Origin of the sequence: Psychromonas hadalis ATCC BAA-638 (assembly GCF_000420245.1) — a bacterium.
Taxonomy (GTDB): domain Bacteria; phylum Pseudomonadota; class Gammaproteobacteria; order Enterobacterales; family Psychromonadaceae; genus Psychromonas; species Psychromonas hadalis.
Genome location: NZ_ATUO01000003.1, coordinates 1 through 57,500, shown reverse-complemented (window position 1 = coordinate 57,500; position 57,500 = coordinate 1). Strand labels below are relative to the sequence as shown.

54 protein-coding genes and 1 pseudogene are annotated in these 57,500 nt (G+C 39.5%); 33 read left to right on the top strand and 22 right to left on the bottom strand.

The window, feature by feature from the left end:
• Positions 1-225 precede the first annotated feature (225 nt).
• Positions 226-3,036, bottom strand: coding sequence for a response regulator (locus G322_RS22085; RefSeq protein WP_022939935.1), 2,811 nt, complete (start codon positions 3,034-3,036; stop codon positions 226-228).
• 360 nt (positions 3,037-3,396) lie between these two features.
• Between G322_RS22085 and glyQ the strand changes: the two genes are divergently transcribed.
• From glyQ to G322_RS0100915, 7 genes are all read left to right on the top strand, one after another.
• On the top strand, positions 3,397-4,317 hold the full coding sequence (glyQ, locus tag G322_RS0100945) for a glycine--tRNA ligase subunit alpha (RefSeq protein WP_022939934.1): 921 nt from the start codon (positions 3,397-3,399) through the stop codon (positions 4,315-4,317).
• 11 nt (positions 4,318-4,328) lie between these two features.
• Positions 4,329-6,395 (top strand): glycine--tRNA ligase subunit beta, encoded by a 2,067-nt coding sequence (gene glyS / locus G322_RS0100940; RefSeq protein WP_022939933.1) that lies wholly within the window; start codon positions 4,329-4,331, stop codon positions 6,393-6,395.
• A gap of 198 nt (positions 6,396-6,593) precedes the next feature.
• Positions 6,594-7,268 carry a YoaK family protein gene (locus G322_RS0100935; protein ID WP_022939932.1) on the top strand — a complete coding sequence of 225 codons (675 nt, stop codon included), beginning with the start codon at positions 6,594-6,596 and terminating at the stop codon, positions 7,266-7,268.
• Between the two features lie 19 nt (positions 7,269-7,287).
• Entirely contained in the window at positions 7,288-8,544 is a 1,257-nt protein-coding gene (locus G322_RS0100930) for a valine--pyruvate transaminase (RefSeq protein WP_022939931.1), read from the top strand.
• Positions 8,545-8,861: 317 nt separating this feature from the next.
• Positions 8,862-9,092, top strand: coding sequence for a hypothetical protein (locus tag G322_RS0100925; RefSeq protein ID WP_022939930.1), 231 nt, complete (start codon positions 8,862-8,864; stop codon positions 9,090-9,092).
• Between the two features lie 109 nt (positions 9,093-9,201).
• Positions 9,202-9,606 carry a DUF1801 domain-containing protein gene (locus G322_RS0100920; RefSeq protein ID WP_022939929.1) on the top strand — a complete coding sequence of 135 codons (405 nt, stop codon included), beginning with the start codon at positions 9,202-9,204 and terminating at the stop codon, positions 9,604-9,606.
• 2 nt (positions 9,607-9,608) lie between these two features.
• A complete protein-coding gene (locus tag G322_RS0100915; protein WP_022939928.1) occupies positions 9,609-10,019 on the top strand; it encodes a DUF3465 domain-containing protein in 411 nt (136 codons plus the stop codon).
• A 10-nt stretch (positions 10,020-10,029) separates the two neighbouring features.
• On the opposite strand, the pseudogene G322_RS0100910 reads toward G322_RS0100915, so the two are convergent.
• The 7 genes and pseudogenes from G322_RS0100910 to dnaA all read right to left on the bottom strand — a co-directional run.
• Positions 10,030-10,541: pseudogene (locus tag G322_RS0100910) on the bottom strand (methyl-accepting chemotaxis protein); the annotation flags it as partial.
• Between the two features lie 133 nt (positions 10,542-10,674).
• A complete protein-coding gene (locus G322_RS0100905) occupies positions 10,675-10,905 on the bottom strand; it encodes a hypothetical protein (protein ID WP_022939927.1) in 231 nt (76 codons plus the stop codon).
• A gap of 5 nt (positions 10,906-10,910) precedes the next feature.
• Positions 10,911-11,105: a hypothetical protein gene (locus G322_RS0100900; protein WP_022939926.1), complete on the bottom strand. Its 195-nt coding sequence runs from the start codon at positions 11,103-11,105 to the stop codon at positions 10,911-10,913.
• A 1,146-nt stretch (positions 11,106-12,251) separates the two neighbouring features.
• Positions 12,252-14,681 (bottom strand): DNA topoisomerase (ATP-hydrolyzing) subunit B, encoded by a 2,430-nt coding sequence (gene gyrB, locus G322_RS0100885; RefSeq protein ID WP_022939923.1) that lies wholly within the window; start codon positions 14,679-14,681, stop codon positions 12,252-12,254.
• A gap of 7 nt (positions 14,682-14,688) precedes the next feature.
• On the bottom strand, positions 14,689-15,783 hold the full coding sequence (gene recF, locus G322_RS0100880; protein ID WP_022939922.1) for a DNA replication/repair protein RecF: 1,095 nt from the start codon (positions 15,781-15,783) through the stop codon (positions 14,689-14,691).
• Positions 15,784-15,921: 138 nt separating this feature from the next.
• Complete coding sequence (gene dnaN, locus G322_RS0100875) at positions 15,922-17,025, bottom strand: DNA polymerase III subunit beta (RefSeq protein ID WP_022939921.1); 1,104 nt, start codon at positions 17,023-17,025, stop codon at positions 15,922-15,924.
• Between the two features lie 13 nt (positions 17,026-17,038).
• Positions 17,039-18,418 (bottom strand): chromosomal replication initiator protein DnaA, encoded by a 1,380-nt coding sequence (dnaA, locus tag G322_RS0100870; RefSeq protein WP_022939920.1) that lies wholly within the window; start codon positions 18,416-18,418, stop codon positions 17,039-17,041.
• Between the two features lie 482 nt (positions 18,419-18,900).
• On the opposite strand from dnaA, the gene rpmH reads away from it, so the two are divergent.
• From rpmH to G322_RS0100830, 7 genes are all read left to right on the top strand, one after another.
• On the top strand, positions 18,901-19,035 hold the full coding sequence (gene rpmH, locus G322_RS0100865; protein ID WP_015466401.1) for a 50S ribosomal protein L34: 135 nt from the start codon (positions 18,901-18,903) through the stop codon (positions 19,033-19,035).
• A 10-nt stretch (positions 19,036-19,045) separates the two neighbouring features.
• Positions 19,046-19,402, top strand: a complete 357-nt coding sequence (gene rnpA / locus G322_RS0100860; protein WP_022939919.1) for a ribonuclease P protein component — start codon at positions 19,046-19,048, stop codon at positions 19,400-19,402.
• Positions 19,369-19,650 carry a membrane protein insertion efficiency factor YidD gene (gene yidD / locus G322_RS0100855; RefSeq protein ID WP_022939918.1) on the top strand — a complete coding sequence of 94 codons (282 nt, stop codon included), beginning with the start codon at positions 19,369-19,371 and terminating at the stop codon, positions 19,648-19,650. The genes rnpA and yidD overlap by 34 nt, the downstream gene beginning before the upstream one ends.
• Before the next feature lie 9 nt (positions 19,651-19,659).
• Positions 19,660-21,363, top strand: a complete 1,704-nt coding sequence (gene yidC / locus G322_RS0100850; protein ID WP_022939917.1) for a membrane protein insertase YidC — start codon at positions 19,660-19,662, stop codon at positions 21,361-21,363.
• Positions 21,364-21,748: 385 nt separating this feature from the next.
• Positions 21,749-23,116 (top strand): tRNA uridine-5-carboxymethylaminomethyl(34) synthesis GTPase MnmE, encoded by a 1,368-nt coding sequence (mnmE, locus tag G322_RS0100845; RefSeq protein ID WP_022939916.1) that lies wholly within the window; start codon positions 21,749-21,751, stop codon positions 23,114-23,116.
• 256 nt (positions 23,117-23,372) lie between these two features.
• Positions 23,373-24,305, top strand: coding sequence for a porin (locus tag G322_RS0100840; protein WP_022939915.1), 933 nt, complete (start codon positions 23,373-23,375; stop codon positions 24,303-24,305).
• Positions 24,306-25,191: 886 nt separating this feature from the next.
• Positions 25,192-25,503, top strand: a complete 312-nt coding sequence (locus G322_RS0100830; RefSeq protein ID WP_022939913.1) for a hypothetical protein — start codon at positions 25,192-25,194, stop codon at positions 25,501-25,503.
• On the opposite strand, the gene G322_RS0100825 is transcribed toward G322_RS0100830, so the two are convergent.
• Together G322_RS0100825 and cra are read right to left on the bottom strand one after the other, a co-directional pair.
• Positions 25,500-25,973, bottom strand: a complete 474-nt coding sequence (locus G322_RS0100825; RefSeq protein WP_022939912.1) for a GreA/GreB family elongation factor — start codon at positions 25,971-25,973, stop codon at positions 25,500-25,502. The two genes, G322_RS0100830 and G322_RS0100825, sit on opposite strands and share 4 nt — an antisense overlap.
• 28 nt (positions 25,974-26,001) lie before the next feature.
• Positions 26,002-26,979 (bottom strand): catabolite repressor/activator, encoded by a 978-nt coding sequence (gene cra, locus G322_RS0100820; protein WP_022939911.1) that lies wholly within the window; start codon positions 26,977-26,979, stop codon positions 26,002-26,004.
• Between the two features lie 265 nt (positions 26,980-27,244).
• On the opposite strand from cra, the gene fruB reads away from it, so the two are divergent.
• From fruB to fruA, 3 genes are all read left to right on the top strand, one after another.
• Positions 27,245-28,381, top strand: a complete 1,137-nt coding sequence (gene fruB, locus G322_RS0100815; protein WP_022939910.1) for a fused PTS fructose transporter subunit IIA/HPr protein — start codon at positions 27,245-27,247, stop codon at positions 28,379-28,381.
• A gap of 3 nt (positions 28,382-28,384) precedes the next feature.
• Positions 28,385-29,362, top strand: a complete 978-nt coding sequence (pfkB, locus tag G322_RS0100810; RefSeq protein ID WP_022939909.1) for a 1-phosphofructokinase — start codon at positions 28,385-28,387, stop codon at positions 29,360-29,362.
• 156 nt (positions 29,363-29,518) lie between these two features.
• Positions 29,519-31,261, top strand: a complete 1,743-nt coding sequence (gene fruA / locus G322_RS0100805) for a PTS fructose transporter subunit IIBC (protein WP_022939908.1) — start codon at positions 29,519-29,521, stop codon at positions 31,259-31,261.
• A 49-nt stretch (positions 31,262-31,310) separates the two neighbouring features.
• Here fruA and G322_RS0100800 read toward each other — a convergent pair whose 3' ends face one another.
• Positions 31,311-31,979, bottom strand: coding sequence for a hypothetical protein (locus tag G322_RS0100800; RefSeq protein WP_022939907.1), 669 nt, complete (start codon positions 31,977-31,979; stop codon positions 31,311-31,313).
• A 466-nt stretch (positions 31,980-32,445) separates the two neighbouring features.
• Between G322_RS0100800 and G322_RS0100795 the strand changes: the two genes are divergently transcribed.
• Complete coding sequence (locus tag G322_RS0100795; protein WP_022939906.1) at positions 32,446-32,886, top strand: YccF domain-containing protein; 441 nt, start codon at positions 32,446-32,448, stop codon at positions 32,884-32,886.
• Here the strand turns inward: G322_RS0100795 and G322_RS0100790 are convergent.
• Both G322_RS0100790 and glmS read right to left on the bottom strand, forming a co-directional pair.
• Positions 32,883-34,202: a GGDEF domain-containing protein gene (locus G322_RS0100790; protein ID WP_022939905.1), complete on the bottom strand. Its 1,320-nt coding sequence runs from the start codon at positions 34,200-34,202 to the stop codon at positions 32,883-32,885. The genes G322_RS0100795 and G322_RS0100790 overlap by 4 nt on opposite strands.
• 185 nt (positions 34,203-34,387) lie before the next feature.
• Entirely contained in the window at positions 34,388-36,211 is a 1,824-nt protein-coding gene (gene glmS, locus G322_RS0100785) for a glutamine--fructose-6-phosphate transaminase (isomerizing) (RefSeq protein WP_022939904.1), read from the bottom strand.
• A gap of 241 nt (positions 36,212-36,452) precedes the next feature.
• Between glmS and G322_RS0100780 the strand changes: the two genes are divergently transcribed.
• The 4 genes from G322_RS0100780 (at position 36,453) to G322_RS0100765 (ending at position 39,621) form a co-directional block, all read left to right on the top strand.
• Positions 36,453-36,704 (top strand): hypothetical protein, encoded by a 252-nt coding sequence (locus G322_RS0100780; protein WP_022939903.1) that lies wholly within the window; start codon positions 36,453-36,455, stop codon positions 36,702-36,704.
• Positions 36,704-38,050: a DNA recombination protein RmuC gene (rmuC, locus tag G322_RS19600; protein WP_022939902.1), complete on the top strand. Its 1,347-nt coding sequence runs from the start codon at positions 36,704-36,706 to the stop codon at positions 38,048-38,050. The genes G322_RS0100780 and rmuC overlap by 1 nt, the downstream gene beginning before the upstream one ends.
• Positions 38,034-38,513, top strand: a complete 480-nt coding sequence (locus G322_RS0100770; protein ID WP_022939901.1) for a hypothetical protein — start codon at positions 38,034-38,036, stop codon at positions 38,511-38,513. Before rmuC ends, G322_RS0100770 begins: the two co-directional genes overlap by 17 nt.
• Positions 38,514-38,697: 184 nt before the next feature.
• A complete protein-coding gene (locus G322_RS0100765; protein ID WP_022939900.1) occupies positions 38,698-39,621 on the top strand; it encodes a LysO family transporter in 924 nt (307 codons plus the stop codon).
• A 19-nt stretch (positions 39,622-39,640) separates the two neighbouring features.
• On the opposite strand, the gene G322_RS0100760 is transcribed toward G322_RS0100765, so the two are convergent.
• The 5 genes from G322_RS0100760 to def all read right to left on the bottom strand — a co-directional run bounded on the left by G322_RS0100760 (position 39,641) and on the right by def (position 45,527).
• Complete coding sequence (locus G322_RS0100760; protein WP_022939899.1) at positions 39,641-41,086, bottom strand: TrkH family potassium uptake protein; 1,446 nt, start codon at positions 41,084-41,086, stop codon at positions 39,641-39,643.
• 14 nt (positions 41,087-41,100) lie between these two features.
• Positions 41,101-42,477 (bottom strand): Trk system potassium transporter TrkA, encoded by a 1,377-nt coding sequence (gene trkA / locus G322_RS0100755; RefSeq protein ID WP_022939898.1) that lies wholly within the window; start codon positions 42,475-42,477, stop codon positions 41,101-41,103.
• 230 nt (positions 42,478-42,707) lie between these two features.
• Complete coding sequence (rsmB, locus tag G322_RS0100750; protein WP_022939897.1) at positions 42,708-44,012, bottom strand: 16S rRNA (cytosine(967)-C(5))-methyltransferase RsmB; 1,305 nt, start codon at positions 44,010-44,012, stop codon at positions 42,708-42,710.
• The gene (fmt, locus tag G322_RS0100745; protein WP_022939896.1) at positions 44,009-44,971 is read right to left on the bottom strand and encodes a methionyl-tRNA formyltransferase; all 963 of its coding nucleotides are present in this window, start codon (positions 44,969-44,971) and stop codon (positions 44,009-44,011) included. The genes rsmB and fmt overlap by 4 nt, the downstream gene beginning before the upstream one ends.
• A gap of 43 nt (positions 44,972-45,014) precedes the next feature.
• Entirely contained in the window at positions 45,015-45,527 is a 513-nt protein-coding gene (gene def / locus G322_RS0100740; protein ID WP_022939895.1) for a peptide deformylase, read from the bottom strand.
• 138 nt (positions 45,528-45,665) lie between these two features.
• Between def and G322_RS0100735 the strand changes: the two genes are divergently transcribed.
• The 6 genes from G322_RS0100735 to tsaC all read left to right on the top strand — a co-directional run bounded on the left by G322_RS0100735 (position 45,666) and on the right by tsaC (position 50,276).
• Complete coding sequence (locus tag G322_RS0100735; RefSeq protein WP_028866327.1) at positions 45,666-46,748, top strand: LysM peptidoglycan-binding domain-containing protein; 1,083 nt, start codon at positions 45,666-45,668, stop codon at positions 46,746-46,748.
• A 217-nt stretch (positions 46,749-46,965) separates the two neighbouring features.
• Positions 46,966-48,090: a DNA-processing protein DprA gene (gene dprA, locus G322_RS0100730; RefSeq protein WP_245542272.1), complete on the top strand. Its 1,125-nt coding sequence runs from the start codon at positions 46,966-46,968 to the stop codon at positions 48,088-48,090.
• Positions 48,091-48,099: 9 nt separating this feature from the next.
• The gene (locus tag G322_RS0100725) at positions 48,100-48,573 is read left to right on the top strand and encodes a Smg family protein (protein ID WP_022939936.1); all 474 of its coding nucleotides are present in this window, start codon (positions 48,100-48,102) and stop codon (positions 48,571-48,573) included.
• A 1-nt stretch (position 48,574) separates the two neighbouring features.
• Positions 48,575-49,126, top strand: a complete 552-nt coding sequence (locus tag G322_RS0100720; protein WP_022939893.1) for a DNA topoisomerase family protein — start codon at positions 48,575-48,577, stop codon at positions 49,124-49,126.
• 61 nt (positions 49,127-49,187) lie between these two features.
• A complete protein-coding gene (gene purE, locus G322_RS0100715) occupies positions 49,188-49,697 on the top strand; it encodes a 5-(carboxyamino)imidazole ribonucleotide mutase (protein ID WP_022939892.1) in 510 nt (169 codons plus the stop codon).
• A gap of 15 nt (positions 49,698-49,712) precedes the next feature.
• A complete protein-coding gene (gene tsaC, locus G322_RS0100710; protein WP_022939891.1) occupies positions 49,713-50,276 on the top strand; it encodes an L-threonylcarbamoyladenylate synthase type 1 TsaC in 564 nt (187 codons plus the stop codon).
• A 426-nt stretch (positions 50,277-50,702) separates the two neighbouring features.
• Here the strand turns inward: tsaC and G322_RS19595 are convergent, their stop codons facing one another.
• On the bottom strand, positions 50,703-51,467 hold the full coding sequence (locus tag G322_RS19595; protein WP_022939890.1) for a substrate-binding periplasmic protein: 765 nt from the start codon (positions 51,465-51,467) through the stop codon (positions 50,703-50,705).
• A gap of 211 nt (positions 51,468-51,678) precedes the next feature.
• Between G322_RS19595 and G322_RS0100700 the strand changes: the two genes are divergently transcribed.
• Positions 51,679-51,990, top strand: a complete 312-nt coding sequence (locus tag G322_RS0100700; protein WP_022939889.1) for a hypothetical protein — start codon at positions 51,679-51,681, stop codon at positions 51,988-51,990.
• A gap of 374 nt (positions 51,991-52,364) precedes the next feature.
• Here G322_RS0100700 and G322_RS19590 read toward each other — a convergent pair whose 3' ends face one another.
• On the bottom strand, positions 52,365-52,922 hold the full coding sequence (locus G322_RS19590) for a dienelactone hydrolase family protein (RefSeq protein ID WP_022939888.1): 558 nt from the start codon (positions 52,920-52,922) through the stop codon (positions 52,365-52,367).
• A gap of 9 nt (positions 52,923-52,931) precedes the next feature.
• On the bottom strand, positions 52,932-53,696 hold the full coding sequence (locus G322_RS24470; RefSeq protein WP_022939887.1) for an NUDIX hydrolase: 765 nt from the start codon (positions 53,694-53,696) through the stop codon (positions 52,932-52,934).
• 155 nt (positions 53,697-53,851) lie between these two features.
• Between G322_RS24470 and G322_RS19585 the strand changes: the two genes are divergently transcribed.
• On the top strand, positions 53,852-54,019 hold the full coding sequence (locus G322_RS19585; protein WP_156873891.1) for a hypothetical protein: 168 nt from the start codon (positions 53,852-53,854) through the stop codon (positions 54,017-54,019).
• A gap of 37 nt (positions 54,020-54,056) precedes the next feature.
• Here the strand turns inward: G322_RS19585 and G322_RS0100675 are convergent, their stop codons facing one another.
• Entirely contained in the window at positions 54,057-54,560 is a 504-nt protein-coding gene (locus G322_RS0100675) for a GNAT family N-acetyltransferase (protein WP_022939885.1), read from the bottom strand.
• A gap of 280 nt (positions 54,561-54,840) precedes the next feature.
• Between G322_RS0100675 and G322_RS0100670 the strand changes: the two genes are divergently transcribed.
• From G322_RS0100670 to G322_RS0100660, 3 genes are all read left to right on the top strand, one after another.
• Positions 54,841-55,458: a TetR/AcrR family transcriptional regulator gene (locus G322_RS0100670; protein WP_028866323.1), complete on the top strand. Its 618-nt coding sequence runs from the start codon at positions 54,841-54,843 to the stop codon at positions 55,456-55,458.
• Between the two features lie 92 nt (positions 55,459-55,550).
• Complete coding sequence (locus tag G322_RS0100665; protein ID WP_022939883.1) at positions 55,551-56,582, top strand: NADP-dependent oxidoreductase; 1,032 nt, start codon at positions 55,551-55,553, stop codon at positions 56,580-56,582.
• A 14-nt stretch (positions 56,583-56,596) separates the two neighbouring features.
• Complete coding sequence (locus G322_RS0100660) at positions 56,597-57,214, top strand: glutathione S-transferase family protein (RefSeq protein ID WP_022939882.1); 618 nt, start codon at positions 56,597-56,599, stop codon at positions 57,212-57,214.
• The last annotated feature ends 286 nt before the right edge of the window (positions 57,215-57,500 follow it).

Sequence of the window (57,500 nt, the reverse complement as noted above, 5' to 3'; positions counted from 1 at the left end):
AATATCTGCGTTGCATTCAATCGCAATAGCCGGCTATTACTCAATCATGCGCCTTGACCTTAGTCATTTACCCTGCGTAAAACCTGATCATTATATTAAGCGGAATGGTATTAACTGATTGCTTTGGCTCATATTATAAAGTTTTCTTATATCAATATAGTTGAAGATAAATCAATCCATCCATTACCCTGATTAGTCATGAGATTTGTTCCCTGGGGCTCGCTCTTACTGGTCCTGTAATGTCGCAATCAGTGTTTGATATGATTTGACAAACTCAGGCAGTATTTTTTTTACTTGCAGGGCGTTTTCAGAGATGACTTGTGATTCCAGTTGTTCACTTTTTTCTAATAGATCGAATGCACTCAGATTGGCTGAATTACCCTTAACAATATGTATTGTTTGGGCTGCTTGTTGCCAGTTAAGATCATTAATCGTGGTGGTTATTTGCTTGATATTAGCACTCGATTCTTTGATAAATTGTGCAATGACAGCAGCAAGTAAGTCGCTGTTATTGAGTAAGCGTTGCAGTGCTTGTTGTTTATCCCAAATAACAGCGGGTGGATTGTCTTTTGAGACTGCTTTGGGGTTTTCTCTGGCGAGGTTATTTGTTTCTGATGAAGGTAACCACTTTTGTAGCCGTCTTAATAACTGTTCAACATCCAGTGGTTTGCTTAAATAGTCATTCATGCCGGCTGCGATACATTTTTCTTTATCGCCTACCATGGCATTTGCGGTCATGGCAATAATGGTGATGTTACTGTTTTCTTGTCCTGCTTCTCCAGCGCGAATTCTTTGTGTCGCTTGATAACCATCCATGACGGGCATTTGGCAGTCCATAAATAGCAAATGATAGGTCGACGCTTGTAGTTTCGCTATCGCTTCTTTACCGTGCTCTGCAATCTCCACAGTGACGTTGTATTCTTCTAATACCGACTTCGCCACCATTTGATTTACTTTGTTATCTTCGACTAACAGAATGCGCGTCGATTTTGTCCAGTGTTGTCTTTTCTTCGGTTGTTGGCGGCTTAAACTGTTAATGTATTGACTGGTAATCAGTGGATTGGCTTGTTTTAATAACTCTCCACCTTCAACGATGATGGCTAAAGCTGAATATAAGTCTGAGACGGTGGTTGGTTTGGTAAAATAAGCACTAAACCCTAAGTCAAAAAAATGCTGGCTGTCACTTTGCTCGCCGATAGAGGTCATCATAATTAGCTTCATCTGCGAGAAATTGTGATTTTTTTGTAATTTTTTACCTAAATCTTCGCCATCCATCTCAGGCATTTGCATATCTAACAGCGCAATATCAAAGAAGTCTTTATCTATTTGCTGACTTCGTTGCTGGCAAATCTGTAAGGCTTGTTGACCACTCACTGCTTCGCTAACAATTGCTCCCCAGTGCTCTAATAACCCGCGTAAGACTTCTCTGTTGGTTTTATTGTCATCAACAATTAAGATATTTAAGCCCCTGATATTAATATGGGGTACTTGGCGTAGTGGCTCACTCGATACTTCGAAGGGGATAACAATCGTAAAGCAACTGCCTTTTTCTACTTCACTGCTGACGCTAATCTTACCGCCCATTAGTTCCGTCAAACGCTTGCAAATGGTTAGCCCTAATCCCGTGCCACCGTATTTACGTGTTGTTGAAGAGTCTGCCTGAGTGAATGAATCAAATAAGGTGCTTTGTTTATCCGGTGCAATGCCAATACCAGTATCAATTATTTGACAAGTGAATAGCATATTTTGTTTATCATTTTGTTGTAGTAATGCACGAATGAGTACTTCACCATGGGCTGTAAATTTGATTGAATTATTGATTAAGTTGGTTAAAATTTGGCGCAGTCTATTACTATCCCCTTTTACATTAATATGTTGCACCGTGGCAATATCCAGGACTAATTCCAACCCCTTTTCATGCGCTTGAAAACCTAAGCTTTCGGAGACCTCTTCTAATGTTTGCTGCAAGTTAAAGGGACGTTTCTCAAGTGCTAATTTACCCGCTTCAATTTTAGAAAAATCAAGAATATCGTTAATAACCGTGAGTAACGATTGGGCGCTAGATTGTGCGATAGAAGCTTTATGATATTGCTCTTTATTTAACTGAGTATTGAGTAATAAACCTAACATACCTAATACCCCGTTCATGGGGGTGCGAATTTCATGGCTCATTGAGGCCAGAAACTCACTTTTGGTTTGTAGCGCTACTTCCATTTTTTCAGTGGATTCTTTGAGTGATAGTGACATGTTATTAAACGCGACTGCCAATGAGTATAATTCATCCTTACTACTGACATGAATAACACTATTAAAATTACCATTGGTTATTTTTTCCGTGCCAAGTAATAATTTTTTAAGGTTTTTGAGTACGCTAGCAGAGGTTAAAAAAGTAATCAAACTTGCTAAAATAATGGCCAAAATCGTCCCTATAACAATCACTTTTTGGGTGTTATTAGCGGCTGCTAACGCCTGATTTTGGCGTTTAACCAGTAATATTTTCTCTTCGTTAATAAAGTCATCTTTAACACGACGAATGTTATCGATGATGTTTTTACCCGCTTCACTTTCTATCAGTGTAACCACTGCTGCTAAGGTTGTTGTTCTCTCACTATCACTCATTGCGCTATTTACTTTTTGTCTGGCCGCTATTTCTATTTCAGCCGCTTCTTTTAACCAGCGCTTTTGTAACTGTGCTATTTTTTTTACTTTTATTACCTGTGGTGGATTGTCAGCAACCAGTACTTGTAGCTCTTCAATATGTTCTAACCATGTTGCTTTTGCATGGTTAAAGGGCTCTAAAAAAATAGTTTTCCCGGTAATTAAATAACCGCGTTCACCTGTTTCCATATCCAACATTAGTTTAACTAATTGGTGACCTTTTGCGGAGACAGAGTGTGTATGTTCAACCCATTTTGCCGTAGAGATGGTTTTCTCAATATTGATATAAACCACCATCGCAATCGTGATCATAAGTAACATCGGGATGGCGGTGCATAAAATTATTTTGCTACGAATAGATAAATGATTCTTTAGCATCTTCTGTACCTTAAACGGTGTGTTATTAATAATAGTGGATAAGTGGATAAGTTGATAACTGGTTGATAAGTAGTGGCATCTATCAATCATAGTCAATAAATTTCAAATGGTAGCCTAATAATTTGATTTTTTAAAAGTAAAATAGGGCTAAACGCAGGCGTTATTAAAGACTTTTTTGTCCGTCTTATTGCGGTTTTAGATGCTTACATCGCTTGAGCGTGAGTTGTATGTAAATTATTCGTTCATTTCATTGATTAATGTGCTGTTAAAGCTTGTCTCGGTTTGTTTAGCATTGCTATAAACCCTTTGCAACGGCTATAATATCCAACAATTTTTATAATCAACTCGAAGCCAAAAATCATGCAAAAATTCGATACAAAAACATTCCAAGGGCTGATTCTTGCATTGCAAGATTTCTGGGCTCGCCAAGGTTGTGCCATTATACAACCTCTCGATATGGAAGTGGGTGCGGGTACATTCCATCCACAAACATTCTTACGCTCAATTGGCCCTGAGCCCATGAACAGTGCTTATGTGCAGCCATGTCGTCGCCCGACAGATGGTCGTTACGGTGAAAACCCTAACCGTCTGCAACATTATTACCAATTTCAAGTGGTATTAAAACCATCGCCAAAAAATATTCAAGAGCTTTATCTTAAGTCACTCGAAGAGATCGGTATTGATACCTCTATCCATGATATCCGTTTCGTAGAAGATAACTGGGAATCACCCACGCTTGGTGCTTGGGGTCTTGGTTGGGAAATCTGGTTAAATGGCATGGAAGTAACACAATTTACCTACTTCCAACAGGTGGGTGGTATCGAGTGTTCACCTGTGACAGGCGAAATTACTTATGGGTTAGAGCGTCTGGCAATGTATGTGCAAGGTGTTGATAGTATTTATGATCTTGTTTGGGCTGATGGTCCGATGGGGCGTATTACTTACGGTGATATTTTTCATCAAAATGAGGTTGAGCAATCAACGTATAACTTTGAATATGCTGATGTCGATGCGTTGTTTGGGCAGTTTGATCAGTGTGAAAAAGAGAGTCAAAAACTGATTGAAGCTAATCTACCTTTGCCAGCTTACGAGCAAGTGATGAAAGCATCTCATGTTTTTAATCTGTTAGATGCACGCCATGCTATTTCAGTAACCGAGCGCCAACGTTATATTTTACGTGTACGTGCACTGTCAAAAGCGGTTGCCGAAGCTTATTATGCGAAGCGTAAAGCGCTTGGTTTCCCACTTTGTAAAAATACAATTACAAATATAGATAAATAGAGGCAAATCAGATGTCACAAGAAAATTTACTGATTGAACTGGGAACCGAAGAGTTACCCCCCAAATCATTACGACAACTTGCCGAGTCTTTTGCAAGTAACGTAGAAGCAGAATTAAAAAAAGCAGAACTGAGTTTTGAAAAAGTAAGCTGGCTAGCATCTCCACGTCGCTTAGCGGTAGTCGTTACTAACTTATCTGACTCACAAGCGGATAAAGTAGTTGAAAAACGAGGCCCTGCAGTGGGTGTCGCGTTTGATGACGCAGGTAATGCAACCAAAGCGGCACAAGGTTGGGCGCGCTCAAACGGAATTACTGTTGAGCAAGCTGAGCGTTTAGTTACACCTAAAGGTGAGTGGTTACTCTTTAAAGCGGAAGTGAAAGGCAAAAAAGTTGCAGAGCTTATTCCTACTATTGCTGCTGATGCGTTAGCAAAATTACCTATCCCTAAGCCGATGCGTTGGGGTTCATCAAGTATCCAATTCATTCGTCCTGTGCATACTGTGTGTATGTTGTTTGGTAGCAAACTGATTCAAGGTACATTATTAGGTGTTGAATCAGATCGGACCATAAAAGGACATCGTTTCTTAGGTGAAGCGGAATTAACCATTAATCATGCCGACGATTATGAAGCGTTACTTGATGAAAGTGGCAAAGTAATTGTCGATTACGAACGCCGTAAAGCAATTATTCGTGAGCAAGTTGAAGCATTAGCAGCCCATGAAAATGGTGTCGCAGCTATTGATGAGGCACTGCTTGAAGAGGTCACTTCACTGGTTGAATGGCCCGTTACATTGGTGGGTTCATTTGAAGAAAAATTCTTAGCGGTGCCTTCTGAAGCCCTTATCTATACCATGAAAGATAATCAAAAATACTTTCCTGTGTTGGATAAACAGGGCAACTTATTACCACGCTTTATCTTTGTTTCAAATATCGTTAGTCGCGATCCTAAACAGGTAATTGAAGGTAACGAAAAAGTAGTTCGTCCGCGTTTAGCCGATGCAGAGTTCTTTTTTGAAACAGATAAAAAGAAAACATTAGCAAGTCGCTTAGAGTCGTTATCAACGGTGCTTTTCCAAAAACAACTGGGTACGTTGAAAGAAAAATCTGAGCGTATTTCAAACATTGCAGAAGATATCGCATTGCAAATCAAAGCGGATACCAAACATGCACAACGTGCAGGTTTACTTTCTAAAGCGGATTTGATGACGGAAATGGTATTAGAGTTTCCTGATGTGCAAGGCGTGATGGGTATGTACTATGCACGTTTTGATGGTGAAGCAGAAGAGGTTGCAATTGCACTTAACGAGCAATATCTCCCCCGTTTTGCGGGCGATAAATTACCTACATCGTTAGTCGCTTGTGCCGTTTCTCTTGCTGATAAATTAGATACATTAGTGGGTATCTTTGGCATTGGTCAAGCGCCTAAAGGGGCTGCTGATCCGTTCGCATTGCGCCGCGCCGCCATCGGCCTACTGCGTATTATTAAAGATAAACAGCTAGATTTGGATATTGTTGAGTTAGTTGAAATGGCTAAATTACAATATACCGATAAACTAACCAACGATAATGTTGTCAATGATGTCGTTGATTTCTTGTTTGCGCGTTTCCGTGCAACCTATCAAGCCAATGGTTTTAGCGCTGAGTTAATTCAATCAGTCCTAGTTCGTCGTCCAACAAAACCTGTAGATTTTGAAAAACGACTTCAAGCAGTGGCTAAGTTCCAAGAGCTTCCAGAAGCACAGCCAATTGCAGCTGCTAATAAACGTATCTCAAATATTCTTGCGAAAGTAAAAGGCGAAATTAACGCCGATGTTGATGCCACCTTGTTTGAAGAGGACGCTGAAAAGGCATTATCTGAAAAATTGAGCGCGCTAGAAAGCAAGCTAAGCCCTTTATTTAAAGCGGGAGACTACGAGTCTGCATTGTTTGAACTCGCTTCACTACAAGCCCCTGTGGACTTATTCTTCGATAATGTCATGGTAATGGTGGAAAATGAATCAGTAAAGCAGAATCGTTTAGCGCTATTAAACCGTTTACGTAACTTGTTCTTACAAGTTGCTGATCTGTCGGTATTATAAAAAAGTGGTTTACTGAATAGGTAACCCTACTTTAATGTGAACAACGTTAAAAAAGCTCAGTGTTTACTGAGCTTTTTTGTTGGTTTTTTGAATAGTTGTTTCACGTGAAACAATTATTCAAAAAATGATAAATTAAATTTATTGGATGTGAAACGTTAGTTACGCTGTTTAATCGGTAAAAATTTATGAGGCCATTACTTGATAAAGAAACTACCTAAATGGGTTGAGTATTGTACCTTTTTTCTTGCCGTACTTGCTGGGAGTATTAATGCAGTCGGATTGATTGGCTTTGAACATCAAGCTGTCTCACATGTTTCTGGCACTGTTTCTCAATTAGCTGTGTCACTTTTTCTCGATATTAATACGACGCCACACCTTGTTATTATTCTGCTTAGTTTTATATTTGGTGCCATTATTAGTGGTATGCTGATCCAAAATGAAGCATTGAAATTAGGTCGCCGCTATGGGTATGCCTTACTAATTGAAGCATTACTTCTCTATATTGCATTGTACCTGCTTAATAAAGATTCCTTTTCTGGACACTATTTTGCATCAATGGCATGCGGTTTACAGAATGCGCTGTTCACCACATTTAGTGGTGCAATATTAAGAACAACACATCTCACGGGTATTTTTACCGATCTCGGTTTGATGATTGGACAATACTTAAGAGGTAAAGGGTTTGATAAGCGTAAGAGCATTTTATTTATGCTTATCGTGTTTGGCTTTTTATTTGGCAGTACACTTGGAGCATGGTTATTTACTCTTTTTCAGTATAATGCCCTCTTCTTTCCCATCTTCTTATCATTATTATTAGCGTTTGTTTATTGGCTTTATTCATATACACAGACGTTTCACGTGAAACATCTTTAAATTTTTTATTGGAAATAAAATGCCCTACTCAATATTTGGAAATAAATTTACTCAACATTCAGGTATTACGGAATTGATGGATGATCTCAATGCTGGTGTGCAAGGAGGGGATGATATTCTAATGCTCGGGGGGGGTAACCCTGCCGCGATACCTGCAATTCAAGAAAGATTAACTGAGCTAATGCAACAGTTATTAGATGAAGGTAAGCTCATTAATACACTGGCTAATTATGATGGCCCGCAAGGAAAGAACAGCTTTATAGACGCCTTAGCGGAGTTGTTTAATGATCTCTATGGTTGGGGGTTAACAAGCGACAACATCATGTTAACCAATGGGAGTCAGAATGCGTTTTTCTATCTGTTTAATCTTTTGGGGGGCAATTTTAGTGACGATAAAAAGAAAAAAATACTCTTTCCTTTAGCGCCTGAATATATCGGTTATGCCGATGCTTCTGTTTCAGAAGATGCGTTTGTTGCTATTCGCCCTAAAATTAGTGAGCTTGAAAATGGACTGTTTAAATATCATGTTGATTTTGATGCGTTAAAAATTGATGAAAATATTGGTGCATTGTGTGTCTCTCGCCCAACTAATCCAACGGGTAATGTATTAACTGATGAAGAGATTATCCATTTAGATAAACTCGCGCGTGAAAATAATATTCCTCTTATTATCGATAACGCTTACGGTATACCTTTCCCTAATATTATTTTTGAACCGGTAACGCCATTTTGGAACAGCAATACTATCTTGTGTTTAAGCCTCTCTAAGTTTGGTTTACCTGGCGCACGTTGTGGTATTGTGGTCGCCAACCCTACTATTATTAAAGCGATGTCTAACCTTTCTGGAATCATGGCACTCTCACCGGGTGGTATTGGTCCTGAGATTGCTTTGCCATTGGTAAAAACAAAAGAGATACTAAAGCTTAGTGATGAGGTGATTAAGCCGTTTTATTATCAAAAATCACAAAAAGCGATTCAGTTATTACAGGCACAAATCAGCACACCTAAGTTTAAAATTCATAAAGCGGAAGGTGCGCTGTTTTTATGGTTATGGTTTAAAGACTTACCCATTAGCTCAAATGAATTATATAAATGTTTGAAAGCAAAAGGCCTGTTGATCGTTTCTGGACACTACTTCTTTCCGGGACTTGATCAGCAATGGCAACATACTCAAGAATGCATTCGCTTGAACTATGCACAGGATGATGATGTGGTTGAACGTGGTATTGCTATTTTGGCTGATGAGATTAATGCGTTATATTCCGAAGTAAATTAACAGAGAGATGTTTCACGTGAAACACCTTTGTATTTATTAACAACACTAAAGATCAGCAAGCCATAAAAGCAAAATAATTAGCCATGAAGGCACGAGGAAAAACAGAAACATTGTTTAAGTCTTTATCTTCTTCGTGTCTCTGCAACGCAGTGGCTTCGTAGTGATAATTGTTTTTTAGGGTTAGTTCAAAAGCATTTAACCACGAAGGTACGAAGAAAAAGGAGGGAAACCAACATTGTTTGGTGGCTTTTTTCTTTTGGTGTTTGCTGCGTAACGCAGTGGCTTCGTGGTGATTGTATTTATTTACAGAGGTAAAAATGAAAACAAATTTTAAAGTTGCTGGAAAAGGGATTATGAATTTTTTAACGTCACGCAAAGTTGTTTTAGAAAACAAGCGTAATGAGACTATTTTTGACCTGCAATTATTGTGGTTCTTAATTGCAATGATATTTCTCTCCGGTTTTATCATTGTAGGGCTTATTATCAGCCTGCTTTTAGGTTGCAAAATTAGCATTGTAGAGTCTGATATAGACTATATTGGGAAGTAACCATATAAAGTAAAAAGGGTTAATCTCTGTATGTCGTTAGTAAATATTTAGCTGATAGTTATATTATTTAAGCACCCAGTGTTTCACGTGAAACATAAAAGGGACAATAATGGAATTGAGCGTACAACAAAAATTTGAGCGTTACCCAAGTGAAGTTAAAACGATCTTACTGGCATTACGTGAGGTTATTTTTGCTGTGGTAAATGAGCAAAATATTAGCTGCCTTAAAGAAACATTGAAATGGGGAGAGCCAAGTTATGTGACTAAATTTGGTAGTACAATTCGCTTTGATTGGAAGCAAAAATACCCTGAGCAGTTCGCTGTCTATTTTAATTGTAAAACATCATTAGTGGCTACGTTCAAAGAACTTTATGGTGACAGCTTAAAATTTGCAGGTAATAGAGCGATTGTTTTTAATATTCATGACACTATCCCACTGTCGGAGTTAAAACACTGTATCGCGCTTGCATTGCGTTATCATCAGCTAAAACAGTTACCACTTCTTGGAGCGTAATTTTGATCTACTTAAAATTGACAAGAGCCAAAATACTTTTAACTGCCCTCTTATTTGTTGCGCCACTCTTTTCTTTTGCCGCTAATAACGAGATAAAAACGGCCTATAAAAACCAAGTCAGTGATCTACAAGTTTCTGGCTCGGGTATTGTTATTCGCCTTTTGGCAGATGATCTCAAAGGGGATCGCCATCAGAAATTCATCCTCAAAATAACTAATAAACAGACGTTACTTATTGCCCACAACATAGATTTAGCACCGCGTATAAACACTTTAAAAGTGGGTGATAAGGTTAAATTTTATGGTGAATATGAGTGGAACAGAAAAGGTGGCGTGGTGCATTGGACACACCACGATCCACACAATAATCATGCCCATGGTTGGTTAAAGCATAAAGGTGAAATTTATCAGTAAGTTAGAATTTTTAGTGCTTTAATTTCATTATCAGATGACTCAATACTTCACTAATCGTTTTAATGCTCTCACTTGAATTGCTGATATCTTGCATATTTTCGGTTGCTTTTTGTGTGTACCTATCTATCGCCATTGCGTTATTTGCCACATCGTTAATGGTGACAGCTTGCTCTTCCGTTGCTGATGCAATGGTGCGGCTGTAGCGGTGTATATTGTTACTAATGGTAGCAACTGACTTTAACTTTTTCTGTAAATCGAGGTTATGTTCGGCGCAATCAATGGCGACCTCTCTCTGCTGTAATACATACTCATTGGCCTGTTTGGCGGTATTGACGAGTTGATTAATGATGATTTGTATTTCACCTGTGGAAGCTGATGTGCGTATTGCTAATGAACGTACCTCATCGGCAACAACGGAAAATCCACGACCTTGCTCCCCTGCTCTGGCCACTTCAATGGCGGCATTAAGTGCAGTAGATTAGTCTGCTCTGACACATTATTTATCACCTCTAATACCATTCCGCTTAATATAATGATCAGGTTTTACGCAGGGTAAATTACTAAGGTCAAGGCGCATGATTGGGTAATAGCCGGCTATTGCGATTGAATGCAACGCAGATATTAGTAATTTAAACCAGTAAAAACGATCAGTTACTTAGGCGGATTGGTATAATACATTGTTGATGGAGTGTGTATCTGTGGTGAGTTGTTGAACTAATTTACTCAGTGAAAGAATATTATCTGCAAGTTTTTTGATTTTCTCTGTTTCAAGGGCTAATGCTTTATCGGCTTGGGTGACCAGTTGTACTGCTTTATCTGTTTGTTGACAAGTATATGCTGCATTTTTACTGACCTCGTTAAAAGAGGCAGAAAGCTGTGAAATCACGATGCTTACTTGTTTAGTTTGTTGTTGCTGTTGGCTACTTTTTTCGCTTGCAGAGTATGTTTCTGCAAGGTATTGCTCGCGATTAATGCTTTTTGTGATTGCACTTGTAATGAGGCGATAAGCTCTTTTAAATAATTTTGTAAACGCAAGCTACGATCTTTGACCCAATTAAACTCAGAAAAGTTACTTTTTATATTCAATGATTGATTGAAATCCCCTATTGTTTACGCATTAAAAAAGGGCAGTAGTTGTTGCGTAAAGCGTAGCGTTTTAAACTGTAACAATGTAGAAATGACATTCATTATCATAAATAGAAGTAGACGAGTGTACCAATAATTTGCACTTTATTAGTGATCCGTTGTTTTTGTGTATCAACAACCGTGGCATATAAAGCAAACTTTTCAGTGAGGCTCGTGAGTTGTTATCTCAAATTTTTTCTACTGTAGACTACGGCTTGTTGCATTCTAGAGGTGTTTGATAACTTCTTCGGGTAGCGATTGGTGAAGCTTATTAAACGGCTAATACTCTCTTTTGCTCGGTCGATTTTTTCTGCTTCATCAAAACTAAATTCATCGACTTCTTCTGTTTTAAATAGCGCTAAACTAGGTGATGTTGCTAATGCCTTTAAGGCATTTGTTATTAACCGGTTTCGGTGAGCAGTGCCTCTTTTAACGGCTCATTTTTATGTTGTATATAGCGTTGGCGACGAAGGGACATTTGTTGCAATCCGAGGCTAATGTTAAGCAACTGTGTTTAATATTATAGTTTTATTTTATTGCTAACGGTTGACTGAATCGTTAAAGCCAATAAATCAGCGCTGATAGCATGTCGTTCCATCTCATTATTAATTAATCGCATATCAGGATCTGCGGCCAGTTTTCCAGCACCTCTAACCTCTTGAATTGCTTTTTCTAATGCTGTGATTACATCAACAATGGATTATTTTTGTTTATCATTAAGCCAGTGAATAGCTGTGTTTTTTAATGTGTTTAATTGTTTTTCTGCCTGTTGCTGTTTACTGGCATTACCAGAGTTCAAGTATTGTTCTAAAGAGAGTGCGATATCCGCTTAAAATTCTGCTTTGATTGCATGATAGGACTGGCTAATTTGATAAGGTTTATCCATCTCTTGCCACGCCCATATGATAAAATCGCTAATGAAAATAAGTAATAAAGTAATGCTAACTGAAATTAATTTAGTAAAAAAACTGACCGACATAAAGCGCTCAAAAATTCAAATTAAGCTGAAATTGTAGGTTTTTAATGTGGCCGTAATGTGACAGATTATTTAGGGCATAAAAAAACCAGCAACAATGCTGGTTTTTAGTTTTGGCTGTAAGAGAAAGGTTAGATATCTAAGTTCTCTACACGCAGCGCATTTTCCTCGATAAAGGCACGACGTGGTTCAACGTGATCACCCATTAAGGTACTGAACAGTTGATCCGCTGCCACGGCATCTTCGATGCGTACTTGTAACATATGACGCGTATTCGGATCCATGGTGGTATCACAAAGCTGATCGGGGTTCATCTCACCTAGCCCTTTGTAACGTTGAATGTACAGGCCACGTTTTGATTCAGTCATCAACCAGTTAACCGCATCAATAAAGTGGCTTACTTCGTGTTTACGCTCGCCGCGTTGGATATAAGCACCTTCTTCTAACAGGTCTGCGACTTCTACGCCGACAGCGACTAATGCTTTGTAACCATCAGAACCAAAGTACTCTTCATCGAAAGTGAAGTCTGCTTCAACACCGTGTTTACGTACAGTAAATACAATGTTATTTGATAGCTCATCATCAGACTGCTGTACATCTACGTTGTAAATGGTCCCTTCAAAGTCTTCGGCATTAAGTGTATCAACGATATCCGTCGCCCAATCACTGGCCACGGTTTTGTTGGTTAACTGCTCAGTGGTTAATGCAGGTTTGTAGATAAGCTTGTCGAGAATAATCGATGGATAACGACGTTTCAGGCGTTTGATATTATCTTGTACTGCGCGGTAGCGTTGAATTAACCCTTCTAATGCAAGTCCTGAAATGCCCGGAGCCTCAGAATTTACATGCAGTGATGAATTTTCCATTGCGAGTGTTGTTAGGTACGTTTGCAGTTCTGATTCATCTTTTACATAGGTCTCTTGCTTGCCTTTTTTTATTTTATAAAGAGGTGGCTGAGCGATGTAGATATAACCGCGCTCAATTAGCTCTGGCATTTGACGAAAGAAAAATGTTAATAGCAGCGTACGAATGTGTGAACCATCGACATCGGCATCGGTCATGATGATGATACGGTGGTAACGTGTTTTTTCTGGGTTATATTCGTCACGACCGATACCACAACCGAGTGCAGTGATCAGTGTTGCTACCTCTTGTGAAGATAACATTTTATCGAAACGAGCTTTTTCTACATTAAGAATTTTACCTTTAAGCGGTAAAATTGCTTGGTTTTTACGATTACGACCCTGCTTAGCACTACCGCCAGCAGAGTCCCCTTCCACAATGTAAAGTTCAGAAAGTGCAGGATCTTTTTCCTGACAATCTGCTAATTTACCCGGAAGACCCGCTAAGTCTAATGCACCTTTACGACGTGTCATATCACGTGCTTTACGTGCTGCTTCGCGCGCGCGGGCCGCATCGATAATTTTTGAGGTAATAATTCTTGCTTCAGATGGGTTTTCTAATAAAAACTCTTGCAGCTTTTCACCCATTGCCCCTTCAACCACAGGACGTACTTCAGAAGAAACTAAGCGATCTTTGGTTTGTGATGAGAATTTAGGATCCGGTACTTTTACCGAGATAACTGCGGTTAATCCTTCACGTGAATCGCCACCTTCAGTGGATGCTTTGTTTTTAGAGTTCTTAACTTTGGCAAGCTCTTTTTCCATGTACGCATTCAACGTACGTGTTAAACCGCCACGAAAACCGGTTAAGTGAGAACCACCATCACGTTGTGGGATATTATTAGTAAAACAGTAAATGTTCTCTTGGAAACCATCGTTCCACTGCATCGCCACTTCAACGGTTGTGCCTTCGTCATTGGTGACTTCAAAATGGAATATTTTTTGATGTACCGGTGTTTTGTTTTTATTGAGGTATTTTATAAAAGCCTCAATACCGCCTTCATAACAGAAGTGATCGTGTTTATCTTCTTCACGTTTATCAATGAGCTTGATGGACACACCTGAGTTTAAAAATGACAGCTCACGGAGACGTTTGGCCAAAATCTCGTAATGGAAAAGCACATCAGTGAAAGTCTCTTCACTTGGCCAAAAACGGATTTCAGTACCGGTTTGATCGGTATCACCGATGGCTGCCATAGGGGCTTCTGGTACACCGTGAATATAGGTTTGTTGATGAATTTTACCGTGACGCTTCACGGTTAAACGTAATTTTCTAGACAGTGCATTGACAACTGAAACACCTACGCCGTGCAAACCGCCAGATACTTTGTAAGAGTTATCATCGAATTTACCGCCTGCATGTAGGATGGTCATGATAACTTCAGCCGCAGAAACGCCCTCACCTTCATGAATATCAACAGGAATACCACGGCCATCATCACGTACTGAAACACTGCCATCGGTGTGGATAGTGGTCACGATATCACTACAGTGACCTGCTAATGCTTCATCAATTGAGTTATCAAGGATCTCAAACACCATGTGGTGTAGTCCTGTACCATCATCGGTATCACCAATATACATGCCTGGGCGTTTACGTACCGCGTCTAACCCTTTTAGTACTTTAATACTTGACGAATCATAACTATTTTCAGCCATAAAGCTTTCACCTATTATTTTCTAATTGTTCTGTAATCTGACCATGTTCCACGTGAAACACGCTATGTTGTTGCGTAAAGAGTTTATCGATATTATTAGGCTCAATAAGGGTGATAAACAGTTGCGCATTTGAATCTGTAATATGCTTTGCTAATATTTGTTGTTTGTTCTGATCAAGCTCAGAACTAAAATCATCTATTAGAAAAATACACTGTTTTTTGTCGATGCTATTTAAGAACAATCCTTGTGCAAGCTGTAGGGCATAAACAAATAGTTTTAGTTGGCCACGTGATAAAACATCGGCAACAGGGAAACCTTTTATCTTAAAACGAATATCGGCTTTTTGAGGCCCCGCTGTTGTATAACCCAGTTGATTGTCGCGCAAGAAGTTATCGTGTAGATACTCGGCCAATGATTTGTTGTTTTTATCCCAGCCACAAAAAAATTGGAACTGAAACTCAAACTCGGGTAAAAAATCATTTAGTGTACTTTTGATAAGTGGTGTTAACAATTCAAAATAACACTGCCGTTGCTCGCTAATTTTATCACTTAAAAGGCAAAGTTCATTATCCCACAGTTGCAAGTCATTGTACGTTTTACATTGCTTTAAAGCGGCATTACGCTGTTTTAACAAGCGTTTTATACGTGCCCAATTGTGGTAAAAGAGGGGATCATGATAAAACACTCCCCAATCAAGGAAAGCACGCCTATTTTTAGGGCTTCCAGTGAGTAATGCACTGCTTTCGGGGGTGATTAATCGCAGCGGTAAATAGTGGGTTAAATTGGCTAGTTTTGTAGAGATTGTACCATTTATTTTTAATATTGACTGTCCACTTTTACTTTTTTGTAGGCCGATGGGTGTGGTTAAGTTTTGCTGAATCACTTCGCTGAAAAGCGTGAACTCTTTGTGATCATGTTGCACAATACGACTGGTTAAATGACTGCGAAAAGAACGCCCTAATCCAAGAAAATAGATCGCTTCTAACAGTGAGGTTTTGCCACTGCCATTATCGCCAATGATGATATTTACTTTGTTATTAAAGGTTAAATTAGCGGCGTTGATATTACGAAATTGATGGATGTTCAGTTTTGCAAGTGACATCAACAGCTCCGTTTTATTATGGGGTCAAGGGTAACGTTAATATGCGTATTTTGGCATTTAACGAACTTGCGGTTGGTTATTAATACAAACTAAAGTAAAACTACAGCAGAACTGAAGTCCTGCTGTAGTGTAAACCACTTACAAACGCATTGGCATTAGTACGTAAAGTGAGTCATCACTATCAGTAGATTCAATCAATGTACTGTGATCGCTGCTACTAAAGGTGATTTTAACTTGATCACTTTTGAGGGTGTTTAATACGTCTAAAACATAACTGACGTTAAAGCCAATTTCCAATGGCTCAGATTGATAACTAACATCAATATACTCTTCTGCTTCTTCACGTTCAGGGTTATTGGCGGTGATTTGTAACAGGTTTTCAGAGAGTGTTAAACGTACACCACGGAACTTCTCGTTGGATAAAATAGCGGCACGGGTAAAAGCTTGCTTTAATAATTCACGACTTGCTAATAGCACTTTATCGCCGTTACGCGGAATAACGCGACGATAATCGGGAAAACGTCCATCAACCAGTTTTGTGGTGAAGATAAAGTTGCCAATAATCGCGCGCAAATTATTTTTACCTATCTGTAAGGTGACATTTTCTTGGTCATTATCAAGTAACTTAACCAGCTCTAACACCCCTTTTCGAGGCACGATAATTGATTGTGGCTCAATGGTCTGTGGCAAAGTAATTGCTGAAGAGGCTAATCGATGACCATCGGTTGCCACACTGCGTAGGCTGTTTTCACTGGCTTCAAAATACATGCCATTAAGGTAATAACGAACATCTTGGCTAGCCATTGCAAACTGAGTGTACTCAATTAACTTTTTGAACTCACTTTGCTGAACCGTCAATTCAAGCAGGCTATTCCATGACTCTATATTAGGAAAGTCGATAGCGGGCAGTGATGAAAGTAAGTAACGACTACGGCCAGAGCGTATGGTTACCCGTTCATTTTTAACTTCAAAGGTAATTTCACAAGGGGCAGATAAACCACGGCAAATATCCAGTAATTTGCGCGCAGGTACAGTGATAATGCCATCTGTTGCGGGCTGCTGCAGTTGAATTTGGGTAATTAATTCTACTTCTAAATCAGTCCCGGTCAGGCTTAACAAGCCCTCTTTCACTTCGATTAAGATGTTACCCATAATAGGTAACGCAGGACGACCACTTGCGACCGAGCTTACAACAAGTTGTAGCGGGCGCAAAAAAGTATCGCGTGAGATTGAAAATTTCATGACTTATTTAACCTTACATCGACAATGTGCGGATCAGAATTTTATAATCTTCTTGAATATCGTTATTTTCACTGCGCAGCTCTGCTATTTTACGACAAGCATGCATAACGGTAGTATGGTCACGTCCACCAAATGCTTCACCAATTTCAGGCAAACTATGTTGAGTTAACTCTTTGGCTAACGCCATCGCAATTTGGCGAGGACGTGCAACAGTACGAGTGCGGCGTTTGGATGACATATCGGAAATTTTAATGCGGTAATGTTCAGCAACTACTTTTTGGATATTATCAATGGTCGTTTGTTTGCTATGTACAGCAAGCATGTCACGCAGTGCGTCTTGCACTAATGAGATGGTAATATCTTGACCTGTGAATTGTGCTTTAGCAGAAATATTAGCAATTGCACCTTCTAAAACACGTACATCGGTAATGGTGAGGCGTTTTGCGATAAAGAAAGCGACGTCATCGGGTAGTGTTAAACCACGCTCTTCTGCTTTGGTGATCAAAATTGCAACACGTGTTTCCAGTTCGGGCGGATCAATTGGAATTGACAGCCCCCAACCAAAGCGTGTGCGTAGACGTTCTTCAATGCCCTCAATCTCTTTTGGAAAGCGATCACTGGTTAAGATAACTTGTTGGTGTCCATCTAACATCGAGTTAAAGGTTTGGAAAAGTACCTCTTGCGAGCGCTCTTTGCCGGCAAAGAAGTGGATATCATCAATTAATAGTGCATCGAGTGATGCGTAATACTCTTTAAATTGTTCAATGGTATTATTACGAATAGAGTTGATCATATCTTGCACAAAACGTTCTGAGCGAATATAAACCACTTTACTGTCAGGGTTGGCTGCCACAATCGCATTGCCTACCGCGTGTAAAAGATGGGTTTTACCGAGCCCAGGATGAGCATATAAAAATAGCGGGTTATAAACGCCTCCCGGATTTTCTGCTATCTGTTGGGTGGTGGCAATGGCAAAGTTATTGGATTTACCTTCAACAAAATTATCAAAGGTGTAACGTTTAATCAGGTTACTTTTATGTGCGACCGCAGAGGCTTTATTTACTGATTGCCAAGGTTGTGCCGCGGTTGGCTGTGGTGCAATCGGTTTACGACTGGGAGCGGGTGCTTCATCTGCATCGGGTCTGCCCACTAAAAGACGAATCTGAATGCTGTGGTTTGGATCTTCTAATTGTGCAAGTTGTTGTACTTTTCCTTCAATAATATCCATGAAATTATTACGCACCCAATCGCTAGTAAATTTATTGGGAGAATATAAAGACAGTATTGAATTTTTATAGCCTGCTTGCAATGGTCGCAACCATGTACTGAAGTCACTCTTTGACAGTTCATCTTTTAATTGTGCTAAGCACTCTTGCCAAATAACGAGGGACATGACTAACTCCAGTTGTGAATTTCGGGGCGGATAATTCTACCGAGAAGATCACGATCAATCCACTAGTTCATTCGATCTTTTTGCAAAAAAAGATCATTAAATAGATTGTAATCCGTACTGGCTTAAGAAAGTTTATGAATAAGGGTTAATGATAAGCATTAATTTTAAACAAAAACAGAAAGATCACCGATAGATCCTTGCATATTAATGCTGCTTCTATATAATCCTCCCACCCAAACTTTCGAGTCTGGCAAGCAATTAATATCTACCTTATTTAAGTGAATGCTTTTTAAGGGAATTATTTAATGTGCGTGAAAGAGAACTCTGTGATTGACTTTTAGTCGATCAAACCATAGAATTCGCTCTCTTTTTAATCGGCTAGCATTTTTACTTTGTTATTTATGTCACTTTTTAAGTTATCTAAATCGTAAAATTAAAATATTAGCTACTGTACAGTAACTAACATATATAAGTGGAAGAGCATGAAACGTACTTTTCAACCTAGCAACATTAAGCGTAAGCGTTCACACGGTTTCAGAACTCGTATGGCGACTAAAAACGGTCGTAACGTACTAGCTCGTCGTCGTGCTAAAGGCCGCGCAAGCTTAAGCGCATAATTTCCCAGACGTGGTAAATTATTCGTATTCTCGGGAGTTACGTTTGTTAACTCCTGAAGATTTTCAACCTGTTTTTAAGAATGCTGTCCCAGCAGTCTCACCGCACCTCACACTTCTTGCACGAAAAAATACCTTAGATCATCCTCGTATTGGCATGGCTATACCTAAAAAGCATATTAAACATGCAGTTGGGCGTAATCGTATCCGCCGTGTAGTAAGAGAGCAGTTCCGTCATCAACAACACCAACTTCCTAATATCGATATTGTCGTTATTGCCAAAGCGGGTATTGCTGATTTATCAAATCAAGAAATTAATAAGGTCTTGGATAAATTATGGCGAAAATTAGTGCAGCGTTGCAATGGCTAGCAATTAAGTTCATTCGTGGTTATCAGTTAATTATCAGTCCGATGATTGGGCCTCGTTGTCGTTTCACGCCAACCTGTTCTCATTATGCGATCGAGGCGATAAAATTACATGGAATTGTAAAAGGATGTTGGCTTGCAGCTAAACGTCTTATAAGATGCCAACCTTTAAGTGAAGGTGGTTACGATCCGGTACCTACTTGTTGTCATAAAAAGAGTCATAAAACAGATTCAATTAATAAAAGAGACTAAATAAACGTTATGGAATCCCAACGCAATTTATTGCTACTTGCCCTGCTGTTTGTAAGCTTTTTGCTTTATCAAGCATGGGTAGTAGAACAAAATCCTCAGCCTGTTGCGCAAGCACAAACGACTGAGCAAACAACGAAGAATACCTCTTCTGTACCTTCAAGTCGCAATTTCAGTGCTGATGTACCCACATCAACTGAGGCCGTTGCGGTTAACAATGAAGTGCCAACACAGTTAGCAACCAATGAATCTGTGATTTTAGAGAGTGATAAACTACGTATTGCTATCTCGCTGATTGGTGGTGATGTTATTACAGCTGATCTACTTGAACATGACGTTGAAATGGACTCTGAAACGCCTTTCCGTCTTTTAGACAGCGGTAATGGTTTTACTTATATTGCCCAGAGTGGTTTGATCGGCCAAGGCCCAGACGCAAATAAAAAAGGGCGTCCTTTTTATAGTGTAACGACTGATAAAACGGTGATCACAGAAGGTCAAAATCAAGTTTCTGCAGCCCTTCGTTTTGTCGATAGTCACGGTAATGTGTTTACTAAAACATTCACGCTGAAGCGTGGTGAGTATGTTGTTAATGTAAAATATACTATTGAAAATAACAGTGACAGTGCGTTAGACGTGCAGTTATATGGTCAACTTAAAGAGACCATCCAAGACACTGGTACTAATATGATGATGCCTGTCTACCGTGGTGGAGCATTCTCAACGTCAGAAACGCGTTACAAAAAATACAGTTTTGATGATATGCAAGATGATGCATTAAGCAAAAATACAGAAGGTGGCTGGGTAGCAATGCTACAGCATTACTTTGTTTCTGCGTGGATACCAGCAAGCGATCAAACCAACGAGTTATACAGTAATATTATTCATGGTAAAGATGCCGCTATTGGTTTTAAAGCGCCAGTACAAACAATTGATGCACACAGTATTGCTAATATTGAAGCGAACCTTTGGGTGGGTCCTAAGTTACAAAATGAGATGGGACAGCTAGCGGACAACCTTGATCTGACGGTGGATTACGGTTGGTTATGGTTTATTGCACAGCCATTATTTCAACTACTACTGTTTTTCCAAGGTATTGTTGGCAACTGGGGTTTAGCAATCATCTTAATTACTTTTACGGTGAAAGGTTCGTTATATCCATTGACTAAAGCACAGTATACTTCAATGGCGAAGATGCGTCTGTTACAGCCTAAGATTCAAGCACTGCGTGATCGTTTCGGTGATGACAAACAAAAAGTATCTAAAGCGATGATGGAGATGTACAAGAAAGAGAAAGTGAACCCACTCGGTGGTTGTTTCCCTATTCTTCTACAGATGCCTATCTTTATTGCTTTATACTGGTCATTAATGGAAGCGGTTGAACTACGTCATGCACCGTTTGTGTTATGGATTCAAGATCTGTCGGTACAAGACCCTTATTACATTCTGCCTATCTTGATGGGTGTGAGCATGTTCTTTATTCAGAAGATGTCTCCAACACAAGTGCAAGACCCAATGCAGCAGAAGATAATGAAGTTTATGCCTATTATCTTTACTTTCTTCTTCTTATGGTTCCCAGCCGGTCTGGTTCTATACTGGTTAGTCAGTAATATTGTTACCCTGATTCAACAAACTTATATCTATAAGCAGTTTGAAAAACAGGGTTTGACCGAGAAAAAAGGCTCAAGTGATAAAAAGAACTTGATTGAAAAGAAATAACTCTCTCTTCAAGCAGATAAAAAAGGCGACTTATTAGTCGCCTTTTTGCTTTTTACTATGTAACTACTCAAGTTGTCGCTATGTAAGGTTTGTTTAAATTTAAGCTTCAGTTATCTTGCGATAACCGTGTTTAAAAATACTCACAAATACATCGGGAATGTATTTGAACATCCGGAGGATGGCCCATTGGGCGGAGTACAGGATGTACGCAGTATTTAACGACTAAACTGCGCTTTTTCGCCTTGAATTAGGCGTACATGGCTTAGTCTTGAGCATTTACAGTTTCTTTTACACAAAACACCTTAACTGCATAGTATTGGTAGGCATTGCTTCAATATGCAAAATACGAGGTGAAGCTAACGTTATATAACGGGTGGTTTTTATTATGATTGAAGTCACAGATACAATTGTTGCACAGGCAACAGCAACAGGTCGTGGTGGTGTGGGTATTATTCGTGTTTCAGGGCCTGATGTTGAAGCGGTGGCGAAGATCATTTTAGGTAAAATACCTAAAGTGCGTTATGCCGAATACCTGCCTTTTAATGATCCACAAGGTGACGTATTAGACCAAGGTATTGCACTGCTGTTTAAAGCGCCTCACTCATTTACCGGTGAAGATGTTTTAGAATTACAAGGCCATGGTGGGCCGGTGGTGATGGATATGATCATTAAAGCCATTTTGACCATAAAAAATATCCGTAGCGCGAACCCGGGTGAGTTTTCTGAACGCGCATTCATGAACGATAAGCTCGATTTAGCACAAGCTGAGGCGATTGCTGATTTAATAGAAGCCACTTCAGAGCAAGCTGCTAAAAGCGCGTTGCACTCTTTACAAGGTGAATTTTCCAATAAAATTAATGCGTTGGTGGAAAGCCTGATTCATCTTCGCATCTATGTTGAAGCATCAATTGATTTCCCCGAAGAGGAGGTCGATTTTCTCAGTGATGGCAAGATAGCCGCGGATCTTTATCAAATTATAGAAAATCTTGATGCCGTAAAAGCACAAGCAAAGCAGGGTGCTATTTTACGAGATGGCATGAAAGTAGTGATTGCGGGTCGTCCTAATGCGGGTAAATCGAGTTTACTGAATCTTCTTGTTGGTAAAGAGAGTGCCATTGTCACCGATATTGCAGGTACTACCCGTGATGTCATGCGTGAACATATCCATATTGATGGTATGCCACTGCATATTATCGATACTGCAGGATTGCGTGAAGGTGCTGATGAAGTTGAAAAGATAGGCATTGAGCGCGCATGGGCAGAGATTCAAAGTGCTGATCGCGTTCTATTTATGCTTGATGCAACCACCACGGATTCAGAAGATCCTTATGAAATTTGGCCCGATTTTATTGATAAATTACCAGAATCAGTCGGGTTAACTGTGGTGCGTAATAAAGCAGATTTGACGGGCGAGTCATTAGCGGTAACAGAAGATCATTTGCATCCTGTGTATCGTATCTCTGCCAAAACAGGGCTTGGTTTACAGCCACTAAAGGATCATCTTAAAGAGATCATGGGTTATCAAGGTGCTACAGGCGGTGGTTTTATGGCACGTCGTCGCCATTTAGAAGCAATTGATAATGCACAGAGACATCTGCTCGAAGGTAAAGTGCAACTGGAAGAGTATAAAGCGGGTGAATTATTAGCTGAAGAGTTACGTTTAACACAGCAATATCTCAGTGAAATTACTGGTGAATTTAGTTCGGATGATCTGCTTGGGCGTATTTTTTCCAGTTTTTGTATTGGTAAATAAGCAAAAAGTGCCATTAAATAGGCATAAAAAACTGTTTTTTTCATTTTTTAACAAATTATCTTGATATTGATAACTGTTCTCATTACTATCGTTTGCAAAATTGCCTTCAGATCATTTTTTGACAGAATTCGCAAGGTTGTCACAAATTTGTCATAGAAAAGGTCTAAGCTCTTTTTTGTCAACGGCTTACAAGTCGCTAAACATAATTTGAACCAAAATTAACTATAATAACCTTTAAATAAAACATGGAATAATCATGAAAAAAACTCTATTAGCAACAGCAATTTTATCTGGCCTAATCTCTGCAACAGCAGGCGCAGCAACAGTATATGACCAAGATGGCACAACAATGAAAATTGGCGGTCGTGCTGAAGTTCGTGGTCTATTCAGCGATGAGTTTGAAGGCACAATGAAAGATAAAAGCCGTGCACGTATTAACTTCGCTGGCCAAACACAAATCTCTGAAAACCTAACGGGTTTTGGTTTCATGGAATATGAAATTAAACCTGACTCTGAAATTACAACCCGTTACCTATTTGCCGGTTTTGGCACACAAATTGGTGATTTCTCTTACGGTAAACAAGATACAGCTAACGTGCAAGTTTCAGATATGACCGATATCGCGTCTTACCACTCTGGTCAGCAACAGTACATCGCTTCTACTTCTGATAAGCAAGCGAATACCTTCCTTTACTCAGGCACCTTTGCTGATGCATTAACTGTTCAAGTTGATTACCAAGCGATAGAAGATAAAGACATGGACGCCTTTGCAATTTCTGCACTTTACGCGTTTGACTTTGGTCTTGACTTAGCGACTTCTTACGCAGATCAAGATGAAGAAAATCAAGCAACACTAGCGGCTGCATACACATGGAATGACCTATATGTTTCAGCATCTTACGCAGTTGGTGAAGCTTCTGATGGGGATTACTTTAATGGTGCTCTTGCTGACTTCACTTCGTTCGAAGCTGCTGTGCAGTACAAATTGACTAAAGAGCTTCGTTTAATCGCTATCGTTGGCTTGGCTGAAAATGAATTAAATAGCGTGACTATTGATTCTCAAGATTTCTTCGCATTTGAAGCGCAATACCGTTTCAACAAATCTATCCGTACAATCGCTTCATACAAAGTTAATAACTTAGATAATAAAGATAATGAATTATTAGTTGGCTTACGTTACAACTTCTAATCATATTGTTGAATAAAGTGATAATAAAGATCCCAACTTAGGTTGGGATTTTTTTACTGCAATTTGTATAAGACGGTTTTTTCATGAGTTATAGAAAGATCTTTTTTGAATAAAAATAAGTTGTAAGAGATTGACCATTTTTAACTTGGGATATAGTGGTAATAAAGTATTTATATCTGCCCTATTTTATTTTAATTTAACATAAGTTACTGATTATTATATCTTTTGTTGTTTTTGATGTTTCGGTGATCTACTTTGGTGGTTTTTATACACTTAATTTGTTTACTTGCATCGTATTATACCTTTCGTAAACACGAAGTGACTTACAGGATGTAAGTTTCAGCGGATTACATTGTCAGGATGACAACGTGGACATTCTCAGGATGAGAAGTGATAAAACAGGATGTTTTATCGTTATGGAAAACAAAGGAACAAACTACAGGATGTAGTTAAGGAACACCTTTCAGGATGAAGGGATATAATAACTAGGATGGTTATTATTAGTCAGGATGACAAGTGAAGGACACCTCCTAAGGAAAGGGAGATGATTGATAAACAGGATGTTTATCTTATATGGATATAATATGGAAGTGCCCAATGGATTGGGAAGTGGACGCCTAGATGGGCATAGTCAAAAGGATGCAGAGCAGGGAGCACCAACTATCAAGGATTGGATAGAGTGACTAATTAAGGGCAGCTTCGGCTGCCCTTTTCATTGCCTGCAATAAACTTCTTTTAATATGAATTAAAGCTTCAGTTGGGTGTAAGACGATGACTAAAGCACGTACTTTTTAGATGTGTGTACAAGGGTCAGTGTTCACTTGCCTTTTCATTCCCTCCTTGTTTCCTGTACAGTCTTTACTGTCTTTCTGTTTGGAGTCGTTTTATGACTAATACACTTTTAAATATCAGTGTTTCACTTGAGCAATTAACGCGACAACTTGATGCTATGCATCTGGCACAACTGAGTGCTTTTGCTTTTTCCATTCCACAGCTCTATTTTTGCCGAGAATATCTACAGCTAGATGAACAAACCATCAGCAAGAAGTGTTTACAACGCTTACAAAGTGGCTTGAACAGTGAAACATTTACAGTGGAAAAGTTAACGGCTTTATTAGCGGATAAAGAATATTTCAGTGCGGCAGAGGCACGCTCACGTTTAGCGCCAGAGCCTGATTTTGAATCGTTAATGGATTAAAAAATTTGCATGATTTCATAACCGATAAGATTACCGCCAATATTGACACTCACCTCTTGACCGACGTCTGCTTGATTGATCGCTTGTCCTAATGGAGAGCTTAGTGTGATAACAACAATGCTTTTACCTTCAAAAAACACTTTCAAACCACCGGCTACAGGTCCCAAAAACAGCCATTTTTCATTATCTTTTTCATCTAACAAAAGTACTAACGCACCGAGGCTGACCTTTTCGCACGCGGTATTATTCAGCTTTTTGAAAGCCTGAAGATCACTCGCACACTGCTCAACACGAACAGATTGCCCTTGGGCTAAATAGCTGGCTTCTAAGGCCAAGGTATCATATTTATTTTCTGCAATATTTTCGTTATCGGTAGCAGTATCATGTGCCCGTTGTGCCGCATTAATCGCGTTTTGAAATACCGCATTTAATGCAATTAAGAATTGTTCTAATAACCGTTGTTTATTCATAGTTTACCTAAGTTATTTGTCATCATTTTTAGCGAATCACAATCTTTCTTGCTATTAACTCTATTCCTGTTTGATAACGTTTAGCGCATGCGTTTAAGCCCAGTGCCAGTGCGCTATCGGCAATAAGTTCAAATTGCTGCGGAAGTGAGTTAATTTTAATGGGTAAAAAGTCTAATAAACGATTATCACCAAAGGTACCCAGTTTTAGGGTAGACATTAATGTAGGTTGCTCAATCAGCACATCTAAAATACCTTCAAGCAGCATATAAGAGGTGGTGATAATGGCATCTGGCATATTATCTTCTTTGATCCATTGTTCAAAAATAGCTTTACCTGATGCATTGTTAAAATGGTCGCCATACCCTGTGATGCTTGATAAACCCTGCTCTTTTACTTGTGCTTCAAATCCTGCGTGGCGTTGACGAGAGATGTTTAATTCTGGCAATGCGCCAATGAGGCCAATCGATTTAATCCCCTTTTTAATGACTGACTGCGTTAACTGGTAAGCTGCATTAAAATCTTCACTGATAATACAACCAAAATGCTCATCATCTAACGCACGGTCAATGGCAATGATAGGCGTACCTTGCTCCTGTAAGTTTAGATAATACTCGCTGCCATCTGGCAGTGCACTGGCGACAAAGAGGGCATCAATACGTCGACTGATCAAGGCTTGTGCTACATTTTTTTCTGTTTCAGGATCATCGTCAGAGCAACCTATTAAGATTTGATAACCCGCTTTGCGAGAGTTGAACTCCAGTAGTTTCGCTAATTTGGCATAACTGCTATTTTCAAGATCTGGAATGATTAAACCAAACGATCGACTGCTTCCTGCACGTAATGCAGTAGCTGCGTGATCGGGGCGAAAGTTGTGTTCATTAACAACTGCCATCACCCTTAATTGGGTCTTTTCACTGATACGATATTTTTTTGCTTTACCATTAATGACATAACTTGCAGTGGTTTTGGAAACGCCCGCAAGTTTGGCTATTTTATCTAATGTCATGAAAGATTCCTTGAATTGCGTGACTCAGATCATACAAATTTAGTTTTGATCTTTTTATGGCTTGAATTATACGCTGAATCGATTCAGTATGGAAGCTGAAAGGATTCAGCAATGTTTTTGCTCTCTTAAATGAGGTGCTTATTTTTACGCTTTAAGGCGATTTAGAAACAAGAAAACATTTGTTGAATTTTTTTAACTATTTTGCTGAATCGATTTAGCAAAATAGTTAATCACTGAACTTATAATGAGCGAGAGGCGAAAAGCGATGCTGAAATTGACCGATAATGATATTACCCTGCAACAAGTGGCAAGCGATAAAATAGTCGCTATTAAGGCAATTGCCAAGCAACTAATAGACAGTGGTTTGGTGGCAGATAAGTACCTTGAGGGGATGTTAAATCGAGAGTCACAAAACTCGACATTTCTAGGTAATGGCATCGCGATTCCTCATGGGACAACTGAGACCCGTGATTTAGTTAATAAAACGGGTGTTGTTGTTCATCATTTTCCTCATGGGGTAAATTGGGGGGATGGCAATGTGGTTTATGTGGCAATTGGCATTGCCGCTAAATCGGATCAGCATCTTGGTATTTTAAAGTCACTCACCAAGGTACTTTCTGCTGATGGCGTCGAAGAAAAATTCAAAAAAGCGAAAAACAAAGCTGACATACTCGCGCTACTTAATGGCGACGTACAGTTTGAACTCGACTTTAATCGTTCATTAATCCAATTAAATTTTCCAGCAACAGAGATGATTCAGATGAGCGCTGTGGCGGGCGGTTTATTAAAAAATAATGGTAGTGTTAACGCGCAATTTGTTGCTGAGTTGGTCACCAAAACGCCTAGCTATTTAGGCAATGGTTTATGGCTATTAAGCAGTGATAAAGGGGCTAAACGTACGGCTATTTCTATGCTGACAACGGAAAAGGATTGTCAGTTTAATGGCTTACCTGTGAAAGGTTTGATTGCTATCAGTGCTTGTAATGCACTACACCAACCGTTTTTAACGCGGCTCACAGAGATAATCTTTCAGCAACAACAGCAGAAATTGTTATCAGCAACAGCGGATCAATTAATGGAGATGTTCTCACCCTCGGCGCAGCAAGCTAACGTAGATAAGAAAGCAGATAATACTGCACTGTTTAAAATCCACAATACTCACGGTTTACACGCTCGCCCTAGTGCGATGTTAGTGGCCGCGGTGAAAAAATATCAAGCAACGATCACGGTCTTAAATATTGATGGTGATAAAAAACCGGTGAATGCCAAAAGCTTAATGAAAGTGATTGGACTGGGTGTCAAACATGGTCACTCATTGCAATTTACGGCTGACGGTGTGGATGCAAAAGAGGCGCTTGTTGGTATTGGTGAAGCGATTGCTTCTGGTCTGAGTGAGGGCTAGTTGATGACAAATTTAATAAAAAGCAACGTTGTGACTATCACCTTGAACCCTGCCTTAGATCTAACAGGAAATCTGCACACATTGAGTGCAGGCTCAGTGAACTTAGTGGATAAAGGCTCGCTTCATGCTGCGGGTAAAGGCGTTAATGTCGCTAAAGTATTATCTGATTTAGGTCTGCAAGTGACAGTAACGGGATTTTTAGGGCGTGATAATCAAACCCTGTTTTGTCAATTATTTAAAGAGATGAATGCAAAAGATGCCTTTATTCGCGTTGATGGTGCGACACGTATTAACGTTAAGTTAGTCGAAAAAAATGGCCAAGTGAGTGATATTAATTTTCCTAGCATTGAGATATCTGCACAAGCTATTGAGGAGTTTGAACATTCTCTGTTTAAACTCGCTAAAACACATGATTTCTTTGTCCTTGCTGGCAGTTTACCAACGGGTATTTCGCCTGCGTTATGCGCAAGTTGGATTAAAAAATTACAAAAAATGGGCAAAAAAGTTATTTTTGATAGTAGCCGTGCGGCATTAGCTGCAGGGTTAGAGGCGCAACCTTGGTTAATTAAACCCAATGATGAAGAGCTATCTGAATTTGCTGGTCGCGCTTTGAAAACACCTGAAGCGTGCCAACAAGTGGCGCAACAGCTTGTTGCTAAAGGCATTAAAAATGTCGTAGTTTCATTGGGCGAAAAAGGGGTGATGTGGTTAAGTGAAAACGAGAAAAATCAATCATCATGGCTTTACGCTCAACCCCCTAAAATGCACATTGTCAGCACCGTTGGTGCGGGTGATACGTTAGTGGCTGGCCTGTGTTGGGGGCATGTGAATCAATGGCCTCCTAAGCAAATACTTTCTTTTGCTACTGCACTTTCTGCTTTAGCGGTTGCGCAGGTGGGGGTCGGCGTAGCCGGTATTGAAGATGTAAAAGCGTTACAGAAACAAGTCACCCTACATAACCCGATTTCAACAACACTTTAACGATACCTTTGCCAAAATGGAAACCAACCCATTTTGGCCACTTTTTTGCCTGTAAGTATTTGATTTATATTGGTGTAAAATGCCATTTTAAGCTTAAATCAAAATGGGCGAAGGTATTGCTTAATAAGACGTTTATTAATAGTTTAAGGATAAAATATGAAAAATATAGCCATCGTTACCGCATGCCCAAGTGGCGTAGCAAACAGCATCATTGCGGCTGGTTTATTAGCGCAAGCGAGTGATAAATTAAACTGGAAAGCCTCTATTGAATGCCAATCAACGGTATTGCCTGTTGAGTTGTTAACAGCAGCGGTTATTGATAAAGCAGATGCGATTATCATTGCATCAAATACGCAGGTGGATACCACTCGTTTTATTGGTAAAAAAGTATATCAAGGTACAATTTCTGAATGCACATCCAATGCACAAGCTTGGTTAGAAGAAGCGGTGAGTGCCGCGACTGAGCTTGTTGCGGGTAAGGCCATCACGGTGAAAAAAGAGAGTGCAACCGATGTTAATCAAGTTAAAAAAATTGTTGCGATAACCGCCTGCCCAACAGGTGTTGCCCATACTTTTATGGCAGCTGAAGCATTAGAAGTAGAAGCTAAACGCCAAGGACACATCATTAAAGTTGAAACACGTGGCTCGGTAGGTGCAAAGAATCAGTTAACTGCACAAGATATATTAGAAGCCGATTTGGTGATTATCGCGGCGGATATTGACGTGCCAATGGGGCAGTTTAATGGTAAACGTCTTTATAAAACCAGTACCAGTTTAGCGCTTAAGAAAACTGAGCAGGAGATGAATAAAGCATTTGCCAATGCACCGATTTTCCAAGCTTCAGGAGATGCAAATACGGCGCAAACAGAAGAGACAAAGGGGATGTATAAACATCTTATGACCGGTGTTTCACATATGTTGCCTGTGGTGATTGCAGGTGGTTTGTTGATTGCACTGTCTTTTGTCTTTGGGATTGAAGCATTTAAAGAGGAGGGGACAATGGCCGCAACCTTGATGGATATAGGTGGTGGTGCTGCATTTGCGCTGATGATTCCTGTGCTTGCTGGTTTTATCGCTTTTTCGATTGCAGATCGTCCAGGTTTAGCCCCCGGTTTGATTGGTGGTATGTTAGCGAGTTCAATGGGTGCAGGTTTCTTAGGCGGGATTGTCGCGGGTTTCATTGCCGGTTATGCAGCAAAATTTATTGCCGATAAGCTCTCACTTCCACAATCAATGGAAGCACTTAAACCTATCTTAATTATTCCGTTTGTGGCGAGTTTATTTACCGGCTTAGTGATGGTTTACATCGTTGGAGGCCCTGTTTCTGCGATTATGTCTGGATTGACTGATTTCTTAAATAGCATGGGTTCAACCAATGCGGTGTTATTAGGTGTTATTCTTGGTTGTATGATGTGTTTCGATTTAGGCGGCCCTGTCAACAAAGCGGCTTACACATTTGGTGTGGGTCTATTAGCGTCGCAAACCTATGGTCCAATGGCTGCAATTATGGCGGCAGGTATGGTGCCTGCGCTAGGAATGGGATTAGCGACCTTTTTGGTTAAAAATAAATTTGAAGCTGCCGAGCGTGAAGCGGGTAAAGCATCGTTTGTATTGGGTTTATGTTTTATCAGTGAAGGTGCAATTCCATTCGCAGCAAAAGATCCGATGCGCGTCATTCCTAGCTGTATGGCGGGTGGAGCATTGACAGGTGGTTTGTCTATGTTCTTTGGTGCAGAATTATTAGCACCACATGGTGGTCTGTTTGTGCTACTCATTCCTAATGCAATCTCACCTGTCTTTATGTATTTAGTGGCAATTGCAGCAGGTACAGCAGTAACGGGTTTCACCTATGCTTTCTTGAAAAACAAAGCAGAAAAGAGATCGTTTGTCGCAGTATAAGAGATCTTGAGGGGCGCTGGCCAGCAATGAAAGCGCCTCTTTTTTGATGTTATAAACCAATACTCTCTAAGATCTCTAAAAATACCGCTTCCCGATTTTTGCTGGTTAGGTGTGGGTATAAACGGCATAAGCGGATCGTTTGTGAAAACTTCGCTTTTCCTAACACACTCAAAACACGGGTAAAAAGCTGTTCATCTAAAAAGAAGGTTTTTATGGCGTGGGTCACCGCATCATCTAAGCAGATATAACTCACCCCATCAAATTCAAAAAGCTCGTTATCTTGCTCTTCAATTAGTTGATCATTATTAATCACCACTGACCAACCTTTATAATTGATACGTGCCTGCATCATCTCAAACATTGGCCATGCACTGCGTTTAAACCCCTCAAAAGCACTGCCCTCTAATTCAGATTCTGCTAACTCTTGCTTTGTCCAATTTGAGCCGATGCTTAATACCTTTTGATGCTTCTTGATCAAGGCTTGTTTAATGGCATCACGGTAAGCGTAAATGGAGACAAAAGCACCACGCTGGACAATACCTGCACACTCTTTACAGCTGGGTAGACAGATCGGTTCATGGTTAACAATATTGGCTTCATAAGCCTTTTTAGGAAAGTTAATCTTTTTATCGTTCGGCTCACCACAAAACCAGCAGCTATTACGGAAATTAAAGGGAATTTCAATTAAAGGATTTTTGATTACAGGATCATGGCTCATAGTATTTCGTCAGGTTGTTTTGAGAGGACTCACTGTATCAGAGTCGGTTGCTCAAGCAGACTTATAATTCGTATGATAAAGTTTATATTTAAAGATATCTCAAATAATATCAATTATCATTTGCATTTGGTTTTATGCTTTGTTATTATTCTTTTTGTTGATTTGGTGTCTTGCACAACATCACTTGAACTGCTTTGGTTAGCTAGAAACCTCCCTAAATCCTTCGGGTAGGTTTCTAGCCCAAACCCTATCCCAATCAGTACGTGTATTGTAATTTTTAAACATCAATAGCGCAAAAAATATAACCGCAAAACCACTGTGTTACACAGAGAACATGAAGAAAAATTAATTTATCTTTCTTTGTGCCTTCGTGGTTAATTTTTTAGAGCTTCTTGAAAAAATCTATTATTTGCTTCCTTCTACTCTATTTATTATTCTCTCTTTTTATTTTTCATTGAGAAACACTATGATTGCATTGATTGGTAATATTATTTGGCTGCTATTTGGAGGCATCTTTATGGGACTCGCATGGTGGTTGATGGGCTTGTTGGCATTGTGCACTATTGTTGGTATTCCGTGGGCAAAGGCCTGTTTTATTATTGGTAACTTCTCATTTATGCCTTTTGGTAAAGAGCCGATAGAGAGAAAGTATTTAACAGGGAGTGATGATATTGGTACCGGTGAGTGGGGGTTAGTCGGTAATGTTATTTGGTGTATTGTTGCAGGAATATGGTTAGCATTAGGCCATCTTATTTCTGCAGTGGCCTGTGCGATAACGATTATTGGTATTCCGTTTGCGATTCAGCACCTGAAACTGGCGATTATCTCGTTTGCCCCAATTGGGCAAACGATTGTTTCTAAAGAGATTGCAGAAGCAGCAAGGGTTGCGAATAGTCGCCGGCTTTAGTCTGCTGCTTGTACCTGATTTCGACCATTCGTTTTGGCTTTGTATAGGGCGTTATCAGCACGCTCTAAAAATGAGGTGGTTGATTCGTCCTTATGTAGCTGTGCAATACCAAAACTTGCGGTGATAGTAATACCATCTAACAGCGGTTTGTCGGCAAGCAACTTACATAATTTTTCTGCTAAAGTGACCGCTTTATCTTGCTGCGTGTCCATACATAAAATAATAAACTCTTCGCCTCCCCAGCGGGCAAGTTTATCTTGTTGGCGAATATTTTCGCTAATGGAGCGACCAAACTGAATTAAAAGCTGATCACCCACATTGTGGCCATGTTGGTCGTTAATTTTTTTAAAAAAATCGATATCCACAAAGATCAAACTAAATGGGATATTGTGATCCTGTGCTTTTTCTTCACCCTCAATAAGGTATTTACTTAACCCGACACGATTCCTTAATCCCGTTAATGCATCTCGTTTTGCCAGTTTTTCTAACTGTACTTTTTCAAGTTTTAAGGCATGCATCACCTCGCTCAGTTTTCGTTGTTGGTTTTTAGAATAATTAAGTCGATAGTGGAATGATTTAAGCTGTAATAGTAATACGATAATGGCACTAAAAAACCACATCGCAATCACAGCAAAAAGAATATTTTCTTTACTGATTAGGTTGTAACGAAAATAAAGCTCTTTTACGATAATGGTCATCTCTCCCTCATCAACTAATCCGCCAGAAGCAATGGTTAGCAGTGGCACATTACTGATTTCAACACCACGTAGTTCTAGTGGAATATCACGTGCTTGCAACCACCATGAAACAACATTAAAATCTTTGATAGGAATGTATTTACCGTTGGGATACTCGTTAGGGGTGTACTGAACTTCATTGATTTTAAGTGAGTTACCGTCGCTATTAAGATTGGTATAAGCGGGATTGAAATTACGCATATAAAAGCGGATTTGATCGTTATTTTTACCCTGTGTGCTGATATTAATAAACACTTCGGTATAAGAAGAAAGGTCTACACCCTGTGCGTAATCAAAGGCACCTTGGTCTGCTCGCTCCGCTAAGTGAATTTTTAACTCGCAGTAGGGCCATTGATATTCCAAACTAATACTGCAGTTAAGCACGATACCTTCATCGGTATAGCTAATCTCAGCCGTTGTTTCACCCCCTTGTGAGAGGTCGGTATTAAACCCCATTTGGGTCTGTCTTGTTAGATCAATGGTATAGGTTTTATAGATCCCTTTGTCATAAGCGAATAAAGCCAATAATGTTGTAGTAATTAGCAACAGTAGAGAGATTGTTCTCAAGCTGAAATTCATGAAATGACCTTTTAACCAACTTATTTAATCTAAATGGGGGGTAGGATAAAATGGCAAGCGGGCAAATTCAATCGGTTCATTTGATAAACATGCGTTAGATAGATTTTATATTTTTTAAATGAGTATTGGTACCTATTATTGAGTGCTCAAGACGATGAATCATCGCCTTGAGCACTCGGAAAATTTTATTCTACGGTCACGCTTTTTGCTAGATTCCTTGGCTGATCAACATCGGTGCCTTTAATGAGGGCGACGTGATAACTCAGTAGTTGCAGTGGAATGGTGTAAACAATAGGAGCGATGATGGGATCGCAATGTGGCACCTCTAATACCTGCATCGTATCATCACTTTTAAAGCCTGAATTCTTGTCGGCAAATACAATCATCAAACCACCACGTGCGCGTACTTCTTCAACATTAGACTTAAGCTTCTCTAACAATTCATTGTCAGGTGCAACTACAATCACTGGCATATCAGCATCAACTAAGGCAAGTGGACCGTGTTTTAGCTCGCCTGCAGCATAAGCTTCGGCATGAATATAGGAGATCTCTTTTAGTTTTAATGCCCCCTCCATGGCAATCGGGTATTGCTCTCCTCGACCTAAAAATAGGCTGTGATGTTTATCTGCAAAACCCTCGGCAAGCTGCTTTATCTGTTGTTCCATGGCTAATACCTGCTCTATTTTTGCCGGTAAGCTTTGTAGGGCTTCAACTATTTGTTTTTCGCGATCTGCGCTTAATTGATGTTGGCGACCGAGTGTTGCCACGAGCATTAATAGTGCTGCTAACTGTACGGTAAAGGCTTTGCTGGAAGCAACACCCACTTCACGGCCTGCTTTCATCATATAAGCGATATCAGATTCACGCACTAATGAGGATTCAGGGCTGTTACAGATAGTCAATGTGGTTTGATAGTCAAGTTGCTTTGCAAGCCTTAATGCCGCTAACGTATCGGCTGTCTCGCCCGATTGTGAGAGGGTGATTAACAGGCTGTTTTTTGGCGTGACTGATTTTCGATAACGAAACTCTGAGGCTATCTCAACGTTGCAGCTAATACCCGCTAACGACTCAAACCAGTAACGTGCCACTAATGCTGCATGATAGCTGGTACCACAAGCAATAATTTGGATATGCTCAATCCCCTGAAGTTTCTCGTTAGGGAAGCAATCGGGTGCAATTTTATGCTGCTGTATACGACCTGCAAGTGTGCGTTGCAGTGCTAATGGTTGCTCAAAAATTTCTTTGAGCATGTAATGTTTATACTGGCCTTTATCATTACTTTCATTGCTTGTTTGTGATTCTACAATGTCACGTTTGACTGGATCACCTTGAGCATCGAAAATTTTGACAGAGAAACGACTAATTTGGGCAATATCTCCCTCTTCTAAAAAAGAAAAGCGACGCGTGACCGCTAAAAGTGCAAGTGGATCAGATGCGACAAAGTGTTCGCCTAAACCATAACCAATCACTAATGGGCTACCAGAGCGCGCCACGATCATCTGCTCAGGATCGTTTTTATCAATGATCACTGTGCCATAAGCACCTTGCAGCTGTTTAATGGTTTTTTGCACGGCTTCGAGCAGTGTTTCTGTTGTTTGTAAGTGAAAGTGCGTTAAGTGAGTGATCACTTCCGTGTCGGTTTCAGAGCTGAACGTATAACCCTGTTCAATTAACTGCTGACGTAATTGTTGATGATTTTCGATAATACCGTTATGTACTACCGCAATCTGTTGATGCGAAATGTGCGGGTGTGCATTCGTTTCGTTGGCGATGCCATGTGTTGCCCAGCGCGTATGCGCTATTCCCGTTCCACCAAATACAGGAGATTCAATGACCGCTTGTTGTAGCTTTTCCACTTTGCCCACGCGACGTAAACAGTGTAACTGTTTGTCTGCTGAGATAATGGCGAGTCCTGCTGAATCGTAACCTCTATATTCAAGTTGCTTTAATCCTGCAATTAAAATAGCGGCTACATCTCTTTGCGCAACCGCGCCCACAATTCCACACATAATTTTCTTCCTAATACGATTACAAACAAAGGTAAACATGCAATGCTCATGTCTATAAGCGCATAATAGCGCATTTAAAATAAACTAATAGGCATAAATACGTATATGGTGCATGTTTTTGCAGTTTAATGATGCTAGAGGGCTGAGAAGTACAACACAAAATAGAGGGATTATTTTAAAGTGGGTCGCTAAATCATTAATAACTGTTTAAAATAACAGGTTATCGTTATTGGAGAATTTCATGTTTATCGTTCAACTTAGTCAATTTTTAATTTTACTGTGGAAACTCTCTTCGGTGTTTGTGATCCCGTTGATCATGTTAGGTTATGTGATGCTGATGAATCGTTATGATGGTAGCTTCACTTTTCAAGATTTAGATCAGGGTAAAAATATTCATAAATGGATGGTTTTTGCCATCTACCTTATTTACCTCCTCTGTTGGAATCGCAGTAATAAACGCGTTATCTCCGCCCTTAAAAAATTAGAGTATTAATGAACCTCTCCCCCATTGAAATAACCGTTGTTGTTAGCCTCTGTTCTGTTGTTTTTCTATTTTTATGGCTATATCTACGCACTAACAGTCAACTTAATATCACTAAACTACTAAATGAACAAGAACGTGAGTTCTCGGAGCAGTCACTGCAAGCGCGAATAACGGAACTTGAAGCATCACAATTGTTGGCTGAAAGTTTACAGTTGCAAAACAGTAAATTAATTGCTCGATTACGTGAATCAGAGGTACGTTTACAAGCGGGTGAGCAACGCTTACGTGATCAACAGGCAACAGAAGAGAAGTTAAGTAACCAGTTTGAACTACTATCTCAGCGTATTTTTAATGATAAATCTGCACAATTTAAAGCATTAAATCAAGAGAGTTTAAATCAGCTATTAGCGCCTTTTAAAGTGCAATTAGAAGGGTTTAAAGAGCAGGTTAATAGTTGTTATATTAACGAGAGTAAAGAGCGCTATAGTTTGCAAGAAGAGATAAAAAAACTAGCTAATATCAATCAGTTAATGCAAAAAGAGACCAGTAACCTGACCAATGCGTTAAAGGGTGATAATAAACAGATGGGTAACTGGGGAGAAGTGGTTTTACAACGTATTTTGGAAAATTCTGGTTTACGAGAAGGGCATGAATATGAAACCCAAAGTCATTATAAAAATGAAGCGGGTCAGCGTTTTTTACCCGATGTAGTGGTGCATCTGCCACAAAATAAAAATATTATTATTGACTCAAAAGTATCACTGCTTGCTTATGAACGTTTTTTCAACAGTGAAGATATTAGTGAGCAAAAAGAGGCGTTAAAAGCGCATTGTCTTTCAGTTAGGCAGCATATAAAAGGACTCGCTAAAAAAGATTACCAAAATTTGATTGGCACAAATAGTTTAGATTATGTACTGTTGTTTGTCGCAGTTGAACCTGCTTTTATCGTTGCTATTGAGCATGATCCTGAGCTGGTCAAACTCGCTCTAGACAATAATATATTATTAGCCAGCCCCACCAACTTGATGATTGCCTTACGCACCATTGAAAATTTATGGCGCTTTGACTCGCAAGAAAAAAATGGGCGTTTAATCGCAAATCAAGCCAGTAAGTTATATGACAAATTACGCCTGTTTAGCGAGAATATGTTAGATGTGGGGGTGCAACTTGGTAAAGCACAAGACAGTTATGACCACGCCCTTAAACAGTTTAGCGAAGGGCGTGGTAATTTAATCGCACAAGCAGAATCCCTGAAAGAGATGGGGGTGACTGTTAATAAGCCCCTACCTCAACAACTGGTAGAATGTTCACAAGCAAGTAAACAGGAAAAAATTAATTATGATTCGAATTTATAAACCCGGTGATCTTTCAAGCGGATGGGCAGGTGTGCGTGTTTCGGTCAGTGTTAATGGAAAGTCGAAACAAGTTTATTTTTCCTATCAAAAGTATACCGACTCTACCGCACTGCGACGTGCCCAAGATAAAGAGCGCCAGTTGCTTAAACTGCAACTAAAATATGCGCGTAATGATATTAAATCGAAGCGCTCTAATACCGGTTTTAAAGGTTTGTCATTTACTCATGAAGTAAAAAATACAGAAAGTGGTAAGCATTATTCTTACCCGATTTTAACTTTTCAACATACCAAAGAGGGTGAGTTAACCTCAAGAAAGTGGCGTATTAATGAACAGTTAGAGTTATCTAAAACGGTATGGGAAGATATCTGTTTATTGGTAAAAAACAGTCGCACACTTAATGCTAAAACTTACGAATATATGCTGAGCAATCGACCTGATCCCGCCTTGCATTTTACAAATTAAGCTCGCTTAAACGCATTACCTTTTTTAAAAATATAATCACGAAGCGACGATGTGAAGTTAGTTTCCTCTGGGGAAATAGTGGTTGATATTTTTTATTAAATAGTGAATCTCCAATATTTAAAATATGATGAAATGGACACGACGGCTGAGTCGTGTCACTCAAATGAAACAGGTTATTTAAGTTATGATCGATATATTGTCTTCAGTTTTTCCGATATTATTCGCCTTAATGTTAGGCTATTTACTGGGGAAGTCTTTACCCAACAAGTTACCCGCACTAGCCTCAAAGGTTCTAGGACCTTTAGTTTGGCTGTTACTTCTTTCAATCGGTGTGGAATTTGGGCAAATATTTAAAGATCCTGACGCGGCTAGAAACATAATATACACCGCGGGCGTGTTTGCGTTATTCACAACATTAGGCGCATGTTTGCTTATTTATAGTTTTTGTAAATCAAGTGAAGTGCAACAAATTGATGCGATTGAAAAGAAGAAAATAAATATAATGGAACCAATAAAGGAATGTGTGATTGCTTTATCAATGGTTTTTATTGGCGTTATTCTTTCGTTGTTTGTTATCGACAGTAATGGGGCTCTACATGATTTACCCATTTCAGATACCTTGTTGTATATTTTAATTTTTTGTGTCGGAATTGACATTGTATCCGTTAAGTTGTCGTCTGCATGGCGATCGCCTTCAGTGCTCCTTATACCTTTATTGGTGGTGGTGGGCTCTTTTGGTGGTGGTGCTATCTCTTCGCTTATTGTCGGTGAAGATTTAATGACTTCGCTTGCTATATCAAGTGGTTTTGGCTGGTTTTCTTTATCGGGTGTGTTAGTTTCCAGTAAAATGGGGGTGACTTATGGTGCTATCGCATTAATGACAGATCTTTTCCGTGAATTGTTTGCCATCATTTTAATGTATATGTTTGGCCATAATTTTGCTAAAGAGTGTGTCGGGGCGGGAGGGGCTACATCGCTTGATTCAACCTTGCCAATTATCAAGCAAACTTGCAGCAAAGATATTATTCCCATTGCTCTGGTAAGTGGTTTGTTATTGAGCTTGTTGGCACCTATATTGATTACTTTTTTCTTGTCAGCTAACCATTGAGCTATTTCAAATACAACGGTTACCTTTTCCAGAAATGGCGTGTTAGCATCACCACGACGGTTAATATCTCTAAACGTCCCATCAGCATGCAGATTGATAATATCCATTTTGAAATGTCAGGGAAATGTGCAAAATTTCCTGATGGGCCTATCTCTGTAACTAAACCTGGGCCAACATTAGAAACGGCGGTGATAGCGGCGGTAAGCGCGGTCATTGCGGGTGCGCCAAACAGTGCTAGTAAGAGTGATGCAATAACAATGGTGGCGAAATAAGCAAGTACAAAGGCGATCAGTGAGCGGAGAATTTGATCACTGACTAAGCGGTTATTGTATTTTTGTGAAAAAATGCCCTGCGGGTGCATTAATAACATTAATTGCCGTTTTAATAAGCTGAAGGCTATCTGGAAACGAAATATTTTAATCCCCCCTGTGGTTGAGCCTGAACAAGCGCCAACGAAGAGGAGAACAAAAAAGATCATTATGCTGAAATCGCCCCAAGTAATGAAATCATCTAAACCAAATCCTGTCGTAGTGATCACTGAAACGACATTAAATAAACTTAACCGTAGCGCATCTGACCAATCGAACTGCTTTGTGAAGGTTAAATAGAGTGTTAAAGCGAGTGTGCAAACAACGATAAGTTTAAGGAAACCTTGGATTTGTGCGTCTTTGAGTAGTGGTGCTAAACTGTGCCGATTGAGAGCGCGAATGAATAACAAAAAAGGCAATCCGCCTAAAAACATAAACAAGATGGCGTTCCAGTGCGCGCCCTTTGAAAAATGCCCCATTGAGCCATCTGAGGTGGAATAACCGCCTGTAGAAATAGTGGTCATCGCGTGGTTGATCGCATCAAAATTACTCATGCCTGCTAAACGGTAGCCAATAAAACAGCACAGGCTTAAAAACAGGTAAACGACTAAGATATCGATGGCGACACGGCGTGTTTTGGATGTGGTTTTATCTGACCAGTCAGAAGACTCCGTTTGGAAAAGACGCATACCACCCACATTGAGGAAGGGTAAAATCGCCACGCCCATGACGATAAAACCAACTCCACCTAACCATTGTAAAATGGAACGCCACAGTAAAATACTGGGGTGCATGTTGTCTAATCCCTGTAAGACAGTGCTGCCTGTGGTGGTGATCCCCGACATGGTTTCAAAGAAGGCATCGCTATAACTGATATGTTCAATCAATACAAAAGGCAGGGCAGCAAACAGGCTGGCAAGTACCCAAACGCCTGTGGTGAGCAGAAACATCTCGCGCACGCCTAAACGTGAACGCTGTTTTTCTCCTCCTAAAAAAAGAAATATAAAAGAGGCGAAATGGGTGATAATAATTGCAGTTAAAAATTCAACACCGCCTAAACTATCTTCATAAAAAGCCAGTGCCATGGGGAAATACATGAACACGGCCATTTTTGACAATACTAAGCCGGTGATGAAAAAGAGAGGGCGATAAACCATCTATAAATCTCGACTCAAAGGAAGAAGGGGCTAGGTTGGAATAATTTTTCAATATCGCTGATATATTTTTTATTGACTAAAAACAGAATGACATGATCATCGCTCTCTATTACTGTTTTATCGTGGGCGATCAGCACTTCGTCTTTACGCACAATGGCACCAATGCTGGTACCTCGTGGTAATTTTAGCTGACAAAGTTGTTTGCCCACGACTTTTGAGGTCATACTATCGCCACGTGCGACAATCTCAATCGCCTCTGCCGCGCCTTCACGCAGTGAATATACGTGTTTAAGATCCGCTTTACGCACATGCGTTAATAGCGCTGAAATGGTGGCTTGTTGTGGGGAGATGGCGATATCAAGAATATTGCCCTGTACCAAATCTATATAAGCACTGCGTTGAATAAGTACCATCGCTTTACGTGCGCCCATTCGTTTGGCCAGCATTGCCGACATAATATTTGCTTCGTCATCGTTGGTGACGGTAATAAACAGATCGATTTGATCGATATGCTCCTCTGCTAACAGTTCTTGATCTGATGAATCACCACAAAAAACAATGGTATTTGAGAGCGTTTCAGAGAGGTATTCAGCGCGTTTTAAGTTTTTTTCAATCAGCTTAACTGAGTTCTCTTTTTCAAGGCGTTTTGCAAGGCTTTCACCGATATAACCGCCACCGACAATCATAATACGTTTATAGGGATGCTCTAGTTTTTGCATCTCACTCATGATTGCTTTGATATGCTGACTTGCGGTGATAAAAAACACCTCATCATCTGCTTCAATAATGGTGGTACCTTGGGGGCGAATCGCTTTACCGCGTCTGAAAATAGCCGCTACACGCGCTTCGATGTTCGGCATATGCTCTTTCAGTGTAGAGATGGCATTACCCACCAGTGAGCCACCGTAATAGGCTTTTATTGCAACCAATCCAACTTTTCCTTCAGCAAAATGCGCAACTTGTAGTGCGCCAGGGTGTTCAATAAGTTGGAAAATATAATCACTGACTAATTTTTCAGGGGCGATAATATGGTCGATGGGAAACGCATCACTATTAAACAGCTCTTTTTGAAATTCAATCATGCTTTGCGAACGAATACGGGCAATTTTTTTAGGCACGTTAAACAGAGTAAAAGCGATTTGGCAGGCAACGATGTTAATTTCATCGGAATTGGTGACCGCAATTAACATGTCTGCATCATCTGCACCTGCTTCACCGAGTGTGCGCGGGCTTGAGGCATTACCTTGGACAACACGCAAGTCAAACCTATCTTGTAAAGCTTGCAAGCGTTCATGGGAAGAATCAACCACGGTGATATCGTTATTTTCACCGACTAAATTTTCAGCCAGTGAAGCACCTACTTGTCCTGCACCTAAAATAATAATTTTCATAGTTATCTATGATCCTGTGTATATTAGTAGGGAGTGTTAAACTAGCATCACTCTCAACGGTTTATGTTGGAATGATATCAAAGCGTATACACTTCATTTCCGTTACATTTTCTGTTGAAAATCATTACGTTAGCAAAGGAAATCAGGGGTGATTTCATTAGCGATAGCATACTCATGCTATCACGGTGCGTTAAGAAGTAAGGTTTTTCAGCAGGTTACTTCTAAATAGGTTAACCTGTTTTTTGTAGCTTGGCGTAATAAAAACCATCCATAGCATCTTCATTCGGCAACAGCTGGCGACCTTTTGTCGTGTCATTATGTTGCTCAGACAGGGCAATTAATGTGGCATCTGCTGTGTTTTCTAAAAAGTTTTTAATTTGTAACTCGTTTTCATCGGGTAAAATAGAGCAGGTGGCATATAACAAAATACCCCCCGGTTTTAATTTTGCCCATAATGCGTTTAAAATGCTTTTTTGTAGTTTAACTAACTCTGCAATATCACTATCACGGCGTAACCAACGAATATCTGGGTGACGGCGAATTACTCCTGTTGCGCTACAAGGTGCATCACATAAAATACGATCGAACAACTCACCTTGCCACCATTCATCAGGTTTAGAGGCATCACCATGAATCACCGTTGCTTGTAGTTTGAGGCGATCTAAATTTTCTTGCACACGCACTAGACGTTTATCATCGGCATCAACGGCAACCATCTGTTTTAGCTGCGGTTGTAGCTCCAATGTATGTACAGTTTTACCACCGGGTGCGGCACAAGCATCTAAAATAAGATCGCCTTGTTGTGCATCTAAGTAGTGTGCTGCAAGTTGTGCTGCGCCATCTTGAACAGAAACCCAACCCTCAGTAAAACCAGGCAGTTTATAAACATCGGTGGCTTTCTCTAAACGCAGTGCATTTTTGTTTTCATCATCAAGGGCGGTAAAGTTGCTCAGTTCAGCGTCATCTAATAACGTTTTATACGCTTCTCGGGAATGATGAATCACGTTAACACGTAACCACATCGGTGCTTGTTGGTTATTGTTATCCATGATGGTGGCTGCTTTTTCATTACCGTATGCGCTTTGTAGACGTTTGACTAACCAGCTTGGATGACAGTATTTAAGCGCGTCTTGTTGTTCTGCTTTTTCGAGCAGAGCCTCTTGTTCACGTAAAAAGCTACGTAACACTCCGTTAACCATGCCTTTAAGCGCTGGTTTTTTAAGTGCTTTTGCACCATTTACTGTTTCACCAACGGCTGCATGGCTAGGAATGCGCGTGTAAAGTAGCTGATAAAAACCCACTAAAATCAAAAAATGCATCGCACGTTGTTTGCCTTTAAGTGGTTTTTGCATCAATGAACGACAGAAAAAATCGAGGCGTGGTAGGGTGCGTAATACGCCATAACAGAGCATCTGTAGCAGAGCTTTGTCTTTAGGATTAAGGTCTTTCTGGGCGGCGGGTAGTGCTTGTGAAAGGGATTGTCCCTGCTCTACAACCTGATTTAATACTTGAGCTGCCAGTGCGCGAACATTCATATTTTTTCACCTTGTGCAGTAAATGTAGTGCCGACAGCAAACAGTGCTTTGCGTGAATTTAATATATCTTGCACAGGCATTGCTTTTTTCCCTGAGAGCTGGATAACTTGTAGGTTTAAAACACCCTTGCCAGTCACGACTTGAATACCCTCTTTATCTGCGCGAATAATAGTGCCTGCGGGCTGCTCTGTTTGCATGTTAATTACATTTACTTTATGCACTTTAACGGGGCTTCCTGCCAGCTCGAAATAACTCATTGGCCAAGGATTAAAAGCACGTACACAACGTTCGATAAAGTCAGCATCTTGTGACCAATCAATTAATGCTTCTGCTTTGCTGAGTTTTTTCGCGTAACTAGCTAATGCGTTATCTTGACCTTCAGCGGTTAATTCTCCATTAACTAATTGCTTAATGGTATCAACTAAAACCTGTGGTGCTTGCATGGCTAATTTTTCATATAAAGAGGCACTGGTTTCATCCATCTCAATTGGAGTACTGACTTTACTGAGTATGTCGCCGGTATCAAGCCCTGCATTCATCTGCATAATGGTCACACCTGTCTCTTTATCGCCCGCCCAAATTGCACGCTGAATAGGTGCTGCACCACGCCAGCGAGGCAGTAGTGAACCATGTACATTTAAACAACCTAAACGCGGTGTTTCTAAAGCAACGGTTGGAAGAATTAAACCATAAGCAACGACAATCATAATGTCAGCATTAAGCGCTGCAAGCTCTGCAATCACTTCATCTGACTTGAAGTTTTCAGGTTGATAAACAGGTAAAGCATGTTCAAGTGCTAACTGTTTTACCGCACTGGCCGTTACTTTTTTACCACGACCTGCTGGGCGGTCGGGTTGCGTGTAAACAGCCACTACATTAAATTCAGACTCAATTAATGCGTTAAGGTGTTTTGCTGCAAAGTCAGGGGTGCCTGCAAAAATGATGTTTAATTTTTCCACGGAGATCTCTTTTGTTAATGGCGTAAATAGCTACGTAACATAGTTATGCAAATTTTTCATTTTGGCGTTGTAGTTTTTCAAGCTTAGTTTTAATGCGTTTTTGCTTAAACGGTGAAAGGTAATCAATAAATAGCTTACCTTTGAGGTGGTCTAATTCATGCTGAATACAGACTGCAAGCAAACCCTCTGCGTCTAAAACCTGTAAATTTCCGTCCAGATCAAGATATTGCACGGTTACAAATTCATTACGTTTAATGTCAGCATGGGTGTCTGGTACAGAAAGGCAACCTTCTTCTGACTCTTCTTCCCCAGATTGTTCTATAATTTCAGGGTTAATTAGAATGATAGGTTGATCTCGATGCTCAGAAATATCAATAACAGCGATACGTAAATGAATGTTTATTTGTGTTGCTGCAAGACCGATACCATTTTCGTCATACATGGTTTCAAGCATGTTTTCGGTGATAGTTTTAATTTCTGGTGTGATCTGCACAACAGCTTTAGCAACGGTTCTAAGGCGTTGATCGGGAAAATGTAATACTTCGAGTAAAGCCATGATATTATCTTGCTCTATAGTTAATGTTAAAGAATGCTAATTCTATACCCATGACTGTTCAAGATGCAACTAAGCATCTTGATAGTCTGTGTATTATCATTACCCTCATTACAAAAAAATGTCCAAACAGGGATTGTTATGAAATTTAAACGAATTACCTCACTCTTATTAGGCGTAGCGTTCTCCTTTGTCGCTTTTGCTGATACATTGGTATTAAAAGAGGATCACCCAGAAACTTATACCGTTGTTAAAGGCGATACTCTGTGGGATATCTCAGAGCACTTTTTAAATACACCTTGGTTATGGCCTCGTTTATGGCAAGCAAACAATCAAGTTGAAAATCCACATCTTATCTATCCGGGTGATGTATTAACACTGATTTGGGTTAATGGTGAACCGCAACTTACGCGTAAGAAATTAAAAAAATTATCACCCATTCCACGTTTAGAGGAAAAAGGTGAACCAATTCCAACCATTCCATTAGCTGTGATTTCTGCCTTTTTATCAAAAGACCACATCATCGAACCTAAGTTGTTAGTTGCTGCGCCGCGTTTATTGGGTGATGCAATTGGTAGTCCGCGTTTTTTTGCGGGGGATATTTTCTATGGGCAGGGGCAGTATGATAAAAATAAACTATATGGTATTTATCGTTTAGGTGATGATTTTCATGATCCTAAAACGGATGAGTTTTTAGGTAAAGAGTTAACCTTTATTGGCCACACTGAAGTGTCTAAAAGCCCCAATGTGACGACGACGGATAAAGTTACTCCTTTTGATTTCCTAAAAAGCGCCCGTGAAGCGCGTCAAGGTGATCTGATTTTACCTATTCCTGAGCATGAAACATTACCCGCGTATTTCTTACCACAGCCAGTATCATCGGATGTGAAAGGGCATATTTTAGCCGCGCTGAATAATGCGGTTGCGATTGGTCGATGGGACGCGGTTGTTATTAATAAAGGCAAGCGCGATAATATCCAAATTGGTTCAATGTTCTCTATTTTACGCAGTGGACCTGCTGTATTGGTTAGTGAAAGCAAGATTGTATATCAAGAAGATGCAAGCCGTTTCGAACAGATGGGCGATGCTGATTTAGTACTTCCTGCTGAGCGTTTAGGCGAGTTAATGGTCTTTAAGGTTTATGAAAAAGTGAGTATTGGTCTGGTGATGCGCAGCAGTGATGCACTGGGTGCTAAGTATGAGATCCAAGGATTAGAATTCTAGTCACTGTTTGGGCCGTTGCCATGTAAGCTTACTTCATCGTTGGAAATGCTCACAAATTCGTCAGGAATGAATTTGAACATCCGCAGGATGGCCCGTAGGGCGTAGTGCAGGATGTACGTAGTCTTTAAACCACTAAACTGCGCATTTCCGCCTTGAATTAAACATAAATGGCTTAGCCCAAAACATTTACTTTCTTTTCTGATGATTCATAAGGAAGGTGCTTATTCAACAAGATCTATTTACAACTGATGAGTTCTTGCCTTCATCCTGCGAGCATATTAAAAGCTGGATGATACTTGATGCCATCCCCGCGTTACAAAAACGTACTATCTTCAAGCTACTCAGTAAACACTCAATCAACGAACTACTGCAACTCCCTGCCTCACAACTACAACATTATCGTTTAAAAGAGGCGCAAATTAGTGCTTTATTACACCCTAATTTGGTACAAGTAGAGGAGAACCTAAGTTGGTTGGATGAATCACAGAACAGGTACATCCTCTGTTTTGATGATGAACGTTACCCCAAACAACTCAAAGAGATCAGCAGTCCCCCTTTATTACTTTACTTACAAGGTGATATTCGTTTATTAACTCATCCACAAATGGCACTTGTTGGTAGTCGCAACTGTACCCCTTATGGGCAAGAGAAAGCCTATCAATTTGCTGGACAGTTAGCTTCATTGGGTTTTACCATTACCAGTGGACTGGCATTAGGTATTGATGGTTTTGCCCATCAAGGTGCGTTAGATGCGAATGGTAAAACGATTGCGGTGCTAGGGACGGGGCTGAATAATATATACCCAAAACGGCATCTTAAATTAGCCCGACAGATTATCAAAACAGGTTTACTTGTGTCAGAATTTTGGCCAAATAGTCCGGCCATTCCTAGCAACTTTCCTCGGCGTAATCGGTTGATTTCAGGTTTGTCATTAGGTGTATTGGTCGTGGAAGCCTCGAAACGCAGCGGCTCTTTAATTACCGCACGTTATGCCAATGAACAAGGTCGAGAGCTGTTTGCATTGCCCGGCTCTATTGATAACAGTCAAGCGTGTGGTTGTCATCAGCTTATTCAGCAGGGGGCAAAACTGGTGGTGAATGTGGCTGATATCAGCGAAGAGTTTGAACATATAGTGGCTAAAAAAAGAACGATAGATGTAGCTGAACTACAATTAGTGCAACATCAACACCCTTTATTGCAATATATTGATTTCCACTTCACCACGCTTGAACAACTATTAAACCGCTCTGGGTTAGATATTGTCAATTTACAAAATCAGTTAATAGAATTAGAGATAACTGGTAGAATCACAGTAACCGTTGAAGGTTATGTTAAGAGGTAAGGTAATAAAATGTTTGAAGTGATTATTTATCTATTTGAAAGTTATATGCAGATTGAAGAAACCATGGAAGTGGATGCAAAGGAGATCACTGATGAATTGTTGGAAGAGGGTTTTCAGCGCAGTGATATTTCTAAAGCGTTAGCGTGGTTAGACCATTTAGCGAACTTACACGAACAAGACGTTGAAAGTAGGGTACAACCTGCAAAACACACGTCACATCGAATTTATAGTCACCTTGAACAGCAACGTTTAAACAGTGCTTGTCAGGGTTATATCTCCTACCTCGAACATGCGGATATTTTAGACAGTTATACGCGTGAAACGGTCATTGATTGTGCGATGCTATTAGAGATGAATGAACTTGTTTTACACGATCTTAAATGGCTGATATTAATGGTGTTGTATAACGATCCGAGCAGTGAAGATCAGTTTTTACAGCTAGAGTCGATGTTAATGGACTTTGAAGATGGATTGATTCATTAACATGAATAACTTACCAACGACTCACTTGAAAAGCATCGACTTATGCCCCGACTGTGGCGCTGAGTTACATATCCGTAATGGTAAAAAAGGGGCTTTCCTCGGTTGTACGCGCTATCCTGAATGTGACTATCTGCGACCGCCGCATGAAAAAAGCGAAATTAAAAAAGTGCTGATAGGCACAAGCTGCCCTTTATGTACTAAAGAGTTGGTGTTAAAGCAAGGAAGGTTTGGGTTGTTTATCGGCTGTAGTGATTACCCTGAATGTGAACATACCGCTCAACTGACTGAAACTAAAAAAGAAAACAAAGATGAGTTGAATGTAAATTGCCCTTCTTGTAAAAAAGGTAAGTTGGTTCAGCGATTATCTCGTTTTGGTAAAACTTTCTATGCATGTGATAATTATCCTGCTTGTAAATACGCAATAAATGATAAACCAGTGAATGAATTTTGCCCCGATTGTCACTGGCCAATCCTTGTAGAGAGGAAAACTTCAGCAAAATTTCGCATAATATGTCCAAAAAAAGGGTGTGGTTACCGAAGTAAGCCGTTATAATTGTCAGCATATTGTCTTGAAAATCGCTAATTTTTAGCAAAACTAACGTGAGGAAACCACAATGACTAAACCATTTGTTGCCATTTTAATGGGCTCAGATTCAGACCTACCAACCATGCAAAGTACCATTGAAATTTTAAAATCTTTCGATATTCGCTGTGAAGTAAAAGTAACGTCTGCGCACCGTACACCCGCTGCCACACATGCATACGTAACAGATGCTGAAGCGCGTGGTTGTAAAGTATTTATCTGTGCTGCTGGCCTTGCAGCTCACTTAGCTGGCGCGGTTGCGGGTATTACCACACGTCCAATCATTGGTGTTCCAATTGATTGTGGTCCACTACAGGGTCACGATGCGCTTCTTTCAACGGTAATGATGCCTGCTGGTGTGCCTGTTGCAACTGTTGCTATCGGTAGTGCTGGCGCAAAAAATGCAGCTTACTTAGCAGCGCAAATGCTTGCTATTGCTGATGATGAGCTTGCTGTAAAAGTAAAAGAAAATCGTGCTGAAAATGCACGTGCAGTGATTGCCAAAGATGCTGCATTACAAGTAAAATTAGCAAGTCTATAATCGGTTATAAGTACCTTGACTGATTTTGACCTATCTAACGCCCTGACTGCACTACGCGCTCAGGGCGTTATTGCTTATCCTACTGAGTCTGTTTTTGGATTGGGTTGCGATCCTGATTGTGATGTAGCGATTCAAAAAGTCCTCGATCTAAAAAAACGTCCAGCGCATAAAGGGTTAATTTTAATTGCCGCTAATATCGAGCAGTTAAAAAATTATGCTGATTTTTCATCGTTAAATGAAACACAACTGACAGCGATACAAAAAACCTGGCCGGGTCCATTTACTTGGGTTGTACCAGCACAGAAAAACCTTTCTAAACTGATTAGCGGTGATTTTGATAGTGTGGCTGTGCGAGTCAGCGCGCATCCAATTGTGCAGCAACTGTGTTGCGAATTTGCTAAACCTATTATTTCAACTAGCGCTAACCTTTCGGGGTTAGAGGCTTGTGTGAATACAATTGAAGTGAAAAAGATGTTTAGCAATAATCCACTATTAGCAATGATTATGAACGAAAATGTATCGGGATTAGATGAGCCCTCTCAAATTTATCATGCACTAACAGGGAAACGCTTACGTTAATTTCGAGCATTGAGTCTTAACATCAATGGCATAAATACCAACATGAGTTCTTCCGTCAGATAACATTTTTTTCTGGTTTGAAGCCGATCTTTTCAGCAATGCGAATAGAGGCTATATTGTCATTTTTCAATGAGAGAGATTAAACGTGTTAAACCCATGTCATTAAAGGCATGCTCTTCAACGACATTGATTTTTTGTTTACAAAAGCCACAATAACCAATGAATAGACCCGTTTTTCTACTAAGAACAGCAAGAAAATTTGGTAAGTTATTTTCTGTTTGCTGAATACAGTGATCAATAAACCCCGTGGTTTTCTGTTCCGAGTAGACCTTTTAATGAAAATTTCATCACTTCTGGATCGCTCAATAATTGATGAGTGGCGGCGTCACGGGGAAAAAGTAAGTCTTGGCGTGGTAATGACTATTATTATTTCTTAATGAGAGGCATTTTCTGGGGTAACTTGAGGTACTTAGCTCTTAGTATATTCAGAGTGTTAGCACTTTGCATCTCTGAAAAACTCTGTTTTAATTTATCGATATCAATGTGTGCCCGGTTTCTTTTAGAAACCTGTATCCAAGGTGTTCTAATATCTACGATTAAGGGCTTACCAAAAATGACGTTTACCCCTTTAATTTGTAACGACGCGCTTAAAATAGGCTCAAGAGGGCCAATAATCGCATCTGCTCTACCCGCCATTAACATTTTAATACCCTGTAAAAAGTCTTTTATCTGATACTTTACAATCGTGGCATTATTATCAATTGCATCGCTGAATTTAGCACCACGTAAATAGACTATTTTTTTATTATTTAAGTCATTTATATCTTCAAAATCATTGCCTTGAATACCTATCACTACAGTTTTTAATGAAGATAAAGGTGCCACATAATATACGTAATCTTCTAGTTCTGGATAACGAAACATAATGGTCATATCAATATCACCGTATTTTATCTCTCTGATGATGCGCGCATAAGGGGCGACTTTATTGTGACTGGAGTAACCGGCTTTGGAAACGAGAATATTAGCTACATCGTAATAGATGCCAGTTAATTTTCCGTGTGTGCTAATACCATAGGGAGGAAAACCAATGGTCCCTATTTTAATGAGTTTATGGGAAGTTGCATAAACTGAGGCGTTATAAAATAACAATAGAATAAATGCAATGATCCCCTGTTGAATGCTCGACATTTCACCTCCCTATTTATCTCTCTGTATTAAATTAGCCGTCCAAGCTAAAACATCAAGCTAAGCGAACATTTTAAACGTGTCGGAATATAATACACAGTAAAAAACACACTTTCATAAGTTGTTGACATTAAATGATTGAATGTGTGACTTATCTTTTGCTTAGATAGATTTCCTGAATTATTCAGATTAATCATTACTTAGGGAAATACCAATGAAAATTAAAAATATATGTAGAGTAGCAGTGATCATGGCTGTCTTATCAGTAAGCTCACAGGTTATTGCAATACCGATGACCAGTAGCGAAATTTTAACGGGTTCGATCTATAGTAATGCTAATTCCTTTCAGTTTACTAATAACTCCTCTGCGGGAGAGAATATTATTAAATTAGTATGGGATTTAACGCCGATTAATGGATTTTTGATATCTGCTGATACTCTGTCTGGCACTAGTCCAAAGCCTTTTACTCTTAGATTCTCTGATGATGTGGGGGTGGCTGAACCTGATACTTGCCATCATGCTTGAGATACTAATAATACGCGGATTTTCTGAGCCCAGTAAATTGCCTTTTAAGGCGGCTGATAAATGAAAAGGGGCGAGTGTGTTTACAGTAAATATCGCTAACAAGCATGATGATCCATCTCATTACTGCTTTGTTTATCACCGCCCATAATATAATTAATATATCAATGTGCGTCATGGTTAAGTTTTCTTGAAAGCGCTGAATAGATGTTTACTGGTCACTTCCCGTGTGCATAAACGTAATTCACCCCCTGTAAAGAGTGCTTGTAACTGTTGCGTGGCAGGTTGCAATGACATGTTTACCTTGTTGTAGAAAAGTTTTTGTTAATGCTAAACCCATGCTACGGTTTGTACCGGTAATGACGATTTTTTCATGGTCACGATTCCTTGTTTAATGGTAATTTGTGCACATATCCCTGAAAACCCAATGGATCATAATGTAGGGAAAGCTTATTCATAAAACCATGAAAATATTGGCTATGAATAATTTTTACTCGCTGTTTCTTGTGCAGGTTTTGCGCGAATTCAGTGATATCAAAGTGTAATTCGCTTTTGGGTAAGATGAGTTCAATCAATATACTGGGTTGAATGCTCAAATAGTGGCGAATTTGTGAAGCATAAAAGCAGACAACTCGGTTTACTTGGGTGTTCGCGAGCATTGCTGAATTTAACCAAACAGCGGATCCCCCGACACTAAAGGCGATGAGGTTAAAGGGCTGTTTAATACTGCTTAACTTTTCCTGTAGCAATTGTGCGTACTGACTAAGCCCTACTTGTTCACTAAAATAATCATAGGCGGCTTGCTCATTTTTAAAGTCGATGCATTGACCTGCATAGGCATCAATAATTAATGTCTCTTGCCCCGCAACTTGTTCCGCTAATTGTTGCAGGGCTTCACTTTTACCAAAAATATCAGCGACAAAAACAGTTAACATATTTGTCCCTTAAAAGAGTTTATTACTGATATTTGCTGCAAAAAAGACTTCATGTTTTTTGTAAGCACTGTTATTTTCCGGTAATTCCAGCAGCTGAAAGCCTTGTTGATATTGTAATGTTTTCACTATCTCTCGTACAAAAACACTGTTGTTGGTATCGTTAATAAATTCGGTTACATCACACCATTTAGCTTCTGCGATTTCATCAATATCTTGAATATTTATTTGATCCGTTAAGGCATTTAAACGACATAAGAAATAAATGTTAGATTTACCAAAACGAAACACTTTTTTTGAAGCAAAACCTTGCAGGCCAACAAATTCACTTTGAATACCTGTTTCTTCAAACACCTCACGCACAATCGCTTCTGATATTTTTTCACCTAACTCAATATGACCGCCGGGTAGCTTGAAACCGGAGTGCATGGCTATCTTTTCTCTGATCACCAGTATCTGTTGTTGCTGATTAAAAATTAGTGCTCCGGCACCAATGCTATGGGTTGGCACAAATGGCGCATAAGCATCTTTTTTGATGCGTAAAATAAGCGTAATTTCATCTTCTAAACAGTTATGAAAAACAAATCCTGCATCGGTGGCTATTTGAATAAAAGCTGCGTTTTTAATGCATAGGGTAAACCAAATAAGTTGCTTACCTTGTGCTTTAACGACGAATAACATGTCATTAAATTGGCTGATAAACTGTGCTTGATCATTTGGCAATGCCTGCTTTTCTATGATCACGCCGTTATAATTGTCAAATTGGTAAGCTAGCAAAATAATTTTCCTTTCTACGTTAACAACGATTTCATGCTCGTTTAATTGCCTTTTTTGATTATGTGACAAAGCCTGTGTGGTTAAAAATTCAGTATGCGTGTATGACCTTTTTAACTGTTAATGCTTTTGTGTTTTTGCTACCAATGATGCCAGAAATGACTCAATTAACATCACAAAATATTGAGTTAGGTATGATAAATGTCACTTATCAAGAGTATGCGACAAAAAAGATGATGGTTGGTCTCTCTAATGTATTGCCTCTTTTTATTATGGTTGTGCTCAGTGCTATCGGAGAAAATATATTCAGTGACTCAACTCAATAAATGATGGGCGTGGTAGGTGAAAAGTATCAATAATATTTTAGAGGTTGATGGTATAAATGCCAACGTGAATTTTGCCATTGTATAACATCTCTTTTTCTAGTTTAAAGCCTATTTTTTCTGCTACACGTACTGATCCTCTATTGTCTTTGTCGATAATAGAAATCAGACGTGTTAATCCCATCTCATTGAAGGCATATTCTTTCACCGCCAGCGCGGCTTCACTGGCGAGACCTTTACCCCAATGCTCTTTTGCTAAACGATAACCTAACTCCATTTCCTGAATACCCTTAATGGTTTGTTTATAAAAGCCACAGTAGCCAATTAATAGCCCTGTTTCCCTGCTAATAACAGCCAATAAACTGGGTAAATTGTTTGCAGTTTGTTGAATGCAGTGCTTGATGAAATCAGTGGTTTTTTGCTTAGAATAAGGGCCATGTAGGGAAAAACGCATCACCTCAGGATCGCTTAATAACTGATGAGTTGCCTGAAAATCAGAGAGGATAACGGGGCGTAAAGTAAGCCTTGCTGTGGTAATTGTCATCGGTATCTCTTCATTATTTTTCGCCTATAAAATACTTTTTAGTAAGCACATACAGTCATTCATTAGGTTCTGTATTATGCGCTAAAGAATATATTAAAAACAATAATAAGGCTTAAATAGAGCCACATATAACCCGTGCCTTTTTCGACATAATAAAGCTATTATGTTTAATAAATGTATAAACAGTGGTTGACTGATAAATAACACTAAAAGCCAGTTATATAATAATACTATTAGAAACAGCTAGACGACTGGTCTGTTTGTCCTTATGCTAGCAACCATGAAAATAGAAGCGAAGAGCAAAATAAGAGAAAACAACCCTACACGCCAACATATTTTAGACTGTGGCTATCAATTGATAGCAAGACAAGGTTTTTCAAATGTAGGTCTTTCACAAATATTAAAGCATGCAGAAGTGCCTAAAGGCTCTTTTTACCATTATTTTAAATCCAAGGAACAATTTGGTGAAGCATTGATTCAAGATTATTTCTTTCATTATCAAAATGAACTTGAAACCCATTTTAATGCACCTAATAGCAATCATTACGATAAATTAATTGCTTATTGGCAGCGTTGGATAGATGCACAAAATACGCAAGGCGTAGTGCATACTTGTTTGGTTGTGAAATTGAGCGCAGAGGTATCAGACCTTTCAGAATCCATGCGTTTAGCATTATTAACCGGTGCACAAAAAATAATTTCTATCTTAAGTCTGTGTATTGAGGCAGGCATAAAAGAGGGCACAATACAGGTTAAAAACCCATACAGCACAGCGCAACTGCTTTATAACTTATGGATAGGCTCAAGTTTACTTTGTAAGCTGAGTAAAAACAGTCAAAATTTAGAGCAAACAATGCACATCACTAAAGCAATTTTAACGAATCAAGCACACTTTTAACAAACACAAAAATCTTGTCTTTAACGCAAGATTTTTACACATAACGCTTAGACGACCGGTCTAGTATTTATATTATTAATATGAGGTTAAAAATGGATAACATGAAAAATAGACAAGTGATATTAAAGACACGCCCAATTGGTGCGCCAAAATTAACAGACTTTAATCTACAAATAACCGCTAAGCCAAGCATTGCTGAAGGTGAAGTCTTATTGCGCAGTATTTACTTATCACTTGACCCTTATATGCGTGGACGTATGAGTGATGCCCCCTCTTATGCCCCTCCGGTTGCATTAGAAGATGTCATGGTTGGTGCAACCGTCTGCCAAGTTGAAGCCTCTAACAATGAAAAGTTTAAGCTTGGTGATTGGGTTTTAGCCTACAGTGGTTGGCAAGATTTTAGTGTATCGAATGGCGAAGATTTACTGCCGTTAGGGCGTTCACCCAAAACACCATCGCATGCATTAGGCATTATGGGTATGCCTGGATTTACCGCGTACATGGGACTATTAGATATTGCCCAGCCAAAATCGGGAGAGACGTTAGTGGTTGCCGCTGCGACAGGGGCAGTCGGCTCGGTTGTTGGGCAAATAGGAAAAATAAAAGGGTGTCGAGTTATTGCTATTGCTGGTGGTAAAGAAAAATGTGAGTACGCAAAAAATGTATTAGGTTTTGATCAATGTATTGATCATAAGGCTGATGACTTTGCTCAACAACTTATCGATGCATGCCCTGATGGTATTGATATTTATTATGAAAATGTCGGTGGTAACGTTTTTGATGCTGTACTTCCTTTGCTTAATACAGGTGCACGTATTCCGGTTTGTGGGCTTATTTCACAATACAATGCAACGCAATTACCTAAAGGACCAGATCGCCTTTCTTTATTAATGGGAACCATTTTAGTGAAGCGCATTAAAATGCAAGGTTTTATCATTTTTGATGATTATGCACATCGTTATGATGAGTTTGCAGAGCAGATGACGCATTGGTTAAAAGCGGGGAAAATACATTATCGTGAACATCTCGTTGAAGGTCTAGAAAATGCGAGCGATGCTTTTATTGGATTACTCGAAGGTAAAAACTTTGGTAAATTAGTTATTCAAGTTAATAATCCTCTATAAAATAAGGGTATAAAATGATCATCTTACATCATCTAAATAAATCACGTTCAAAACGTATTATTTGGCTATTAGAAGAGTTACAAGTTGAATATAAAATTGTTGCCTATCAACGAGATAAAGAAAATTTTTTAGCGCCTGAAGCATTGAAAAAAATTCATCCGTTAGGAAAATCTCCTGTCATTGAAGATAATGGGCAAATAATCGCTGAGTCAGGTGCAATTAGCGAATATTTGATTTCGCGTTATGGCTCAGGAAAACTAGCCCCACAAAAAGAGACAAACGAATATAGTGAATATTTACAGTGGTTACATTTTGCAGAAAGCTCCGCCATTTTACCTTTGTTAATGAAAATGTATTTACAAAAAGATGGCTGTGAAACACGTTATCTTGCCACTTATGTGGACAGCGAGATTAATAACGTTATCTCTTATTTTAATGATTCGTTAAAGGGAAAAACTTACCTGATTAATGAGCAGTTAAGTGGGGCTGATATTATGATGTCATTTATTGTTGAAATACTTGAAAAGAATGGCACACTTGCTTCGTTTGAGCACATAAAACGCTATGCGGATTTATTAAAAACACATCACGCTTTTAATAAAGCAGATTTATTAGAAGCACAATACGAATAAGTTTAAAACCCTCTGTTTACTTAATAGATGTGGGCTCTTATACCTGCATGCACGATCCATTCGGTGTGCACGGATAATTGATCTGTTGAGTAGACACTGGGCAGTGTTTCCTCAATGAAATCAGCTGGTTTTTACCCATTTAATCCGTTGTATGGCATTCACTCTAATCAGTAAAGAGTATCAATTGTAACTTATACCAATCCGCATAAGTATCTGATCTATCTTGTTGGTTAAAATAATAAATAGCGACGTTGCATTCAATCGCAATAGCTAGCTATTACTCAAT

Bases quoted from the DNA above. Each gene is read 5' to 3' on its own strand.
- G322_RS22085 (WP_022939935.1), bottom strand. From the start codon at position 3,036: ATGCTAAAGAATCATTTATCTATTCGTAGCAAAATAATTTTATGCACC.
- glyQ (WP_022939934.1), top strand. From the start codon at position 3,397: ATGCAAAAATTCGATACAAAAACATTCCAAGGGCTGATTCTTGCATTG.
- glyS (WP_022939933.1), top strand. From the start codon at position 4,329: ATGTCACAAGAAAATTTACTGATTGAACTGGGAACCGAAGAGTTACCC.
- G322_RS0100930 (WP_022939931.1), top strand. From the start codon at position 7,288: ATGCCCTACTCAATATTTGGAAATAAATTTACTCAACATTCAGGTATT.
- G322_RS0100925 (WP_022939930.1), top strand. From the start codon at position 8,862: ATGAAAACAAATTTTAAAGTTGCTGGAAAAGGGATTATGAATTTTTTA.
- G322_RS0100920 (WP_022939929.1), top strand. From the start codon at position 9,202: ATGGAATTGAGCGTACAACAAAAATTTGAGCGTTACCCAAGTGAAGTT.
- gyrB (WP_022939923.1), bottom strand. From the start codon at position 14,681: ATGGCTGAAAATAGTTATGATTCGTCAAGTATTAAAGTACTAAAAGGG.
- recF (WP_022939922.1), bottom strand. From the start codon at position 15,783: ATGTCACTTGCAAAACTGAACATCCATCAATTTCGTAATATCAACGCC.
- dnaN (WP_022939921.1), bottom strand. From the start codon at position 17,025: ATGAAATTTTCAATCTCACGCGATACTTTTTTGCGCCCGCTACAACTT.
- dnaA (WP_022939920.1), bottom strand. From the start codon at position 18,418: ATGTCCCTCGTTATTTGGCAAGAGTGCTTAGCACAATTAAAAGATGAA.
- rpmH (WP_015466401.1), top strand. From the start codon at position 18,901: ATGAAACGTACTTTTCAACCTAGCAACATTAAGCGTAAGCGTTCACAC.
- yidD (WP_022939918.1), top strand. From the start codon at position 19,369: ATGGCGAAAATTAGTGCAGCGTTGCAATGGCTAGCAATTAAGTTCATT.
- yidC (WP_022939917.1), top strand. From the start codon at position 19,660: ATGGAATCCCAACGCAATTTATTGCTACTTGCCCTGCTGTTTGTAAGC.
- mnmE (WP_022939916.1), top strand. From the start codon at position 21,749: ATGATTGAAGTCACAGATACAATTGTTGCACAGGCAACAGCAACAGGT.
- G322_RS0100840 (WP_022939915.1), top strand. From the start codon at position 23,373: ATGAAAAAAACTCTATTAGCAACAGCAATTTTATCTGGCCTAATCTCT.
- G322_RS0100830 (WP_022939913.1), top strand. From the start codon at position 25,192: ATGACTAATACACTTTTAAATATCAGTGTTTCACTTGAGCAATTAACG.
- G322_RS0100825 (WP_022939912.1), bottom strand. From the start codon at position 25,973: ATGAATAAACAACGGTTATTAGAACAATTCTTAATTGCATTAAATGCG.
- cra (WP_022939911.1), bottom strand. From the start codon at position 26,979: ATGACATTAGATAAAATAGCCAAACTTGCGGGCGTTTCCAAAACCACT.
- fruB (WP_022939910.1), top strand. From the start codon at position 27,245: ATGCTGAAATTGACCGATAATGATATTACCCTGCAACAAGTGGCAAGC.
- pfkB (WP_022939909.1), top strand. From the start codon at position 28,385: ATGACAAATTTAATAAAAAGCAACGTTGTGACTATCACCTTGAACCCT.
- fruA (WP_022939908.1), top strand. From the start codon at position 29,519: ATGAAAAATATAGCCATCGTTACCGCATGCCCAAGTGGCGTAGCAAAC.
- G322_RS0100800 (WP_022939907.1), bottom strand. From the start codon at position 31,979: ATGAGCCATGATCCTGTAATCAAAAATCCTTTAATTGAAATTCCCTTT.
- G322_RS0100795 (WP_022939906.1), top strand. From the start codon at position 32,446: ATGATTGCATTGATTGGTAATATTATTTGGCTGCTATTTGGAGGCATC.
- G322_RS0100790 (WP_022939905.1), bottom strand. From the start codon at position 34,202: ATGAATTTCAGCTTGAGAACAATCTCTCTACTGTTGCTAATTACTACA.
- glmS (WP_022939904.1), bottom strand. From the start codon at position 36,211: ATGTGTGGAATTGTGGGCGCGGTTGCGCAAAGAGATGTAGCCGCTATT.
- G322_RS0100780 (WP_022939903.1), top strand. From the start codon at position 36,453: ATGTTTATCGTTCAACTTAGTCAATTTTTAATTTTACTGTGGAAACTC.
- rmuC (WP_022939902.1), top strand. From the start codon at position 36,704: ATGAACCTCTCCCCCATTGAAATAACCGTTGTTGTTAGCCTCTGTTCT.
- G322_RS0100770 (WP_022939901.1), top strand. From the start codon at position 38,034: ATGATTCGAATTTATAAACCCGGTGATCTTTCAAGCGGATGGGCAGGT.
- G322_RS0100765 (WP_022939900.1), top strand. From the start codon at position 38,698: ATGATCGATATATTGTCTTCAGTTTTTCCGATATTATTCGCCTTAATG.
- G322_RS0100760 (WP_022939899.1), bottom strand. From the start codon at position 41,086: ATGGTTTATCGCCCTCTCTTTTTCATCACCGGCTTAGTATTGTCAAAA.
- trkA (WP_022939898.1), bottom strand. From the start codon at position 42,477: ATGAAAATTATTATTTTAGGTGCAGGACAAGTAGGTGCTTCACTGGCT.
- rsmB (WP_022939897.1), bottom strand. From the start codon at position 44,012: ATGAATGTTCGCGCACTGGCAGCTCAAGTATTAAATCAGGTTGTAGAG.
- def (WP_022939895.1), bottom strand. From the start codon at position 45,527: ATGGCTTTACTCGAAGTATTACATTTTCCCGATCAACGCCTTAGAACC.
- G322_RS0100735 (WP_028866327.1), top strand. From the start codon at position 45,666: ATGAAATTTAAACGAATTACCTCACTCTTATTAGGCGTAGCGTTCTCC.
- G322_RS0100725 (WP_022939936.1), top strand. From the start codon at position 48,100: ATGTTTGAAGTGATTATTTATCTATTTGAAAGTTATATGCAGATTGAA.
- G322_RS0100720 (WP_022939893.1), top strand. From the start codon at position 48,575: ATGAATAACTTACCAACGACTCACTTGAAAAGCATCGACTTATGCCCC.
- purE (WP_022939892.1), top strand. From the start codon at position 49,188: ATGACTAAACCATTTGTTGCCATTTTAATGGGCTCAGATTCAGACCTA.
- G322_RS19595 (WP_022939890.1), bottom strand. From the start codon at position 51,467: ATGTCGAGCATTCAACAGGGGATCATTGCATTTATTCTATTGTTATTT.
- G322_RS0100700 (WP_022939889.1), top strand. From the start codon at position 51,679: ATGAAAATTAAAAATATATGTAGAGTAGCAGTGATCATGGCTGTCTTA.
- G322_RS19590 (WP_022939888.1), bottom strand. From the start codon at position 52,922: ATGTTAACTGTTTTTGTCGCTGATATTTTTGGTAAAAGTGAAGCCCTG.
- G322_RS19585 (WP_156873891.1), top strand. From the start codon at position 53,852: ATGACTCAATTAACATCACAAAATATTGAGTTAGGTATGATAAATGTC.
- G322_RS0100675 (WP_022939885.1), bottom strand. From the start codon at position 54,560: ATGACAATTACCACAGCAAGGCTTACTTTACGCCCCGTTATCCTCTCT.
- G322_RS0100670 (WP_028866323.1), top strand. From the start codon at position 54,841: ATGAAAATAGAAGCGAAGAGCAAAATAAGAGAAAACAACCCTACACGC.
- G322_RS0100665 (WP_022939883.1), top strand. From the start codon at position 55,551: ATGGATAACATGAAAAATAGACAAGTGATATTAAAGACACGCCCAATT.
- G322_RS0100660 (WP_022939882.1), top strand. From the start codon at position 56,597: ATGATCATCTTACATCATCTAAATAAATCACGTTCAAAACGTATTATT.